Source organism: Ramlibacter sp. (assembly GCF_041916345.1).
Taxonomy (GTDB): domain Bacteria; phylum Pseudomonadota; class Gammaproteobacteria; order Burkholderiales; family Burkholderiaceae_C; genus Ramlibacter.
In genome coordinates this window covers 53,828-99,730 of record NZ_JAYRZR010000006.1, presented here as the reverse complement: position 1 = coordinate 99,730, position 45,903 = coordinate 53,828, and the positions used below count along the sequence as shown (strand labels likewise).

The following is a 45,903-nucleotide window of genomic DNA, read 5'->3' as shown; positions in this document are numbered from 1 at the left end:
TGCCGCGCCTCGCGCGGCAGCGATCTCATGTCGGCTGTTTCCATCACTGGTGGATCATGGCGGGGCGCAAAAGTTCAAGTTATTTGTTGCCGGATCAATATCTCGTGATCAGCGACAGACTCCCACGCCGTTTGCTTCTGGCAGTACGACATCAACAGCTGAGCCGCTTGATTGTGGCGAGCCAGGTGATGACGGGCCCTCTCAGCGGAGGCCTCGAGCCAGCTGTAGTCCAGAAGACACCACTTCGTCCCAAGCTCTGAAAGCGATTCTTCGGTGTATCCATCGATTTCACGATCGAGGACGATGAACACAAAGGCAAAGTCTTGAAACGCACGGCGCCCACCGATGTCTTGCTTAGCGCGATGCCAGTAGCCGCTCAGCTGACCAGCAGTCAACGACGCACCCACTTTGTTCTCAATGACAACAAGGATCTTGTTCTGCGGATCTACAACGAAGAGGTCGAGTCGACCCCTTCTCATGTCCGGGAGGCTAATCTGGAACTCGCGGGAAACGAAAGCGCTTCCGAAGCTGGTCCGCCGAATTCGAGCAGGTGTCCACTCGGCGAAGAATTTCTTGTTGTCGTAGGTGCAGGCAGCCCCCTTTGCGAACGCAGCAATGAGAAGATCCTTAAGGACCGCATCACCTTGCGCATGACCTTCATTGGGATTCAGGCACCAAGCCAGCATGTCGGAGTGCTGGTTCTCAGTGAGCTCGACTACATCGAGCATGTCATCCGACACCTTAACGGCCTCAATCAGCTTTACAAGCCCGGCGTCCGCCATAAACTCGCTCAGATCTTCTTTGCGCATCTCCCCCCCTGGGTCACATGGACTTTGCCCCGAAGATGCCGTTCTCGTCAACTCGATCGGCCTTTCCGGCATCAGGTGTCTTGCGAAGACTAGGCCAGCCCTGATTTGGCCAACGCGTGCCACTCCCGGCGCCATCACTGGCAAGCCGTAGGTGGCCCGCCTCAGTACACCGGTTGGCATAGAACCGACGCCACTGCAGTGAACGCACCCTATTGCCGACTCACCCCGCCATCCCGCCACCCCGCCACCCCGCCACCCCTTCCCCCATCCCCCACCCGCCCCCGGCGATTTCTGGGGCGGCTGTGATGTTCGGTCTGGGGCCGGAGCGCGCCTTCAGGCGCGCATCGTGATCTGACTTCCGGGACCTTGTTCGAACGGAGCGGTTGGCTTCAGCCAAGCGCGAAGTGAGTTGTCCCGGACCGGCCCCAGGCCGAACAGCGCAGCGAAGCCGGAGCAAGCCGGGCGCAGCGCGGCGGAGCGGAGGTCGCCACAGCATGAGCCGGGGGCGGGTGGGGGATGGGGGAAGCAGCTACAAGAGTCTGCGCGCAAAGAACGGAAGAGCGCCACCCGCGCCAATCCATGGACGACCCCAGGGCAAACCGCCCATGCGATCATCCCCGTCCTTCCGCACCCAAGGAGCAGCCCATGACCACCGCCAACACCGACCGCACCGCACTGGAACTCCGCTCCCTCATCAAGAGCACCGGCGAGCTGGAGCTGTCCCTGGCCGAGGTCCCCGTCCCGCAGCCTGGCCCCGACGAAGTGCTCGTCCGCATCGAGGCCACGCCGCTGAATCCATCCGACCTGGGCCTGCTGTTCGGCGCGGCCGACATGGGCAGCGCCAAGGCATCGGGCAGCACGGGCCGGCCGGTGATCACGGCGCCGGTTTCCGCGGCTGGCCTGAAGGCCATGGCGAGCCGGGTCGACGTGTCCATGCCGGTGGGCAACGAGGGCGCGGGCGTGGTCGTGGCGGCTGGGTCGTCTGCCGCCGCGCAGGCGCTGCTGGGCAATACCGGCGCATCGCGGCGGCGCAGTGCCTGGTGCTGCCCGAGGGCGCGACGCCGGCTGACGGTGCCTCCTGCTTCGTCAACCCGCTCACGGCGCTGGGCATGGTCGACACGATGCGGCGCGAAGGGCACAGCGCGCTGGTGCACACGGCCGCGGCCTCCAACCTGGGGCAGATGCTCAATCGCATCTGCCAGAAGGACGGCATTGCGCTGGTCAACATCGTGCGCAAGCAGGAGCAGGCCGATCTGCTCAAGGGCATGGGCGCCACCTGGGTGTGCGTGTCGAGTTCGCCGACCTTCCTTTCGGACCTGACGGAGGCGCTGGCTTCCACCGGCGCCACGATCGCGTTCGACGCCACCGGCGGCGGCAAGCTCGCGGGCCAGATCCTCGGCTGCATGGAGGCAGCCCTTGCCCGGAAGATGACGGAGTACAGCCGCTACGGCACCAACACGCTCAAGCAGGTCTACATCTACGGCGGCCTGGACACCGGGCCCACCGAGTTCCACCGCAACTTCGGCTTCGCGTGGCGCATGGGCGGCTGGCTGCTGTTCCCGTACCTGCAAACGATCGGGCCGGCGGCTGTCGGGGCGCTCAAGCAGCGCGTGGCGGCGGAGCTGAAGACCACCTTTGCCAGCCACTACGCGCAGGAGATCTCGCTGTCGCAGGTGCTCGATCTGGCCATGATCGCCCGCTACAACCAGCGCGCCACGGGCGAGAAGTACCTGATCAATCCGGCCAGGGGATGAGCGGCGCGCGCCGCTGCTGCGCGTAGACGGCGCCTCCAGCCCTCGCGACAGCCGGTCTTGTGTGCGCCGCTGCCTTGCGGGATAGTGCGGACAGTTTTCTGTGCCAATCCGCTCTGCTGCGACGGCTTTCAAGACAACTTGCGAGAGGGCCCTATGCGAAGCCTGCCTCGTTTTCATGCGCATGCCGCGGCTATCCTGCTCGCGGCCGCTGCGGTGCTGTCCGCGGGCAGTGCCCTGGCGCAGTGCAATGCCGCCGGCCAATGGCGACAATCCAGCCCCACTGTCGGCGCCTCTGACTGGCATCTCACGCCGAAAGGCGGCAATCGCTATGACGCCCGCGAGCAAGGGCTCGGCAATGCCGTCGGTACCGCGACAGTCAACGGCAACGTGTTGCGCATCGAATGGCGCACCGGCAACTGGAGCGGCGCCTACCAGTGGCAACTCGACCGAAGCTGCAACCAGGGGCAGGGCCAGTTGAAGTTCTTCACCGGCCGCAGCGACACCTTGGCCTCCAGCGTGCAGCGCGTCGGCCAGGCGCCGGCGGCGAAGGCCAGCGGGGGCGGCTATTGGGCGCGTTGGGTGAGCGGGTCCTGGTCCAGCGGGTGGGCCTACTACGACGAAAGCTACATCAAGGCTTACCGTCGGCCGGTCTGCGGGCACGGCAATGCATGCAGCTGTTCCGGCCGCAACTATTGCGGTGCCTACCCGAGCGGCAGCATGGCGCCGACGTGGCCGCAAGGGTGCAATCAGCCGTCCATTCAGATCCGTTGCGAAACCCGCATGGGATCGCCTTCCTCACCGCCACGGCCTTGAAGGCGGCGGGTGGTTGGCGGCCCGGGAAAACACCTACCCCCGGGACAGCCGAATGACAGCCGCCGGTTCGAGCATGGGACTCCCGCCAATCAGGAGACAAGCCATGCGTCGGGACACCTCTGGCATGAGCTTCGCGATGCAGCCGGTGATGAGCTGGTTGAATCCCTTCCGGGCCGGTCCCGTAGACCGTGAACCCGCGACGCACCCGAAGCCGCCCGTGCGGGTAGACGCGGTCCGCAGCGTCATGCTGGGCCACGCGAGCCTCGTGCCCGAGGCATGCGGCTTGCGCGCGCGCATCCTGCGCGCCCACGATGCGCAGGGGCTGTGGTACCTGCGCCCCGAGCTGATGACCACGCTCGCCGGGCGCCTGGGCGAGGGGCGGGCCCGCCAGCTTGTCGACTCGCTCGATCCGCTGTTCTGCGATGCCGGGAGCGTTCGCTCCTGATGCTGCAGGCGCCCGTGGCAGCCTAAAGCGAAATCAACCGCGTCCCCGCATACGCCAGCAGCACCGACAGCATCATCCGGATCAGCCGGTCCGGCGCAATGCGCACCAGCCGAGAGCCGAGCCAGATGCCGGGCAGCGACCCGAGCAGCAGCGTGCCCAGCAGCGGCCAGTCCACGGAGCCGATGGACGCGTGGCCCAGGCCGGCCACCAGCGTGAGCGGCACGGCGTAGGCGATGTCGGCGGCGATGATGCGCGGCAGGGGCAGGGCGGGGTACAGCAGCATCAGCACCGTCACGCCGATGGCGCCGGCGCCCACGGAGGTGAGCGAGACCAGCACCCCGATGGCGGCGCCGAAGGCCACGGGCTGCGCCCAGTGCAGCGGCTTCGTCGCCTGGGCAAGCGCGGCCTCGTCGATGTGGCGCGGCGCCTGCTTGCCCTTGATGGCCTTGTACATCGTGGCGGCGGCGGTCAGCACCAGGGCGATGCCCAGCGTCGTGGTCATCACGGCCTGCACGCCTGCGCTGGCCGGGCCCACGCGATGCAGGACGAGGATGGTGATCAGCGCCGCGGGCACGCTGCCCGCGGACAGCAGGCCGACGATGGGCCAGTCGATGTGGCGTGATCGGGCCAGGCCGACCGCGCCGCCGAACTTGGTGACGGCCGCGAACAGCAGGTCGGTGCCGATGGCCATGTACGGCTTCACGCCGAAGCCGAAGATCAGCAGCGGCGTCATGAGCGACCCGCCGCCCACCCCCGTCAGGCCGACGACGAGGCCGACGACGAAGCCGGCAAGGACGAATGCAAGATCTGGCATGGCCGCGACTCTGAGGCCGAGCCCGCCGGATACCAACGATCTTTTGGTTGCGAACTTATTCGCATAAGCATATGCGCCAGGGTGGCCGCAGGTCTCGCATGGTGCCGGGGAGTCGGCGATTGAGAGGCTGCAACTGGGCCTTCAAGGCGGCGCAAGGCTACCGCATCCAGTTCGACCTGCAGCGCATTTGCAATACACTTGATCGATGAAAAACGCCACCATCCCGTCGGTCCGGGTCGAGCCGGCCTTCCGCGCCGAGGTCGAGGCCGTGCTGGCGGAGGGCGAGACGCTGTCGCAGTTCGTTGAAGCCGCGGTCCGAGCGGGTGTCGAGCGCAGGCGCATTCAATCCGAATTCATCGCGCGCGGTCTTCGCTCCCGTGATGCAGCCCGCCGCAGTGGTGACTATGTCGCGGCAGAAGTCGTGTTGGCCGACCTGCAGCGCAAGCTGGACGCGGCTCGCAGCCGGGCGACCAAGAAGAGTCGGTGAGCTATCGGGTCCGGCTCACGCGTGAGGCCACTGACGACCTGGCGCGCCTGTTCGACTTTGTCATCGAGCGGGAACTGGCGCGCGCGGGTGGCGGCGATCTGGAGCTGGCGCAGCGAGCGCTCGACGCCATCGGCGCCGGCATTGCGACCTTGCAGACCTCGCCGTTCACCTGTCGGAAGGCGGGCCACAGCGCTTTCCTGCGCGAGCTGATCATCCCGTTCGGCCGTTCTGGCTATGTGGCCTTGTTCGAGATCGAGGATGCCGAGAGCGTCGTGGTCGTCGCCGTGCGTCACCAGCTGGAGGATGACTACCACTGAGCCACAGAAGGCCGAACCAATCAGTCTCAAGAACACAGGGGCGCCAAGCCGCTCAAGGCCATTTCCCGCTCGATTTGACGTCAAGCCCCGGCCGAACGACCATCGTCGCTCTGCCTCCCCACTCACCGGATACTCGATGCACCCCTCTTCCACCGACTACCTCGTCATCGGCAGCGGCGCGACCGGCCTGGCCTTTGCGGACACGCTGATCGCGGAAACCAGCGACGTGACTGTGACCCTGGTGGACTTGCGCGGTCGCCCCGGTGGCCACTGGAACGACGCTTACCCGTTCGTCACCCTGCACCAGCCTTCGGCTTTCTATGGCGTCAATTCCACGCCGCTGGGCCAGGAGACCATCGACACGCAGGGGCCCAACAAGGGGATGTTCGAGCTGGCTTCCGGCGCCGAGGTGGTGGGTTACTTCGACACGGTCTTGCGGCAGAAGCTGCTGCCCACGGGCCGCGTGCAGTACCTGCCCATGACCGAGCACCTGGGCGGCGGCCAGCTGCGCTCGGTGCTGACCGGTGAATCGTTCAGTGTCGAGGTTCGCCGCCGCATCGTGGATGCCCGCTATCTCGCACCCGGCATCCCGGCCCTGCACCGCCGCAAGTTCGAGACCGCGCCCGAGGCGCGGGTGATCCACCCCAGGGAGCTGGCGCAGATCGGGCTGGCGCCGGGCGCCGCGCCGCGGCACTTCGCCATCCTGGGCGCGGGCAAGACGGCGATGGATGTCGCGAGCTGGCTGCTGGGCTCGGGCGTGCCGGCGGATCGCATCACCTGGGTGATGCCGCGCGACTCGTGGCTGATCAACCGGCGCACCACGCAGCCCGGCATGGATTTCTTCCACGACAGCATCGGCGGCCAGGCGGTCCTGATGAAAGCCTGCGCCGAGGCGCAGTCGGCGAACGACCTGTTCCTGCGCCTGGAGGCGGCGGGCTTCATGCTGCGCATCGACCCCGCCGTGATGCCGCGCATGTTCCACTTCGCGACCATCTCGCAGGGTGAGGTCGACGAGCTGCGGCAGATCCGTGATGTGGTGCGGCTGGGCCATGTGCAGGCGGTCGAATCCGCCGGCGTGCGCCTGGCGGAAGGCTTCCGCGAGATGCCGCCCGGCACCCTGTATATCGACTGCACCGCCTCGGCCGTGGAGCAGAGGCCCCTGGTGCCCATGTTCCAGCCGGGCCTGATCGTCCCGCAGATCGTGCGCGCGCCCCTGCCCACGTTCAGCGCTGCCTTCGTCGCGCATGTGGAGGCGCTGGGCGGCGATGACGACCACAAGAACGAGCTGTGCCGCCCCGTGCCGTTCCCCGATTCACCGAGCGCCTACCCGCTGACGCTGCTGGCCAACTTCCGCAACGACGCCCTGTGGAGCAAGGACAAGGCCCTGCGCGACTGGCTCACCGCCAGTCGGCTTGACGGGTTCCGCAAGATGGTCGCCAGTGTCCGGCCGGACGACGTCGAGAAGATGCGGGTGCTGGGCGCTATTCGTGAATACGCGCCTGCGGCGGTTGGGAATCTTCAGCGGTTGGCGGCGGCGCGTGCAGGGTGAGGGGGCTGCGCTTGTCGAGGTGCCATTGCGGCGCTTCGCGAAGCCACCAAGTACACCAGAGCGAAGCAACCGCGCACAACTGCGCGGAACAACAATACCTACCGCAACACCCCCGCAAAGAACGCACTCAGCTCCGCATACCCATCCAGCGGCAGCACATGCGCCACATACTGGTCCGGCCGCACCACCACCATGCAGCCGGTCTCCCGGTTGATGCCGCGCATGTCGAAGATGTCGCCCAGGCCCTTGTGGTCGACGCAGAATACCTTCTCGTGGTCCTGCAGGCCGAGGCGCCCTGTCTTCGGCTTCAGCAGCGACGGCATGTGCTCGTAGGCCAGTTGGTCGAAGGTCTGCTGGAACACGGCGCGGAAGTCGATCACCGCGTCGATGTCTTCGCCGGGCCGCGTGTGCTTCACCACCGGTGACTGCGGGTCCGTCTCCAGCCAGTCGGCCAGGCGGTGAATGGCCGAGCCGGGGTTGGAGCTGTCGCCTTTGCCGGCGAAGGCGTAGATGCGCCAGCGCGCGTCGGCCTGCGCCACGTGGCCCAGCTGCATCTGCTTGGCGTCGGACAGGCGCACCACGGGCGCGGAATGGAAGCGGCGGCCTACCGGCTCGCCCTTGGCCAGGGCCTGATGCGTGCCGCGGTCCACGAGAATCGACACGTCGTACTTCACCGCGGTGCCGCCGGTGAACTCCAGGTTCTGCTTGAACTGGCGGATGATGCGCGGCTCTTCCTTGCCTTCCCGCTCGGCCTGCGTGGTGGGGGCCGACATGATGCGCGACCACTCGTGGTCCGTCTCCACCAGGCGGCGCGCTTCGGTCAGGCGTTCCTTCGAGTAGGTGCGCAGCAGGCTCGCATCGGCCCGGCCCTGCAGCACGTGCACCAGCTTCCAGCCCAGGTTGAAGGTGTCCTGCATCGAGACGTTCATGCCCTGGCCGGCCTTGGGTGAATGCGTGTGGCAGGCGTCACCGGCGGTGAAGACGCGCGGGTTGCGGGTGGCGTCGTCCCCCACGTCGTCGAACTTGTCGGTGATGCTGTGGCCGATGTCGTAGATGGACCACCACACGATCTCCTTCACGTCGATCGAGTAGGGCCGGATGATGCGGTTGGCCGCCGCGATCATGTCGTCCTGCGTGAACTTCTTGCTGGCCGCCTTCTCGCCGTCCTTCAGCTTGTCCAGCTCCACGTACATGCGGAACACGTAGCCGCCCTCGCGCGGCAGGATCAGCACGTTGCCTTCGTTGGCCGAAGAGATCAGGCACTTCTGACGCACATCCGGAAAGTCGGTGTTGGCCAGGATGTCCATCACGCCCCAGGCCTGGTTGGCGGCGTCGCCATGCAGCACGCCGCCGATGGCCTTGCGCACCGCGGAGTGGGCGCCGTCACAGCCCACCACGTAGTTCGCGCGCACCGTGCGCGTGGCGCCCCAGTTCACGCCGGTGGCGTCCTTGATGGTCACCGTCACCGGGTGGTCGTCCGTCGTGGGGTCCACCGTCAGGCCCACCACCTCCCAGCCATAGTCCGGCTCCAGGCGCGAGGGGGAGTTGCGCATCACCTCCAGGAACAGTTCATGCAGCCGCGCCTGGTTGATCAGGATGTGCGGCATTTCGGAGCTGTCGTCGGCCACGTCCTGCACGCGGCCCACGCGCTTGATGTGCTGGGGGTTGGCCGGGTCCGGCATCCAGAAGGCCGTCTGGTTCACCCAGTAGGTCTCGCGCTTCACCTTGTCGGCGAAGCCGAACGCCTGGAACATCTCCATGGTGCGCGTGTTGATGCCGTCGGCCTTGCCCTTGATGATGTTCGTGGCCATGCGCTCCAGGATCATCGTCTCGATCGCCGGGAACTGCGCCAGCTGCGCCGCCAGGCACAGACCCGCTGGCCCGGTGCCCGCGATCAGCACATCCACCTTCTCGGGCAGCGGCTCGTTCACGCCGCGGTTGCGCCGGTTGGGCGCGGCCTGCTTCACGTCAGGGTTGCCGCCACGGAAGCCATCCTTGTAGAACTGCATCGCCTGTCTCCTGGGTACGGGTGGCGCCCTGGACCATCCGGCGGCGCATGGCGGAAATAATATCCATGCATATCAATTCTGTCCAGACTGTATGTATACTCATCAAATCGGCGTGCCTCCACCGCCCGCCGATCGGACCCCTCAGCCCGGGAGCATGCGGATGAATTCACTCGACATGGCCGGCCACCTGATCCGGCGCCTGCACCAGCAGGCCACCCAGGTCTTCGTGCAGCGCACGCAGGCCGCGGGCTTCGACCTCACCCCCATCCAGTTCGCGGCCCTCGATGCGATCCACGCCCTCCCCTCGGCGGACCAGGCACGCATCGCGGAGATGATTGCCTACGACCGCGCCACCATCGGCGGCGTGCTGGACCGCCTGGAGCAGAAGGGCTGGGTTCGCCGGGTGGTGAGCGAGCGTGACCGAAGGGCGCGCGAGCTGTCGCTCACGCCCGCCGGCAAGCGGGTGCTGACAGCGGTACTGCCCGTGGTGCGGGAGGTGCAGGACGAGATCCTGGCATCGCTGGGCCAGGCCGAGCGCAAGACCTTTCTGGAACTGGCGCGCAAGGCCGTGCGGCCCTGAAGCCGCAGCGCCAACTCAAGGCCGGGCAGCCGCCTCGAAGATGCGGGCCAGGGCGTCGACGAGCTCCTCGTCCGAGTAGCGCAGCGGATCGTCGAAGGTCTCCACCAGGCCCTTCATCAGCACCACGCCCATGGCCGCCAGGTTGGCCAGGAACACCATCATCCGCGGGTCCACCCCGGCTCGGCCGCGCGGCCCCGCCGCCAGGCGCTCAGTCGCGCCAACGAAGCTGAGCTCATTGATAGGCCGCACGCGGGCCAGTTGCGCCGGGCTGGCGTCGATGGCCCCGGGCGCCAGTTGCGGATGCAGGTAGCTCAGGCGGAAGTCGTCCATGTGCTGCGCGTGCATGCGAATGGTCTCGGCGATGAGCGAGCGCAAGGCCTGGGGGCCGGTGGTCGTGCTCGCCACCGCATCGTGCAGCCGTTGGGCCTGCGCTTGCAGGGTCCGCAGGCTCAGGTCCTCCAGTAGTGCATCCTTGGACGGGAAGTAGTAGTACAGCGCCGCCTTGGTCAGCCCTACTGCACCAGCCACCTCGTCCAGCGTCAGGCCCTTCAGCCCGCGCGCCAGGATCAGCGCCCGCGTGGCGGCCAGGATGTCCTCGCGCGACTGCTCGCGCCGCCGCGCGGCGCGGGTCGCCGGTTCGGCGCGTGCAGGGGTCGCCGCACGGCGGGAGGAGGTGGTCTTGCGCGCGGGTGTCGAAGCAGCTTTCCTCGGCATGGGATCGGAATCTAACCGAGGTTGACAAATTTGACCATCAGTTGATTTTTTCGAAGAAAGGTCAAATACTGGGCACACCGACGCATCCGCCCTGCAGCCCCCACCATGAACCCTCCGACCCTGGACAACCCCCTGTTCGCCACCTACGCCATAGCGGCGGCGCTCATGATCCTGAAGGTCGTGGCCATGTCGTGGCTCACCGTGTACCGGATGATGAAGGTCAACGCCGGCCTGCGGTCACCCGAAGACCTGCGCCCATCGCCGCTCAATCCCAGCCCCTCGGCCGCCCAGCTGGAGGTGAACGACTATGTGGAGCGGATCCGCCGCATCCAGCACAACGACCTGGAGAACGTGCCGTTCTTCCTGTTCGCGGGCGCCCTGTTCATCCTGTGCGGCCCGCCGCTGTGGCTGGCGCAGGTGCTGCTGTATGGCTACGTGGTCACACGGCTGCTGCATTTCGCCGCGTACCTCACGGCGCAGCTGCACGACATTCGAGCCGCCCTGTGGACGCCCGGCTCGTTGATCATCATCGGCATGAGCGGCTGGGTGCTGCTCGCGGCGCTGGGATGGCGCTGAGTCGCGCGGCGCCTACCGCAGCATCAGCTTCGCGATCTTCTCGTTCGCGCCCTGCAGCTTCTTGAACAGCGCCAGCAGCAGCGCCTTGTCCATGCTCACCATGGCCTGCGGGTCGGCGTGCAGCTCATCGACCGCGGCCTTGCTGAACTCGGCCACGATGATCTTGTCCTCGGCGATCACCGTGGCCGAGGTGGTGATGGCGCCGTCGCCGAAGAAGATGCCCTCGCCGAAGCAGTCGCCGGTGGCGATCGCGCCCACCAGCTTGCCGTTGCGGAAGGCCTCGGCCGTGCCGTACAGGATCACGTAGAAGGCCTTCATCTCCTCGTGCTGCGTGGTGATGCAGACGTCCGAGTGGTAGGTGCGGATCTGCGCCATCTGCGAGATGAGCTGCAGCCGGTCATCCGGCACCGGTTCGAAGAAGGCGCACTTTCGCAGGGCGCCGTAGCGCGCCGCGGGGTCTTCCAGCAGCAGGCGGGCCTGGGTGGCAAAGTGGTCGGTGATCGCTGCGAAGTCGTCCATGCGTCCTCCTCGTTGTTGCCGGCGCTCAGTTCTTGGGCGTGAGTCTCGGCTCGTCTTCCAGCGAGAGTGTCAGCGGCCCGGCCTTCGCGCCGGGGGCCGGTGACGGCCCCGCGGCGGGTCGCGCGGGCTCCGGCTTGGTCTCGCCCTGCATCGACAGGCCGTCGGCTTCGGCATCGATGCCGCCGGCCATCTCCTCGCGCTTGAAGCGCGGGCTGTTCAGCTTCAGGCGCAGCATCAGGTCGCTCTTGGCGTCGGCGTTGATCTGCAGTTCCTGCACCGAGATCTCGCCGGCCTCGTAGAGGTCGAACAGGCACTGGTCGAAGGTCATCATGCCCACCTCGATGGACTTCTTCATGATCTCCTTCAGCTGGCCGATCTCGCCCTTGGCGATGGCATCGCGTGAGGTCGCGGTGCTCAGCAGCAGCTCCACCGCGGCGGAGCGTCCGCCGGAGACATTGCGCACCAGCCGTTGCGAGACGATGGCCCGCATGTTCAGCGACAGGTCATTGCGCACCTGCTCATGCTTCTCGACCGGGAAGAAGTTCACGATGCGGTCGATCGCCTGGTTGGCGCTGTTGGCATGCAGCGTGGCCATGCACAGGTGGCCCGTCTCGGCGAAGTTGAGCGCGTACTCCATCGTCTCCTGATCGCGGATCTCGCCGATCAGGATGACGTCGGGCGCCTGGCGCAGCGTGTCCTTCAGCGCGTCGAACCAGCCCACGGTGTCGATGCCCACCTCGCGGTGGGTGATGATGCAGTTCTTGTGCGGGTGCACGTACTCCACCGGGTCCTCGATGGTGATGATGTGGCCGTGCGTCTCTTGATTGCGCACGCCCAGCATGGCCGCCAGCGTGGTGGACTTGCCCGAGCCGGTGGCGCCCACCAGCAGGATCAGGCCGCGCTTCTCCTTCACGATCTCCTTCAGGATGGGCGGCAGCTTCATCTGGTCGAAATCGGGGATCTCGGTCGTGATGACGCGGATCACCATCCCGCAGCGCTGCTGCTGCGTGAAGATGTTGATGCGGAAGCGCCCCACACCCTCCAGCGAGATGGCGAAGTTCTGGCCCTTGGTGTCGATGTAGCCCTGCCACTGCTTCTCCGAGGCAATGGCCCGCGCCATCTTCAGCGTCTGCTCCGCCGTCAGCGGGTTCTCGTTCAGCCGCGTCAGCTTGCCGTTGAGCTTGATGGCCGGCGGGAAGCCCGCCGTCAGGAACAGATCCGATCCCTTCAACTGCACCATCGCGGCCAGCATCTTGTGCACGATGGCCTGGTACTGCTGCTTTTCCTGTTGTTCCATGCTGCTCCTGGTCCCGGGGTGAAGGTTGACGGGTCGACTGACCTGCAACTGTACGAGAGATTGTCCCCAGCAGCGAGAATCGCCCCGATGTCGACTGGCGTGCTCCAGGCGGCCCTCGCGTACGCGCTGTGGGGCCTGTTCCCGATCTACTTCCACCTGGTGGCGGCCGTCGCTCCGCTGGAGATCGTCCTCCACCGCTCACTGTGGTCCCTCGCCTTCGTGCTGGGGCTGCTGGCGCTGCTGGGGCGCTGGGCCTGGCTGGGCGAGACAGCGCGCCGCCCCCGCACGCTGGCGATCTTCTCGCTCAGCGCGCTGCTGCTGTCGGGCAACTGGCTGGTCTATGTGTGGGCGGTCAACAGCGGCCGGGTGGTCGATGCCAGCCTGGGCTACTTCATCACCCCGCTGGTGAACGTGCTGCTCGGCTACTTCGTGCTGGGCGAGCGGCCGCGTCGCGGGCAGTGGGGCGCGCTCGCGGTGGCGGCGGCCGGGGTGCTGTGGCTCACCTTCTTCGCCGGCGCGCTGCCCTGGGTCGGCCTGGTACTGGCGGCTTCCTTCGGCCTCTACGGCCTGATGCGCAAGACCGCGCCGCTGGGCGCGCTGGAAGGCCTGGCGCTGGAGACACTGCTGCTCGCGCCCCTGGCCGCCGGCCTGCTCGTTTGGCAGACGGCGCAGGTCGGCAGCGCGTTCACCGCGGGTGACCCGGCTCTGCTCGGCCTGCTGATGCTGGCCGGCCCGTTGACGGCCTTGCCACTGCTGCTGTTCGCGGCCGGCGCGCGGCGCATCCCCCTCACCACGCTCGGCCTGCTGCAGTACATCGGGCCCACCATCCAGTTCGCCCTGGGCATCTGGGTGTTCCACGAGCCCTTCGCGGGCCCGCGGCTGGCGGGCTTCGTGCTGATCTGGGCGGCGCTGGTGATCTACTCGGCCGAGGGGTGGCTGGCGATGCGCCGGCGGCAGGACCGGCCGGTCACTCGGCCTTGATGCCGGCCGTGCGGGCCACGGCAGACCAGCGCGCGATGTCGCTGGTGATGCGGCGGGCCAGCGCGGCGTGGTCGGCATCGCCCGGGTCCAGGCCCAGCGCCTGCATGCGGTCGACCGTGTCCTTCTCCTTCAGGATCTCGGCGACCGCCGTGCGCAGCGTCGCCAGCACCGGCTCCGGCGTGCCCTTGGGCGCCACCAGCGCCGTCCAGATCGGGGTGTCGTAGCCGGAGTAGCCGGCCTCGGCCACGGTCGGCACGTCCGGCAGCGCGGCGGAGCGCTTGCCCGTGGTCACGGCCAGCGCCTTGAGCTTGCCGCCCCTCACCTGCGCCACCACGGCGGGGCTGTCGAGCACGCCCACCTGGATCTCGCCGCCGATCAGGCCGGTGACCACCGGGCCCGAGCCCTTGTAGAGGATGTGGTTGAACTTCATCCCCGTCTTCTCGGTCAGCGTCTCGGCCACCAGCACGAACGAGGTGGTGGGCGTGCCGTGGTTCAGCTTGCCCTCCGGCTGCGTCTTGGCGAACTGCACCAGCTCGGCGAAGTTCTTCACCGGCAGCGTGGCCGGCACCGTCACCACCAGCGGGAAGGTGCCGAGCAGCGCGATCGGCTCGAAGTCCTTCGCCGGGTCGTACGGCAGGTTCTTCATCAGGATCGGGTTCGTCGTGAGGCCGCCGCTGGAGGAGACCAGCAGCGTGTAGCCATCCGGCCGGGCCTTGGCGACGAAGTCGTTGCCGATGGAGGAGTTGGCGCCCGGCTTGTTCTCCACCACGAAGCCCTGCTTCAGCTTCTCCTGCAGCTTCACCGCGATCAGGCGCGCCAGGATGTCGTTCGTGCCGCCGGGGGCGAAGCCCACGACGATCTTCACCGGCTTGTCCGGGTAGGCCTGGGCGCTGGCCTGGGGCGCATGCAGCGCGAGGGCGGCGGCCAGGGCGGTGCCGGCCGAGAGGGCGCGCAGCACGCTGCGACGGGCGAGGGTGGGCATTGAGGGCATCCGGATGTCTCCAGCAATTGACGTTGGGGGGCGCGCATCCGGCTCGGATCGATCTATGTCCATCCAGCGGATAACGTGTCCATTTTACGGACTGACTTTGATCTGCGTCAAATTCCGGGGCATCCCGTCCGCCTGGTGGATGGATGAGTGCCGGCCCAGGTGAGGGCCGGCGCGCGGCCTAGCGCGCCTGGATCGCCACCCCGAAGCCCAGCGCCTCGGAGAGCTTCACCGCCTCTTCCAGCAGAAGGTTCACCGCCGCCTTCTGGCGCGCGGCATCCAGCCGCACCTCGGGGCCGAAGACACCCAGCGAGCCGGCCACCTGCCCCTGCTGGTTGAAGAAGGGCACGGCCACGGCGGCGGCACCGGGGATCAGCTCGCTGTGGCTGGTGGAATAGCCGCGCTGGCGGGTGAGGGCCAGCTCCGCCTCCAGCTCCTTCAGGTTGAGGCCGGTGCCCTGCACGTAGCTGCGCAGGTCCTCCACGGTGGGGTCCATGTAGGCCAGGATGGCGCGCCCGCTGGCGCCGCGGACGATGCGCTCGGTGTAGCCCACGCCGCGCTTGAAGTTCAGCGGCTGCGGGCTGGGCAGCTCCGCCACGCACAGGCGCATGTTCCCCTGCGGGACGAACAGCGCCACCGTCTCGTGCGTCGCTTCCCACACGCGGCGCAGCACCGGCTGGGCGATGGCGCCCAGGTCCAGCGTCGACTTCCACACGTGCGCCAGCCGCGCCACCGCCGGCCCCAGGCGAAAGCGCTGCGGCTCCCCCACCGAAAGCAGGAAGCCGCTCTCCTGCAGCGTGTAGATGAGCCGGTACAGGGTGGGCCGCGACAGGTCCACCCGCTTGAGCAATTCCCCCGCGGAGAGCTCGGGGTCCTCCTCGGTGAAGGCCAGCAGGATCTCCAGCGCCCGGCCCACGGCGCGGACGTTGTCACTCTTCTCGGCGGTCGTCATCACGGATTCCCTTCATGCACGCTGGCGATTATGTCCGCTACGTGGACAGGTTGACCCAAATCAACATGAGTCCGTACAATGGATTCCTTGTCCAGCCTGCGGACTTTCTCCGCGGGGCCCCATTCTCCCCCGTCCCGGAGATCCTGATGAACCCGTCCGTCATTCCCGTCACCCTGCTGTTCGCCGACGGCGTGTCCCATCGCCTGCAGGTGCCCTGCGGCGGCAAGCTGGTGGAGGCGGCCACGGCGGCGGGCCTGAACCTGCTGACCGACTGCTCCAACGGCCAGTGCGGCACCTGCACCGCCCAGCTCGTCTCGGGCGCGGTGGAGATGGAAGACTACGACCCCGCGGTGCTGCCGGACGAAGACCGCGCCAGCGGCACGGTGCTGCCCTGCGTCTGCCGCGTCCACAGCCCCTGCGCCATCGAGCTGCCCTACGACGCGTCGGAGGCGATGAGCGAGGAGCCGGCGCCGATCGAGGCCGCGGTGACCGCGGTGGAACAGGTGGCCACGGAGGTCGTCCGCCTGGAGGTGCAGGTTCCCGAGGCCGTGGCCTTCGAGCCCGGGCAGTACGTGCGCATCCAGCCGGCCGGGGCCGACTTCCACCGCTCCTACTCCATGGCCAACGTGCCCGGCACGGACCGCCTGCAGTTCTTCGTGCGCGTTGTCGAGGGCGGCGCCTTCTCCACCTGGCTGGCCGGCGCGCGGCCCGGCGACAAGGTGGCGCTCAGCACGCCGCACGGCACCTTCTTCCTGCGCGACGAGGACCGCCCGCGCCTCTTCGTGGCCGGCGGCACCGGCGTGGCGCCGTTCCTGTCCATGATGCGCAGCATGGCGGACCGCCCGCCCGCGCAGCGCACCACGGTCGTCATCGGCGCCCGCACGCCCGGCCACCTGTTCGCCATGGACGAACTGCGTTCGCTCGGCGAGCGGCTCGCCGGCGTGGACCTGCAGGTCGTGGTGGAGCAGGACGCCCGCGACGGCTGCCATCAGGGCTACCCCACCGACCTGATCCCCCGGCTGGGGCTCGACCCCGCCACACGGGTCTACCTGTGCGGCCCGCCGCCCATGGTGGAGGCGGGGCGCAAGGCGGCCGAGGCCGCCGGCCTGCGGCGCGCCGACGTGCTGTGCGAGCGCTTTGCCTGACGAACACCCATCGAACGACAAGAGAGAAGCCATGATTCCCATCACCACCGAAGCCCGCTACAACGCGATGGTCAACCTGCGCAAGGGTGAGATCAGCCGCGAGATCTTCTCCAGCCGCGAGATCTACGAGGAGGAGCTGGAGCGGGTCTTCACCCGCGCCTGGCTGTTCGTCGGGCATGAGAGCCAGGTGCCCAACCCGGGCGACTTCTTCACCTCGCGCATGGGCGCCGAGTCGGTGATCCTGGCGCGCGACAAGAAGAAGAAGGTGCACGTGTTCCTGAACTCCTGCCGCCACCGCGGCATGAAGGTCTGCCAGTACGACCACGGCAACACCCAGCTCTTCACCTGCCCATACCACAGCTGGAGCTACACCACCGACGGCAAGCTGTTCGGCGTGCCGCAGTTCAAGCAGCTCTACGAAGGCTGCATGGAGAAGGAGGAGTGGTCTTTGATCGAGGTGCCCAAGATGGAGGTCTACAAGGGCACCGTGTGGGCCTCGTGGGACAAGGATGCGCCGGACCTGCTCACCTACCTCGGTGACGCGCGCACCCACCTCGACATGGCGCTCGATTGCCGCGACGGCCGCGAGGGCGGCTCCGAGGTGCTGTTCGGCGTGCACAAGTGGATCATCCCGTGCAACTGGAAGTTCGCCGCCGAGAACTTCCTCGGGGACACCTATCACAACGTCAGCCACCGCTCGGTGGACCTGATCGGCATCGGCCCCAGCGCCGAGGCCGGCGTGAAGGGCCGCCGCGACAACGAGATGGAGAAGGCCCAGCACGTGTGGGTGAACTTCCCCGCCGGTCACGGCGTGCACAGCGCCATCATGCCGCCGGACTGGGAGTTCCTGAACACCTACCAGAACGACCCCATCGTGGCCGAGTACTTCCGCGAGGCGCATGCGAAGCGCAAGGAGCGCCTGGGCACCGAGCGGCACCGGCTGATCCCCTTCGTGGGCACCATCTACCCCAACGTCTCCTTCCACGGCAACCAGCCGCGCAACCTGTGCGTGTGGCACCCGCACGGCCCGGAGTCCACCGAGGCCTGGCGCTTCTTCCTGGTGGATGCCGACGCGCCGCAGGAGGTGAAGGACTTCCTGCGCACCTACTACATGCGCTACTCGGGCCCCGCGGGCATGACCGAGCAGGACGACATGGAGAACTGGAACTACGCCACTGCCGGCAGCCGCGGCGTGGTGGCGCGGCGCTACCCGTTCAACTACGCGCAGTCCATCGGCAAGGTCACCGACCAGGGGCCGGTGGCCGGCCACGTGAGTCTGCAGGTGAGCGAGGAGAACCCGCGCCAGTTCTACCGCCGCTGGCGCGACTACATGAACGCCGCCGACTGGGACACCCTGCTGGGCCGCAAGGACGCCGGCGCCGCCAGCTTCGCGGACTGAAGCCATGGCTGTCGTCATCGTCACCGGCGGCACCTACGGCCTGGGCCAGTCCATCACGGTGGACCTGGCCCGGCGCGGCCACCAGGTCGTTGCCTTCGGCCTGGCGCAGCCCCAGGTCTCCAGCACCGCGCAGGGGTTCGACGCCGTGCGCCAGGCGCTCGACCAGGCGGGCTGCCAGGCCGACATCCTGGAGGCCGACGTCTCCAGCGCGGCCGACGTGCAGCGCGTGGTGGACCACGCCGTGGCACGCCATGGCGCCATCCACGGCCTGGTGAACAACGCCGCCATCGGCCCGCTGGGCACCGTGCTCACCACCGAAGAATCCGTGTTCGAGCGCATCTTCGACGTGAACGTGAAGGGCACCTACCTGATGAGCCGCGCCGTGCTGCCTCACATGGTGGGTGCAGGCGGCGGATCCATCGTGAATATCGGCTCGGGTGCCGGCTACGGCAAGCCCAACATGGCCGCCTACGCGTCGAGCAAGGGCGCCATCGTCGCACTCTCCATGGCCATGGCCTACGACCACTTCCACGACCGCGTGCGCGTGAACGTCGCCATCCCGGGGGGTGGCGGCATCGTGTCGGGCATGAGCGTGGGCCGTTTCGGCGGCGACGTCGATGCCTTCACGCGCAAGCCCGCGCCCGGCACCGCGGCCGGCCGCCCCGCCACCGGCCAGGACCTGGCCAACGCCGTCGCCTTCCTCTTGTCGGACGAAGCCGCCACCATCTCGGGCACTGTCATCGACGTCGGCTGCTTCGCGCACCAGGGCGGCCCGATCCCGCCCAAGAACTGAACCGAAGAACCCAGGAGTCCCCATGTCCGCCCTTGCCGAAGCCACCGCACCCGCCGCCACCGCCAAGCCGCGCATCGCGCGCGATAACCGCTACTACGAGTTGCGGCGCGAGATCGAGGAGTTCCTCTACGACGAAGCCAACCTGCTGGACGAGCGCCGCTTCCAGGAGTGGCTGGCCACCCTGGCCGACGACCTGCGCTACTTCATGCCGATGGAATACAACGTGAAGTTCGGCGAGCACGCCACGCGCGAGCTGACCACGCGCGAGAAGCAGATGAGCTGGTTCAACGAGGGCAAGTGGTCGCTGGGCAAGCGCGCCGAGCAGATCCTCACCGGCGTGCACTGGGCCGAGGAGCCGCTGTCGCGCGTGTGCCGCATGGTCTCGAACGTGCAGCTCACCGCCATCGAGACCAATGCCGCCGGCGAGACCGAGGTGGACGTGACCAGCCGCTTCCTGATCTACCAGAACCGCTGCGAGTACGAGCAGTACTTCTTCGTCGGCGACCGCTTCGACCGCGTGCGCCAGACGGCCGAAGGCTGGCGGCTCGCGCGGCGCGAGATCCGCATCCACCAGAATGTGCTGCTCGCCAAGAACCTCACCGTCTTCTTCTAGGAGCCCCTCATGCTCAACCTCATGGAAGTGCAACCCGGCCAGATCCTCCGCCTGAAGAACGGCAGCACCGCCGAAGTGATCGAGAACATCGGTGACGGCATGTGGCTGAACGCCCGCTTCGCGGACGGCAGCGAGGAGCTGGTGTTCTGCGAGGATATCGTCGGTGTGCAGGAAGCCGAGTCCCCATGAGCGAAACATTGAAAGCACAGGTGCTGGTCGTCGGCGCAGGGCCCGTGGGCCTCACGCTGGCCATCGATCTCGCGCAGCGCGGCATCGACGTGCTGATGCTGGAAACCCGGCCGCGCGGCGCGCGCCCCGAGCCCAAGTGCAACCATGTCTCCGCGCGCACGATGGAGACGTTCCGCCGTCTCGGCATCGCGCAGGCCGTGCGCAACACCGGCCTGCCGGCGGACTACCCGAACGACGTGGCCTACCGCACCACCTTCACCGGCGCGGAGCTGTCCCGCATCCCCATCCCGGCGCGCCAGGACCGCTACACCGCCACCGGCGGGCCTGACACCTGGTGGCCCACGCCGGAGCCGCCGCACCGCATCAACCAGATCTACCTGGAGCCGGTGCTGTTCGCGGCGGCCGAGGCCACGCCTGGCGTGCGCATCCGCACCCGCGTGCGCTTTGACCGCTTCGAGCAGACCGAGGCCGGCGTGGTGGCCTGGGCGGAAGACCTGGAGACTGGCGAGCCCCTGCAGGTGGCCTGCGACTACCTGATCGGCTGCGACGGCGGGCGCTCCGGCGTGCGCAAGATGATCGGCGCCCGGCTCTCCGGCACCGACGTCGTGGCGCGCGTGCAGTCCACCTTCTTCCGCGCACCCGATCTGCTGCGGCGAGCCGCGCATCCGCCCGCCTGGGCCACCTTCTCGTTCAACCCGCGGCGCACGGGCAATGTCTACGCCATCGACGGGCGCGAGACCTTCCTGCTGCACAACTACCTGAAGCCCGACGAGACCGACTTCGACAGCGTCGACCGCGACTGGGCGATCCGCACCATCCTGGGCGTGGGCGCGGACTTCCGGTACGAGATCATCAGCAAGGAAGACTGGATCGGCCGCCGCCTGGTGGCGGACCGCTTCCGGGATCGCCGCGTGTTCATCTGCGGCGACGCATCCCACCTCTGGGTGCCGATGGCCGGCTACGGCATGAACGCCGGCATCGCCGACGCGATGAACCTCTCCTGGCTGCTCGCCGCGCGGCTGCAGGGCTGGGCCGGCCCGCGCGTGCTGGACGCCTACGAGGCCGAGCGCCAGCCGATCACCGAGCAGGTCTCGGTGTTCGCCATGAACCATGCCATCGCGCTGCAGCGCGAGAGTGCCGGCGTGCCGGCGCACATCGAGGACCCCGGCCCCGCCGGCGAGGCCGCCCGCCAGGCCGCGGGCCAGACGCTGTACGACCTGAACGTGAAGCAGTACTGCTGCGCGGGCCTGAACTTCGGCTACTACTACGACCGCTCGCCGCTCATCGCCTATGACGGCGAAGCGGCGCCGGCCTACGGCATGGACACGTTCACGCCGTCCACGGTGCCGGGCTGCCGCGTGCCGCATGTCTGGCTGGACGACGGCCGCTCGCTCTACGACGCGCTGGGCGCCGGCTACACGCTGCTGCGCCTCGATCCCTCGGTTGACGCCGGCCCGCTGCTGGCCGCCGCCGAGCGGGCCCGGGTGCCGATGCAGCTGCTGGACGTGCGCAGTGCCGAGGCCGCCAGCGTGTATCGCCATGCCCTGGTGCTGGCGAGGCCTGACCAGCATGTGGCGTGGCGCGGGCAGGCCGTGCCGGCTGACGCGGCGGCATTGATCGAGACCATCCGGGGCGCGGGCTAGCGGCTTCAGCGCGCCCCGCTGCAGCCCCGCATCAGCATCTTCTCGTCCAGCTCCGCGCGCACCTGCCGGTACAGCTGGCGCTGCGATTCATTGGCAGCGGAGGCCGAGCGCGCCTCCAGCTTCTGCCGGTCCTGGCGCAGCATCTGGCACTCATCCTCGTTGTAGGGGCGGGCCTGGGTCTGGGTCTCGCGGGCCGCCTTCTGCAGGCAGTCGGCCTGCACCGCCGCGCGGATCTCGGCGGCCGAGCCGCGGGTCGCATAGACGCGCCGTGCCACGGCGGCCTTGGCGCTGCCTTCGATGGTGTTCACGCCACCCGGAATCTCGGCGAGCTGCCGGTCCAGCAGGGCACCACCTTCACGGTTCCAGGCGACGCGCTCCGCATATTCGCCGCGCTGCACGCACTGGCGTTCCGCGGAGGGCGAAACCGCGGGCATGTGGGCGCCCGCGGTTGGCGGCGAGGCCGGCCTGGCGCCCGCGCCGCCGACGGGCGCGGCCGATGGCGCGGGGGCGTTGCCGTCGCAGGGCCTGTCCTGCATCACGTTGCCGCAGCGGTAGACGCCGCGCGATTGCGCAGCGGCACCCAGGCAGCAGGCCGCCAGCAGGACGCCCATGGCGAGGGACCCCGCGCGAGGCGCGGCAACGGGCGTGCGGTTCCACAGCTTCATCATCGAACGATGTCCTCCAGGCGGGGTGGTCTACTTCGCGGGCTTCCACACGCCCTGGACTGGATCCCAGCGCACGTGGATGCGCTCGCCATGCGACTTGGGGTCGCGGTCCCGTTCCATGAACGTGACCATGGCCACCACGCTGCACTCAAAATGGTCCGGCTGCCTCGGCAGGGGCCTGCAACCTTCCTTGGTGAGGCTGTACACGCGGGGCTGCAGCACCGTGGACTTGCCGGAGGCCGTGACCGTGACGGGCATGCCGCCGGCGTCACGGATGCGCTGGTACTCCGCCGATAGGAAGGTGAACAGCTCGTCCTCGCTCGGGCCGTCGGGCGGGGCCGGGCGGCTGGCCACCGCGGGCGCTGGCGCGGGGGCTTCTGCGGCGGCCTTGGCGGGAGCGGCCGACTCGGCCGCGGCCTCCGGCTTGCCCTTCGAGCACGCGGGCAGCACCAGCACCAGCACCAGAGTCCAGAGCCGGGGTAGCCAGGTGGGGTGGGGACGGCGGGCTCGCATGGCGCCATGCTACCCGCCCCGCCTCGTGCCCCTACTGCTGTGGCACGTTCGCCACTTTCACCAGGTCTGCCACCAGCTTCTGGTCCGCCACCAGCTTGGCGCGGAACGTCTCGCCGGCCATGAAGGCGGGCGTGATGCCCGACTGCGTCAGCTTGCCGGCCACGTCGGGCTGGGCCATGGCCGCCTGCAAGGTGCTGGCGATGCGGTCCACCACGTCCTTCGGCGTGGCCGCTGGCGCGAACACGCCAAGCCACGCCGGGAAGTCCAGGCCGGGGAAGCCGGCTTCGATGGCGGTGGGCACGCCGGGCAGCAGGGGCGTGCGTTCGGGCGTGACCACGGCCAGGGCCTTGAGCTTGCCGGCCCGCACCTGCGGCGAGGCGTTCGAGATCGAGTCGAACATGGCCTGTACCTGGCCGCCCAGCAGGTCGGTGGAGGCGGGCACCGCGCCCTTGTACGGCACGTGCAGCAGCTGGGTGCCGGTCTTGTGGGCGAACAGCTCGCCCGACAGGTGCAGGATGGTGCCCGGGCCGGAGGACGCGTAGCTCACCTTGCCCGGGTTTGCCTTGGCGTACTGCACGAACTCGGCCAGCGTGTTCGCCGGCACCGACGGATGCACCACGATCACCGTCGGGCCATAGCCGATTAGCGCCACTGGGATGAAGTCGTTGTTGGCGTCGTAGGGCATCTGCCGGCGCAGCGCTGGCGCGATCACGTGGGTGGAGGAGGAGGTGACGAGCAGCGTGTAGCCATCGGCCGGCGCGCGTGCCACCTCGCCCGCGCCGATGGTGCCGCCGGCCCCTGCCTTGTAGTCGACCACCACGCTCTGCTTCAGCCCGCCTTCGAGCGACTGGGCGACGCTGCGCGCGACCACGTCCACCGGCGAGCCGGGCGGGAACGGGTTGATGATCTTGATCGGACGGGCCGGCCAGGCCTGGGCCCGTGCGGCGAACGGCGAGAGGCCCAGTGCGAGCAGGGCGGCAGTGGCGGAACGACGTTGCATGGCTTGTCTCCTTGGAGTGGGATGGGGTCAGGCGTCCAGCAGGATGCGGCCGCCGCGGGTAAGCGTCTGGCCGTCGACCGAGATCTCCGGGTGGCGGATCACGCCTTCAAGGCGCAGCTTGGCATGGCAGGTGCCGCCCAGCACGATGGTGTCACCCACGCCGATGTGCGAGGTGGCGTACATCTTCTTGTCCGTTCGCATGGAGCCGGTGGGCGTCACGTTGCGGTTCAGGCCGATGGAGATCTCGGCCGGGCAGTTGTAGCTGGGCGGGTCGTTGGCCTGCTCCAGGATCCGGCGCCAGGTCTGCGCCTGCGCGCCGCCCTCGATGTCCGTCACCAGCCCGTTCTTCACGGTCAGGATGATCGGCTCCTTGAGCAGCCCCACGGAGTGGGCCGTGAGGTCGAACACCACCCGCCCCTCACCCGTGCCCTCGACCGGGCACACGTGCGATTCGCCATCGGGAAAGGCGCAGCCGCCGCCCTTGCCCGGGTGCAGCGCCAGCGGCATGCCGGCGATCGAGCGGCCCGGTCGGCCCACGATGCTGGCCGTGAGGTCCGTGCCGTTGGGGCAGGTCACGCGGACCTGGCTGCCCTGCGTGTAGACCTGGGCGATCTTCAGGCCCAAGCGGTTCATGACCTCGTAGTCGGCCCAGGCCGGCCCGCCCGGCGCCAGCATGGCAACGGTGAGCTCCTCCATCAGGATGAACTTCTTGTTGGCATCGACCAGGTCGTCGGTCAGGCGCGAGTGCGCCATCGCCGTGCTGGTGAGGTAGACGACGAGGTCCACCTCCGGGTCGCGTGCGGCGTGCACGACGGGGCTGGCCGGGTTGGCCGCGTGGTGGGCGCGCGGCGTCATCACCGTGACCACCGGCTCCATGTCCAGGCAGCTGGCGGCGGTGGCCAGGCCCTGCCACAGCAGCGGGTCCATGCCGGTGTCGGTGATGATGAGCACCTTGTCGCCGGCCTTGGCGTTGAGCTTCAGCGGTGTCTGGAACACCTTGGCGATCTCGATCAGTTTCTGGGACATGGGTGTCTGGGGTGGGGGCTGGAATCAGGTGGCATCGCGCGTGCGGTCGTACTCGTCGCGCGAGCTGGTGGCGCCCACGTGCAGGCCGCTGTCGATGATCACGTGGGTGCCGGTGCAGGCGCTGCTCATCGGCGAGCAGAAGAACAGGATGGGCGCCGCCACTTCCTCGGGCTGCACCCAGCGGCCTAGCGGCAGCTCGCGCGGCACGCGCGCCAGCGTCTCGGCGCTGATCTTGGCCTTCATCTGCGGTGTGAGCACGGGCCCGGGCAGCACGGCGTTCACGCGGATGCCATCGCGGCCCAGTTCGTAGGCGGCGTGCCGGGTGAGACCGATCACGCCGGCCTTGGCCGCCGTGTAGCTCACGCCGTTGTTCATCGACATGCGCAGCCCCGCGAGCGAGCCCACGGTGACGATGGCGCCGCCGCCGCGCCGGCGCAGGGCCGGCGCCCCGGCCTTGATGGCGTTGAAGGGGCCGGTGAGGTTGAGGTCGATCACGGCGTGCCAGTCGTCGATCGAGAGCGTCGACAAGGTCTGGCGCGTCCCGCCGCCCGCCACGCTCACGACGAAGTCCAGGCCGCCCAGCTCCTGCTCGGCTCGCGTCACGGCCGCGGTGAAGGCGTCGAGGTCGCGCACGTCCATGGTGCCTGCGATGGCGGTGGCGCCGTCGCGGCGCAGGTCCGCGGCCACCCGTTCGGCGCCCTCGCCGTCGCGGTCGAACAGGGCGACTGCGATGCCTTGTTGCGCGAAGAGCCGCGCTGTGGCGGATCCGATGCCGCCGGCGGCGCCGGTGATGAGTGCGGCCTTGCCGCCGAGTCCGAGGTTCATGATGGTTGGCGCACCTGCACGCCGGCGGCGTCTTCAAAGGGGCGGATGAGGGCCGTGTAGTCGGCGTCGGGCCCCACGCGTGCCGTGGCCTGTGACCAAGCCGTGAAGGCCGCCTGGGCCATGCCGGCGGGCAGGCCGCGCGCGGCGGCCTCTTCCAGATACAGCGAGAGATCCTTCAGCATCAGGCCGACCGGCCCGCCGTAGTCGAAGGTGCCGGGCAGGATCGCCCGGGGGAACTTGTCGAGCGTGGCAGCGTTTCGGCCCGAGCCGGCGTTGATGGCGGCCAGCAGGGTGCCGGCGTCGAGCCCGGCCTGCACCCCCAGCACCATGCCCTCGCACGAGGCCACCATGGCCGCCGCAGAGATGGCGTTGTTCACCAGCTTGCAGACCTGGGCCAGGCCGGGCTGCGCCCCGACGTCGAACCGCTTGCCGGCCAGGGCCTGCAACTGGGGCAGCGCGGCCGTGACGTGCCCGGCCTGGCCCGAATGCATGACGGACAGCGTGCCGGCATCGGCCCCCTTGGGACCGCCACTGACGGGTGCATCGACGACGCCGATGCCGTGCGCCGCGAGTACCGCGGCCATCTCGCGCACGCCGGCCGGGCCGACGGTGGATGTCTCGACCACCACGCGCACGGCACGGCCCGGGGCCAACGCACGGGCAACGGCCTGCGATGCTTCCACGGACGGCAGGCAGAGGAAGACGACGGTCGCGCGGTCGGCCACTTCGCGCGCGGAGGCGCAGACGATGGTGCGGGCCAGCTGAAACGCGGCGCAGGCCGCCGCAGAGTGATCGTGCACGGCCAGCGGGAAGCCGGCGCCCGCCAGCCGGCGCGCCAGCGCGCCGCCCATGTGGCCCAGGCCGATGAATCCCGTTGTCTCCATGCCCGCAGACTAGCGGGCGGCCCACCCGCGCGGAAGGTGGATGTGTCCACATAGCGGAACACCTGGGCGCTGCTGAGGCGGGTCAGGCGGCAGGGGCCGGTTGCAGGCGAGCCTCGATCTCCGACTTGCCGGCACGCAGCAGGCGGGCCAGCGCATCGAGCCGCTTCTCGATGCGAAAACGCAGGGCGCAGATGGAGAGGCCCATGATCGGCGTGCCGTACGCGTTCTGCACCGCCACACCGATCGACATGATCTCCGGTGCCTCGCCCGGCGCGTTCACGGCGTAGCCAGTCTGTCGCGCCTGCCGCACCATGCGCTTGAGCGCCTGCGTGTCCGGCTCGCCCGCGGCCCGCAGGCGCGCGGCATTGGTGTCCAGGATGCGCTCGGCGGCCTCGGGCGGCAGGGTCGCGAGCATGGCGATGCTGCCGGCGCCGCTGCCCATGGGGCGCCGGCGGCCCACCTCCAGCATCAGTGCCTTCACGGGGTAGCTGCCTTCGCGGCGGTCGAGGCACACGCCGTCGAGGCCGCTGGTGATGATGGCGAAGGCCGTGTCGCCGCTGCCCTGGGCCACGGCCGTCAGGGCATCGCTGCTCACGCTGTACAGGGTGAGCGGGGGCTGGGCCGCGAGCCCGAGCTCATAGACCAGCGGCCCCAGCTGATAGCCGCGGGTGGCGGGGTTCTGGCGCACCAGCCCCTCTTCCACCAGGCGCTGCAGGATACGGTGCGCGGTGGGCCGTTCCAGCTCCAGCGCCCGCGCGAGATCGGCCAGGCCGATCTCGCGTCGTGGGCTGGCCGCAATGGCGCGCAGCAGGGCAGCCGCGCGCGCCACGGCCTGGGTGCCCGAGGGGCGGCTGGCGGCATGGGCGGGGCGGGAAAAAAGCGCGTCCATGGTCCACATTCTGGACTGTTCGCGCCGCGCCCGCAGCGCCCGCCCGCTATCAGACGCGCGGCAGGATCACCTTGTCGATCAGGTGCACCACGCCATTGCTGGTGAAGATGTCGGTGGCCGTGATCGCCGCCTTGCGGCCGCGCCCGTCGGTGATCGCGAGATCGCTGCCGATGGTGAACGTGCCGCCCTGCACCGTGGTGATGGGCGCGTTCAGCGGCACCTGCGCCTTCAGCACGCGGGCCGGCAGCACGTGGTAGGTGAGCACCGAGGTCAGCAGGGCCTTGTCGGCGAAGACCTGCTGCTTGGTCATGCCCAGCTCCGCCAGCAGCGCGGCAAAGGCCGTGTCGGTGGGCGCGAACACGGTGAAGGGGCCGGGGGCGCTGAGCGTCTCCACCAGGCCGGCGGCCACCACCGCCTCCACCAGCAGGCTCAGGCTGGGCGTGGCCTGCGCGGTCTGCACGATGGTGCGGTTGGCGGGCAGCAGCACGCGGTCCACCACGTGGATGACGCCGTTGGAGGCGTCCACGTCGGTGGCGGTGATGGTGGCCACGCGGTTGCGGCCGTCGGTGACCTTCAGGCCGCCGCTGGATTCGATCTTGAACACGCCGCCCTGCACGGTGGCCAGGGGCTGGCCCAGCTGGCCGGCCACGGCGCTGGCCGGCGCGCGGCCGGGCAACACGTGATAGGTGAGCACGGCGGTCAGCAGGGCAGTGTCGGCCAGCAGCTGCGCCTTGGTCACGCCCAGCTCAGCCAGCAGCGCGGCGAACGCGTCATTGGTGGGAGCGAACACGGTGAAGGGCCCGGTGCCGGACAAGGTGCCGGCCAGGTTGGCGGCCACCACCGCCTCGACCAGCGTGCTGAACTCCGGCCGCGACTGCGCCACTTCCACCAGGTTGCCCGGGCCGTCGTCGCCGCCGCATCCCGCCAGCACCACCGTCCCCGCGCCCGCCAGGGCGGCGGTCAGCCACTTGCGCCTGCTCTTGTCCATGCCTGTTCCTTTCGTGAGAGGGGTTGAACGAACTGGCCGCGATCCTAACTTTGTGGTTCATGATGAGACTGACTAGTCTCAAAATGACCCATAAAGCCTAGTCGGGAACATGGCGTTACCATCCCGCCCCAACCCGACCGTATTCGCCCGTCACGTCATGGCCACCACGAGGACCTTGCCCCGATCACCACGCAGCGCCGCCGCGGCCGCGCGCCCGGTGCGGCGGCCGGGTCGCGCCGCGGTGCCGCCCGCCGCCAGCGCGCCTGAGGCGGCGCCCCGGCCGAGCTTTCGCGCGCGCATGCAGGTGGCACGCGAGCAGGCGATCCTGGATGCGGTGAATCACCTGCTGGTCACGCGGGGCTTCGACGCCATGACGGTGGACGCTGTGGCGGCCGAGGCCGGCGTGGCCAAGGCCAGCCTCTACCGCCACTACCCCAGCAAGGAGGCCCTGGCCGCCGCGGCGATGGTGCGCGTGCTGGACGAGGCGCTCGCGCACCTGGCAGGCCTGGATCCGCGGGCGAAGCCGCTGGCGCAGCTGGAGGCGGTGGTGCGCTGGACGCTGCAGGCGCAGCTGGCCGGCCGCATGCCCACCCTGCCCAGCGAGAACTCCACCCTGCGCGCCACGCTGCTGGCGGACGCGGGCTACGTGGACCGGCTGCTCATGCTCAGTGACCGTCTGGAGGCCTGGATCCATGCCGCGCAGAAGGACGGCAGCATCGACCCGAAGCTGCCGCCAGTCGTGGTGCTGTACACGCTGTATGCACGCGGCTGCGATCCCGTGGTCGGCTTTCTCAAGGCCACCGGCAGCTTCAGCGACGAGGACATCGTCACCCTGGTCACGCGCACCTGCTTCAGCGGGCTGCGACGCTGAGGGCGCGGCCATCAGGCCGCCTGTCTACACTGCCAACCGATGGTGCACCCCGAGCCCGGCAGCTTCCGTGACCTGATGGCCCAGGGCGGCTTCATGCGCCTGTGGGTGGCGCGCCTGGCCGGTACCACCGCCAACCAGATGCTGATGGTGGCCGTGGGCTGGCAGATGTACGAGCTGACCGGCAGCGCGTGGGACCTGGGGCTGATCGGCCTGTACCAGTTCACGCCGGCGCTGCTGCTCACGCTCTGGGCGGGCCACGTGGCGGACCGGCACCACCGCGGGCGCATCGTGGCGGTCTGCCTCACCGTGCAGTGCGTGGCGGCCCTGGTGCTGGCGGATGCCGCGCGGGGCCACTGGGCCACGCGGGAGCTGATGCTCGGCGCGTCGCTGCTGCTGGGGGCGGTGCGTGCCTTCCAGATGACGGCGCAACAGGCACTGACGCCTGCGCTGGTGCCACTGCGCCTGCTGCAGCGGGCGATGGCCTTCAGCGCCAGCGGCGTGCAGGCCTCCATCATTGGCGGGCCGGCGCTGGCGGGGCTCATCTTCGCGGCCGGCGTGCAGTGGGTCTATGGCGTCTCGGCGGTCCTGCTGGCCGCGGGCACGGTGCTCATGCTGCTGCTGCGCTATGCGCACCAGCCGCCGCCGATGGAGCCCACCACCTGGCGCACGGTGCTGGCCGGCGTGCACTTCATCTGGCAGCGCAAGGTGGTGCTGGGCGCGATCTCGCTCGACCTGTTCGCGGTGCTGCTGGGCGGTGCCACCGCGCTGCTGCCCATGTTCGCCAAGGACATCCTGCACGTGGGCGCGCAGGGCCTGGGCTTCCTCCGGGCGGCGCCGGCGGTGGGCGCGCTGCTGGTGGCGGTGTGGCTGAGCCGACATCCGCTGCAGCATCGCGTGGGCCGCACCCTGCTGATTGCGGTGGCGGTGTTCGGTGCCTGCATGGTGGTGTTCGGCCTGTCCACCTCGTTCTGGCTGTCGCTGCTGGCGCTGGCGCTATCGGGCGGCGCCGACATGGTGAGCGTGGTGGTGCGCCAGACGCTGGTGCAGCTGGAGACGCCGGATGCGATGCGTGGCCGGGTGGGCGCCGTCAACGCCGTGTTCATCGGCGCCAGCAATCAGCTCGGCGAGTTCGAGTCGGGCGCCACAGCGGCGCTGCTGGGGCCGGTGGGCTCCGTCGTGCTGGGCGGCATCGGGACGATGCTGGTGGCGCTGGGGTGGCGGCGGCTGTTCCCGACGCTGGCGAAGAGGGATCGGTTGTAGGGCCCCTCAGCCCGGCGCCTCTTGCCGCCCATCGGGATGCCGCGCAAACCGCCGCGGCTCGCCGCCATGCACCGGCGCTGCATCGCCATGCGGCCAGCCGCCGAACTGCGTGCGGCGGTAGTCCTGCATGGCCTGCATGATCTCCTGCTGGGTGTTCATCACGAACGGTCCGTACTGCGCGACCGGCTCGCCGATGGGGCGGCCCTGCAGCAGCAGCCACTCGCACTCGGCACCGGGGCCAGCCACGATCTCCAGCGGCATTTCGGCCCGCACGCTCACCAGCACCGGGCCCTGCACCGCACGACCGCCGACGGTGGCGCTCGCGCCCTTGAAGAAGTACAGCGTGCGCCGCGTGCCGGCACTGGCCGCCGCCGGCAGCGTGAGGCGCGCGCCGGCATCCTGGCGCAGCGTCCAGATGGCCACATCGGCATCGGCCTGCGCCGCCCACGAATCCGGCGGCGGCGCCAGCGGCGCGAGCTCTCCGAAGCGCCCCGCGATCACCGCCACATCGCTCGCGCGGCCTTCCGCGTCGCGCAGTGTCACGCGCGGAATCTGGTCGGCCCACAGCATGGTGAAGTGCGGCTGCGCCATCTTGCGGCGCGCCGGCAGGTTCAGCCAGATCTGGAACAGCTCCAACGGGTTGGCCTCGTCGGTCTTCAGCAGCGGGAACATCTCGCTGTGCACGATGCCCGCACCCGCCGTCACCCACTGCACGTCGCCCCGGCCGAAGCGCGCCACCGCGCCCAGCGAGTCGCTGTGATCGCAAAGGCCCTTGCGAACGATGGTCACGGTCTCGAAGCCCCGATGCGGATGCGCCGGGAAACCTGGCACGGACTCGCCGTGGTACATGCTCCAGCCATCCTTGCGACTGAAGTCCTGCCCGATGTCACGGCCCGCCAGCGAGGCCGCCGGCCCCCAGGTGCCATTGCCCTTGGGGTAGGCGTCGTCGTGGTAGGCGCAGAACAGGAAAGGGTCTGTCGTGGCCCAGGGAAAGCCCAGGGGCCGGACGTCGAGCACGGCGTCGGTCATGGCAGTGCCTCAGTGATGCACGCCGTGCTCGCCATGCACGTGGCCATGCGCGATCTCCTCGGCGGAGGCCGCGCGCACGCCAGTGACGGCAAGCATGAACTTCAGGTCGCGCCCGGCCAGCGGGTGATTGCCGTCCAGGTGCACCTCCTGGCCCTTGATCTTCATGACGTGGAAGACGTGCGGCTCGCCGGCATCGGTGCGGCCTTCGAGCTGGCCGCCGACCTTCACGCCGGGCGGGAACTCGCTCTTGGGGATCACGCGCACCAGTGACTCATCGCGCACGCCGAAGGCATCCGCGGCCGAGAGGTTGAGCGTGACCTGGGCGCCGGGCGCCAGGCCCTCCAGCGCCTCCTCGATCTTCGGCAGCGTGTTGTGATAGCCCCCATGCAGGTAGACCATGGGGGTGCGGCTCTGCTCGATCAGGCGGCCGGTGGGCTCAGCCACCTTGAACTGCAGCGTGACGACGGTGTCCTTGGCGATCTTCATGATGCGGATTGTGCCCCGGGCGGGCGGCGGGCGTGTGCTGGCGCCGGCAGCCACCGGAACAGCGCCACGCCCAGCGCCAGCATGAGCGCGATGCTGCCCAGCACCGCTGCGTAGACATCCACACGCAGGGCCGCGGCGGCGGAGGCGATCAGCCCGGTCGTCCACTGCATCAGCGCGACGCCGAGGAACATGGACATGGTGAAAACCGCCATCGCGCGGCCGGTCATCTGCGGCGGGTAGGCGGCGCGCACGTCGGCGTACTGCAGCACGATGAAGCCCGCCACCACGCTCATCACGAGCGACAGGGCCACGTCGAGCCATGCGCCGGGGTTGAAGGCCATCGCGGCATACATCGCCACCACCGACAAGGCGCTCCACACGATCCAGCCGCGCCGCCGCGTGTCGCCCGGGTCCAGCCGGCCGAAAAGGGGCGGCCCCACCATGCCCACCACCGAAACGGCCAGCGCCACGTGCCCGCTGGCCACCAGGCTGAAGCCGTGCCGGTCCACCAGCAGCGGGCCCAGCCACAGGCCGCGCAGCGCCAGGAACGAGGCATAGGTGAACAGGCCCAGGCCGACGATGCCCCAGGTGAAGGGCAGGCGGAACAGCTCGCCATAGCCGCGCAGGGCCTGCCCCACGGAAGGGCGCGGCGCATCGGCCGGCGGCGGCGCCTCGCGCACCAGCAGCCAGATGGCCAGCCAGGCCAGCGCCGCGCAGGCGGCCAGCGCCAGGAAGCCAGCCCGCCACGAGGCGGCCTCGATGATCCAGGCCAGCGGCGTGCCGGTGAGCAGCAGCCCGACGGAGCCGATGCCCAGCGTGGCTCCTGACACCTGCGCGAAATGCGCCGCAGGAAACTGGCGGGCGATGAACACCGTGCACACCAGGAACGCGGGCGCGCAGCCGATGCCGGTGAGCGCCTGCCCGATCACCAGCACCGTGAAACTGTCGGCCATGGCCGTGACCACCGCTCCCGCGATGGCGAGCGGGAAAGCGATCAGCACCGTTCGGCGCGGGCCAACCCAGTCGATCAGCAGGCCCATCACGAGCTGCAGCGCGCCGAAGGCGAAATGGAACACGCCAGCGAAGATGCCTAGCTCGCGCGGTGTCAGGCCGAAGGCCTGCTGCAGCGGCGGCGCCATGAGCGCGGCCACCGTGCGAAAGGCCTGGCTGAGCGCGAAGCCGGTGGTCAGCGCCATCAGCATCAGCCAGGCGGTGCGCGGGGCGAGGGAAGGCGCGTTCACGGAGCCGACTGTAGCCGCCCACCCCGCCGTCGTTCCCGCGCAGGCGGGAACCCAGGAGGCCTTTGCGCGCCACCATCTCCTGGATTCCCGCCTGCGCGGGAATGACGGAAGCAACCATCCTCTCCACCCAACGCATCCATCCACCGGAGCTCTTGCCATGACCCCATCCATCCAGGCCCGCCGCGAGACCTTTCACGCGCTGCACCGCACCGGCTGCTTCGTGCTGCCCAACCCGTGGGATGTCGGCTCCGCCCGCGCCTTGCAACTGCTGGGCTTCAAGGCCATCGCCAGCACCAGTTCGGGCCTGGCGTGGTCGCAGGGCCGCCCGGACAACCAGGTCTCGCGCGCGGTCGTGCTCGCGCACCTGCGCGATCTGGTCGCGGCGACCGACCTGCCGGTGAACGCCGATTTCGAAGGCGGTTTCGCCGACACGCCTGACGGCGTGGCCGAGAGCGTGCGCATGGCGGTGGAGACGGGCGTGGCCGGCCTCTCCATCGAAGACTCGACGGGCGACGCCGACCAACCGCTGCGCGCCATCGATGACGCCGTGGCCCGCCTGCGCGCGGCCCGCGCCGCCATCGACGCCACCGGCACCCGCACGCTGCTGGTCGGCCGCGCCGAGAACTTCATCGTCGGCCGGCCGGACCTGGCCGATGCCATCACCCGTCTGCGCGCCTACTCCGAAGCGGGCGCCGACTGCCTGTACGCGCCCGGCATCCGCACCCGCGAGCAGATCGAGGCCGTGGTCGCCGCCGTCGCGCCCAAGCCGGTGAACCTGCTGGTGGGCTGGCCTTCGGATCTGACCGTGGCCGACTACGCCGCCATGGGCGTGCGCCGCATCAGTGTGGGCGGCGCGCTCGCCCGCGCGGCCTGGGGCGGGTTCCTGCGCACGGCCAAGGGGCTGGCGGAGGGCGGGCGGTTCGACGGGTTCGCGGATGCGGCTTCGGGGGCGGAGTTGAACGGGATGATGGGTGGGTGAGGGGGCGTGTGGTGCTACCGGGCCAGGGCCTTCCGTCGCACCGTCCAGTCCCTGAAGCGCCCAGCGCTTACATTGCAGGGTTTGCTCCAGCCTGCCGTCCCTTGACCACTGCCACCCCCACCCCCGCCGCTGAAACCCCTACGGCGCCCGCCGCCGCCGCTGACGCCCAGCGGCCCTCGTCCCGTGGGCGCCGGCCGCCCCGGCCGGGCCAAGGCCAGCCCCAGGCGCAGGCCAAGGGCCAGCGCCCGAACCCGGCCGCCCGCCCGCACCACCCGCTGCTCGATCAGCTCGCCACGCACTTCCCCGCGCTCTTCGGCGCGCGCTTCCGCCCGCTCAAGGTGGGCACGTATGACGACATCCTGGCGCGCCATCCGCAGGCCTACGAGGCCGAGGCGCTGAAGGCCGCGCTGGGGGAGCACGCGCGCTCCACGCGCTACCTGGAGGCGGTGGCCAACGGGGATGCGCGGCACGACCTGGATGGTCAGCCCGTGGAGCCGGTGGCGCCCGAGCATCGCCTGCACGCCATCATGGCGGTGTACCGCCGCCGGCAGGCGCGCGCGCCCGAGGCGCAGCGGCAGTGGGCGGTGGACCGCGTGGCCGCGGCCATCACGGCCAGCGGCCTCGAACGCGCGGACTACCTGGAGCGCATCCGCACCCAGGACCCGCAGACGCTGGCCCTGGTGGACGAAGCCTTCGAGGCCCTGCGCGAACGCACCGCCAAGCGCGAGGCACTGCGTCGTGCCTATGCCGCCAGCGGCAAGAGCCCGGCCGAGTTCGCGGCCATGTACGGGCTGGATGAGAAGACGGTGAAGCAGGCGCTGGCGGACTGAGGGCATGCGGGATCCTTGCAATTTGATCGGGACGTGATCCATTTGCAAGGATCAACCGGCGCCGCGGCTGAGCGCCCCGGGAGGTCACTTCTCCTGCGCCAGCGCCACCACCCCCCGCAGCCCCATCAGGTACGAGTGCCGCCCCAGCCCCTGGACCGTGCCCTTCACCGCCGGCGAGATGATGGAATGCGCGCGCCAGCTCTCGCGCGCGGCGATGTTGGACATGTGCACCTCGATCACCGGAAAGGGCATCGCCTTGATGGCGTCGTGCAGCGGCACGCCGTGCTGCGTGAGGCCCGCGGGGTTCACCAGCGCGCCCTGTGCGTCGTCGATGTGCGCATGCAGGAAGTCGATGAGCGCGCCCTCGTGGTTCGACTGGATCGTGGCGAGCTCCACGCCCAGCTCGCGCGCCAGCGCGGCCAGCGCCTCATCGATCTGCGCCAGCGTGGTGGTGCCGTAGATGTGCGGCTCACGCCGGCCAAACAGGTTGAGGTTGGGCCCGTGCAGAACGAGGATCTTCATGGGAGCGCAGTGTCCCATCAAAGCTTGGAGACGCGTTCCAGCTCGGCCTTGAACAGCGTCACGATGGCCGGGTCATAGGCGGCGGCGAACTTGTCGTACACCGGGCGCACGGCGGCGCGCATGGCGGCCAGTTCGGCCGCGGGCAGGTCGTTGTAGACCATGCCCTTGGCGGTGAGTTCGCCCAGCGCCTTGCTGGAGACCTCGCGGCTCACCCCGCGCTGCCAGTTCTGCGCCTCGGTCGCGGCCTCCTGCAGGATCCGCTGCTCGGTGGGCGAGAGGCGGTCCCAGAAGCGCTTGCTGATTTGCACCGGGTTGGTCGCGTACACGTGGTTGGTGCCGCTCACGAACTTCTGCACCTCGTAGAACTTGCTCGACGCGATCACCGCGAAGGGGTTCTCCTGGCCGTCCACCGCCTTGCTCTCCAGCGCGCCATACAGCTCCGCAAAGGGCATGGGCAGCGGGTTGGCGCGGAAGGTCTTGAAGGTCTCCAGGAATACCGGGTTCGGGATCACGCGCAGCTTCAGCCCCTCCAGATCGGCGCCCTTGGTGATGGGGCGCTTGCTGTTGGTCACGTTGCGGAAGCCCAGGTCGAAGAAGCCCAGGATCACCACGCCCTTCTCGGGCAGCTTGGCGGCCAGTGCCTTGCCCAGCGGGCCATCCACCATGGCATCGGCCTGGCGCGCGTTGGCGAAGAGGAAGGGGAAGTCGAGCAGGCCGAATTCCTTGACGATGCCGTTGAGCGAGGTGGTGGAGGCGACCAGCATCTCCTGCACGCCGCCTTGCAGGGCGGATTGCTGCTGCAGCTCGTTGCCCAGCTGGGAAGAGGGGAACTCCTGCACCTTGATCTTGCCGCCGCTCTTGGCGGCCACCAGCTCGGCGAACTTCTGCACGCCCAGGCTGGTGGGGTGGCCCACGTTGTTGAGGTGGCCGAACTTGATGGTGCGCTCCTGCACATCCTGCGCGGCGGCGCCGGTGGCGGCAACGAGCAGGGCCAGGGCAGCCAGGCTGCGGCGGGTGATGGGTTTCACGCGGTCTCCTGTGAAGGGGTGGGAATGTGCGGCATGATAGGAACGCAGTCAGAACGCCGTTCCAGAACAGAATTTCATTCCGCATGACGAATTCAACCGCCGCGCCCGTGGGCACCGTGGACCGCACGCTGCGCATCCTGGAGACGCTGGCCGCGCACCCCGGCGGCGTGCCGCTGGCCGAGATCGCGGCGGATCTGCACCTGCCCCGCAGTGCCTGCCACCGCCTGCTGGCGGACCTGGTGCGCTGCGGCTACGTGCGCCAGCTGCGTGAGATGGGCGACTACACGCTCACCACGCGCCTGCCCGCGCTGGGCCTCAGCTTCCTGGGCGGCACCGGCATCGTGGACATCGCGCAGCCCATCATCGACCGGCTGGCGGAGGTGTCGGGCGAGCTGGTGCGCCTGGCGCTGGTGGATGGCGATCGCCTCACCTTCGTCGCCAAGGCGCAAGGCGCGCGTGCCGGCCTGCGCTATGACCCGGACATGGGCATCGACGTGCGCCTGTCGTGCAGCGCCGGCGGCCATGCGTGGCTGATGACGCTGACCGAGGAGCGCGCCACGGAACTCGTGGCGCGCCAGGGTTTCGGCCCGCCACGCGAGTACGGCCCCAAGGCACCCACCACCTTCAAGGCGTTGATGAAGGTGCTGGAGGAAGACCGCAAGCGGGGCTTCAGCCTGATCGTGGAGCAGTACGCGCCAGGCATGTGCGCCATGGCCGCGCCAGTGATGCGCCGCGGGGACGATGCCGCCGGCGTCATCACCATCGCCGGGCCGATGCAGCGCTTGACTGCCGCGCGCATGCAGGCGCTGGGCCGCCCGCTGGTGCAGGCCGCGGCGGAGCTGGCGATGGCGGCGAGCAGCTCACCGCTGATGCGGGCGCGCGGCCCGCGTACGAACTGAGCGGCACCCGCCGCGCAGGGGGGTCGCTCAGGGCGTCTGCAGATCGGCGCTCAACACCCCTTGCGCCACCAGCTCCCGGTAGGCGGAGGGCGCGTTGCCCACGGCGCGGGCAAAGGACTTGGTGAAGTACGCCGGATCTGCATAGCCCAGCTGCTCGGCCACCTGGGTCACCGGCAGGGCGGTGTAGGCCAGCAGGCGCCGCGCCTCCAGCATCAGGCGGTCTTGCAGCACCTTCAGCGCCGAGCGGCCCTGCACGCGCCGGCAGGTGCGGCTCAGGTGATCGGGCGTCACGCCCAGGGCGTCCGCATAGAACGCCAGCGGCTCATGGCGGGCATGGTGCTGCTCCACCAGCTTCAGGAAGCGCTGTACCAGCGCGTCGCGTGCGCCGCGCGCGGCATCGCGCTGGAAGTGCACGCCGTGCTCGCGCACGAAGCGCATGGCGATCAGCGTGGCCAGGGCCAGCAGCACATGCACGCGGCCCGGCTCGCCGCCGTTGAACTCGCCGGCCAGCTGGTTGAAGAGGTCGGTGGCCGCGCGGGCATCGGCGGGGTCGGCGATGACGAACGAGTCGCCCAGCAGCGCAGGGGCCAGATCGGAGCCGCCGAGCAGCTGCCGCAGTGTCGCGCTCGGGATGGTGAGCTGGTGGCCCACCGCGTCGCGCGTGTAGCTGAAGCCGTGCACGGAGCCGGGCACCAGCATCAGCATCGCGGGCGCGGCGGCCTCGAACTCGCGGCCGTCGATCGTGCCCCGCACGCGGCCCGCGCACAGCAACTGGAACTGGTGCAGGCCCTCGTGGCGATGGGCCGGAATCGTCCAATCCATCTCGTGGCCCCGCACGGCCACGGATTCGTAGTGCAGGCAGTCATCGGGCTGTTCGTGACGGACTTCGCGGAAGGGGACGAGCAGCAGCGGCGCGGGCTTCATGCCGCGCATTGTCAAAGCGATGCCGGAAATGTCCAAGCCCGGTGCCGATTCGTCCATCGCCGTGCGGGGCCTTCCGGCGCACCATCGCGGCCTTGATGACACGCAACCTGCCCGCCACCCAGGCACCCCGGCCGCCCGCGGCCCGGCGCGAGCCGCTGCGCCTGACCGGCGCGCAGGCGCTCGTGCGCATCCTGCTCGCGGAGGGCGTGGACACCGTCTTCGGCATCGTCGGCGGCAAGCTCTCGCCGCTCTTCCACGCGCTCAGCCGCGAGCCGCGCATCCGCTTCATCGGCGTGCGGCATGAGGCCGCCGGGCCGATGATGGCGGCGGCCGTGCACGCCGGCACCGGCCGGCTGGCGGTGGCCGTGGGCGAGCTCGGCCCGGGCGGGCTGAACATGGCCTCGGGCCTGGGCATCGCCTTCAACAACAACCTGCCGCTGCTGGCGATCACCACCAACCAGCACCGCGCCTCGTCGTACCCGCACGTGGGCGTGTTCATGGATCTGGACACGCGCGCGGTGACGGCGCCGCTGACCAAGTGGAATGCGGTGGTCGGCGACGCGCGCCGCATGCCCGAGCTGGCCCGGCGCGCCTTCCGTGAGGCCTTGAGCGGGCGCCCCGGGCCCGTGCACCTCGACATTCCGCAGGACGTGCTGGGCGAGGTGCACGCCTTCGCGGCGGATGAATTCGATCTGCCGCCGCAGCGGTATCGCGCCACCGAAGGGCCGCGGCCCTCGGCCCGGCTGGTGCGTGAAGCCGTGGCGCTGCTGCGCCAGGCCAGGCGGCCCCTCATCGTGGGCGGCGGCGGCGTCGTCGCCGCCGAGGCCGCGCCGCTGCTGCGCGAGATGGCCGCGCGCCTGCACGCGCCCGTGGTGCCGACGCAGATGGCGCTGGGCGTCGTGCCCAGCGACAGCCCGCACTTCGTCGGCCACGGCGGCCTGATCGCCGGTGAGGCGGTGAAGCATGCCTTCGAGCACGCCGACGTGATCCTGAGCGTCGGCTGCCGGTGGTCCTCATGGATGTGGGACGAGCGCGGCGCGCTGGCGCGGCGGCACCACCAGCTGATCAACGTGAACATCGACCCGGCGGCGCTGGGCAGCGCGGCGGTGCACACCGTGGGCATGCAGGCCGACGCGGCCGAGGCGCTGCGCGACCTGCTCGACGCGCTGGGCGAGACCACGCCCGATCCGCAGTGGCTGGCGCAGGTGCGCGCCGTGCGCGCGCGCTACGAGCGCAAGCTTGCCATCATGGCCGCGGATACCGAGCAGACGATGCACCCCGCCGCGCTGGCCCAGGCCATCGCCCACGCGCTGCCGCCCGACGCGCTCGCGGTCTACGACGGCGGCCACACCACCTTCTGGAGCAACGACTTCACGCCGGTGCGTGAGGTGCGCACGCGCTTCCACGAGCCGGGCATGAGCCACCTGGGCTACGGCCTGCCGGCCGCCATCGCGCTGCAGTCGCAGTCGCCCGGCCGGGTGGTGGTGAACATCACCGGCGATGGTGCGTTCGGCTTCACGCTCAACGAGCTGGACACCGCGCGCCGCCACCGCCTGCCCGTGGTCACCGTCGTGCACAACAACGCGGCCTGGGGCGTGATCCGCATGGGCCAGAAGGCCGGCCTGGATTTCGAGTACGGGACCGCGCTGGAGGACACCGACTATGCCGCCATCGCGCGCGGCTTCGGCTGCCATGGCGAGGTGGTCACGCGCGCCGGCGACTTCGCGGCCGCGTTCGCGCGCGCCGTCGCGTCGGGCCTGCCCGCGGTCATCGACTGCCGCACGCGCTTCCTGCCCCACCCCGCAGTGGGCCAGTTCGTCAGCATGAACAAGTACGGCTTCCACTCGCTCACCCGCGTGGAGCCGGTCAAGGAGCACCGATTGAACGACATCCACATGCTCATCGGGGGCGAGAAGACCGCCTCCGCCTCGGGCCGCACCTTCGAACGCCGCAATCCGCTGGATGGCACCGTGGCCACTCGTGCCCCGGCCGCTACGCCGCAGGATGCGCTCACCGCTGTCGAGGCCGCTGCCCGGGCGCTGCCCGCCTGGTCCGCGCTCGGCCCCGGCGCCCGCCGCGCGCTGCTGCTGAAGGCCGCGGCGGCGCTGGAGGCGAAGACCCCGACGTTCGTCGAGACGATGGCCGCCGAGACCGGCGCCGCTGCGCCATGGGCCGGCTTCAACGTGCATCTCGCCGCCGGCATGCTGCAGGAGGCGGCCGCGATCACCACGCAGATCTCGGGCGAGGTGATCCCTTCCGACGTGCCGGGCTCGCTGGCGATGGGGCTGCGCGTGCCGGCGGGCGTGGTGCTCGGCATCGCGCCGTGGAATGCGCCGGTCATCCTCGGCGTGCGGGCGATCGCCACGCCGCTGGCCTGCGGCAACACCGTCATCCTCAAGGGCTCGGAGCTGTGCCCGGCCACGCACGGCCTGATCATCGAGGCCCTGCAGGAGGCCGGCCTGCCGCCCGGCGTGGTCAACTTCGTCACCAACGCCCCGGCGGACGCGGCAGCAGTGGTCGAGGCGATGGTGGCCCACCCGGCCGTGCGGCGCGTCAATTTCACCGGCTCCACGCCGGTGGGCCGGCTCGTGGCGCAGACCTGCGCGCGCCACCTGAAGCCGGTGGTGCTGGAGCTCGGTGGCAAGGCGCCCTTCGTGGTGCTGGACGACGCGGATCTCGACGCCGCCGTCGACGGCGCGATCTTCGGCGCGTTCGCCAACTCCGGGCAGATCTGCATGTCCACCGAGCGCATCGTGGTGGACGAGGCGATCGCCGACGCCTTCGTGGCCAAGCTGGCCGCGCGCGCGGTCGGGCTGCCGCTGGGGGACCCGCGTAAGGGCCCCGTGGTGCTGGGCTCGGTGGTGGACCTGAGCACGGTGGAGCGCTGCAACGCCCTTATCGACGACGCGCTCGCCAAGGGCGCCACGCTGGTGTGCGGCAGCCGCAGCGACAGCACGCTGATGCCGGCAACGGTGCTGGACCGCGTCACGCGCGAGATGCGGATCTATCACGAGGAAAGCTTCGGCCCGGTGAAGCCGGTGGTGCGGGTGCGCGGCACCGAAGCCGCCGTCGAGTGCGCCAACGACAACCCCTATGGCCTGTCGGCGGCCGTGTTCGGGCGGGACATCGCGCGCGCGCTGCAGGTGGCGCAACGCATCGAATCCGGCATCTGCCATGTGAACGGCCCCACGGTGCATGACGAGGCCCAGATGCCCTTCGGCGGTGTCAAGGCCTCGGGCTACGGCCGCTTCGGCGGCAAGGCCGGCATCGACGCCTTCACCGAGCTGCGCTGGGTGACGGTGCAGACCACGCCGCGGCACTACCCCTTCTGACTCATACCGATCCGCCCCAAGAGGAGACAAGACCATGCAACGGAGAGACTTTCTGCGCGCGGGCGCGGCGCTGGGCGGCATGCCCTTCGCCCTGGCCGCGCAGGCGCAGGCCGCCAACATGATGGTGTGGTCCGGCTTCCCGGCCGGCGGCCTGGGCGACCAGGTGACGCGGCCGCTGGTCGAGCAGCTGCGTGGCAAGTTCCCGCAGAACGTGGTCCATGACAACAAGCCGGGCGCCGGCGGGCGCATCGCGGCTGACTTCGTACGCCGCTCGGCGCCGGATGGCAACAACATCCTGCAGAGCCCGGCCTCGACCATCGTGCTGCATCCGCACGTGTTCCGGAAGCTGCCCTACGACACCCTGGCAGATTTCACGCCCCTCACCGGCCTGTGCACCTTCACCACCGTGCTGACCGCGGGGCCGGGGCTGCCCGCGGAGGTGCGCGGCTTCGCGGACTTCGTGGCCTGGGCCAAGGCGAACCCGGCCGCGGCGAACATCGGCAACCCGTCCACGGGCTCGGCGATGCATCTCGCCTCGCTGCTGCTGGCCAGCAAGACGGGTGCGCCGCTGAACGCCATTCCCTACAAGGGCGGTGCGCCACTGCTGACGGATCTGCTGGGCGGCCAGGTGCCGGTGAGCATCAACGTGGTGAGCGAGGTGCTGCCGCACATCCGCTCGGGCAAGCTGCGCGCGCTGGCGGTGACGGCGCCCACGCGGTGGAAGGCGCTGCCGGAGGTACCCACGATGACGGAGCTGGGCCACAAGGAGCTGGCCTCGCTGGAGTGGCTGGGCTGGTTCGGCCCCGCCGGCATGCCGGCGGCGCGCGTGGCCGCCATCAATGCCGCCGTGGGGGAGGCGCTGGGCTCCGCCGCGATGACCGAGGTCTTCACCCGCAACGGCCTGGAGCCGTTGCGCCTGAGCGCTGCTGACTTTGGTACGCTGGTGAAGCGTGACCACGCGTACTGGGCGCAGGTGGTCAAGGCAACGGGCTTCAAACCGGAGGACTGAGCATGACCCCCCTCACGCTGGAACAGGCGCAGGCCCTCATCGCCGCCGCGCTCGCGAAATCGAAAGCCATGGGCTACAAGCCCATGGGCATCGCGGTGCTCGACGCCGCCGGCCACCTGAAGGCTTTCGCCAGCGAGGACGGCGCGAGCAAGTTCCGCTTCGACATCGCGCGGGCCAAGGCCTGGGGCGCCGTGGGCATGGGCGTGTCGAGCCGCAAGCTCGCCGAGCGCGCCAAGGACAACCCCAACTTCTTCGTCTCGCTCGCCGCCACCGCGGAGGGCAAGTTCCTGCCGCAGACCGGCGCAGTGGTGATCCGCGACGCGCAGGGCCACCTGCTGGGCGCCGTGGGCGCCAGCGGCGGAACGGGCGACGAGGACGAGCTGATCTGCATGGCCGGCGTGGCCGCGATCGGCCTGGTGAGCGGCTGAGCGGGGGGCCGGTGGGCGGGCAGCCGGCGGCGGCATACTGCTGGCAGCCGTCGCGGGGCCTCGGTCGCGCCGCGCGGACGAAACCCGACACGAGGAGTACCCCATGGCCCTGCTGGGCGAATCCGCGCTGGCGATGTGGTGGGACATGGCGCCCGACATGCGCGCCGAGTTCGAGCACTGGCACACGCACGAGCACTTTCCGGAACGGCTGGCGCTGCCCGGCTTCCAGCGTGCCACGCGCTGGGCGGCCGTCGATGGCGGCGAGGGCTTCTTCATCCTCTACGAGCTGCAGACGCACGCGGCCCTGAGCTCCCCCGAGTACCTGGCCCGCCTGAACGCGCCCACCCCGTGGTCCACGCGCCTGATGCCGCACCACCGCCACATGGTGCGCAGCCAGACGCGCGTGCTGCACTCGCACGGCGCCGGCGTGGCGCGGCATGCAATGACGCTGCGGCTGTCCCCGCGTGAGGGCGAGGCGCCGCGCCTGCAGGCCGCGTTGTACGCGTTGATCCAGGCATGGCCTCAGCGCCCCGGACTGGCCGGCGCGCATCTGCTTCGCACCGATACACCCGCCATCGGGCCGACCACCGAGCAGAAGATCCGCGGGAATGCAGACCGCAGCGCGGACTGGGTGCTGGTGGTGTGCGGGTATGAGTTGGAGGCGTTGCGCGGGCTGAGGGAAGCGGAGCTGACGGGGTCGGCCCTGCAGGGGATGGGGGCCGACGGCGAGCCGGTGGTGGGGCTCTACGGCTTGTCCATGTCCATGGCTCGCGGGGACGTGCTGTAGGGCGGCGCTTCCGCAGTCACGGGGCGACGCCCCTTCCACCTTCGCCGCCCTTGTGCCAAGCTCGCCCCATGTCCCCCGCCCGTCGCCGCCACTTCACCGCCCTCGCGGCCAGCCTCTCGCTGCTGCTGGCCGTCGTGGCGGCCTTCGCGTGGCTGGAGTTGCGCCAGGCGCGCGCGGCGCCGACGGACGCGCCCCAGTCTTACACCGGCGCGCTGCAGATCGGCGGCCGGCGCATCGTGCTGCAGGGACCCTCCGGCCCCGTGCTCGATTGCCCGGGGGCGGATTGCGCCTGGCGCGACATGCGGGCGCATCTGGGCCGCACGGTCACGCTGGTGCTGTCGCACGGGCGGGTGATCGCGGTGGAGGCAGACGGCGCGCGCCGTGATGTTTGGCAGGAGCGCATCGAGGAGAAGGCGGACACGCTGGCGGGTGGGCTGGTCGGGGCCGTGCTGTGCGGCATCGTGGCGCTGGTGCTGGCGCGGCCGTGGCAGCGGAGGCGGTGAGGGGCGGCGAGGATCGCTGGGGTTGCGCTGCGCGCCACCCCAGCCTACGAAGATCGTCCCACTGGATCGGCATGCGCAGGCTGGGCTGCAACCCCAGCGGTCCCCGTCACCGCAGCGCCACCCACAGCAGGGACAACCCCGAGCAAGCCATCAACCCGTCGATCAGCGCGCGGTAGGTCTGCTCCGACAGCTTCAGCACCACATACCGCCCCACGAACGACCCCGCCATGAGCGTGAGCCCCACGCCCACGCCTTGCGCCAGCACCAGCGGCGAGAGGGCACCGAAGGCCTGGAAGGTGCCGACCTTCGCCAGGTACATGCCGATGGAGGCGGCGGCCTCCGTGCCCAGGAAGGCGCCGCGGTCCAGGCCGTAGGCGGTGAACAGCGGCACGGTCAGCGGTCCGGTGGAGGCCACCACGCCGGTCAGCACGCCCAGTGGCGCGCCCAGCAGCATCAGGTGCCGCAGCGCGATGCGGCGCTGGTGCCGCGCCAGCCAGCGGCGCACCGGAATCAGCGACAGGAAGAAGAGGCCCAGCGCGCCCTCGGCCACGCCGGGCGGAATGGTCAGCAGCAGCCGCGCGCCCAGCATCGCGCCCGGCACGGCGGTGGCGCAGAAGGCGCCGCAGGCGCGCCAGTCGATGGCGCGTCGCCACGCGAGTACGCGGCCCAGGTTGCCCAGGATGGCGGCGATGGCCATGATGGGGATCGCCTGCCGCGGCCCGAACAACACCACCAGCACCGGCATCATCACCAGCGACGAGCCCGTGCCGACGATGCCGCCCAGCGTGCCGGCGAACAGGCCGCACGCGAGGAGGAGGAGCAGGTCCATGGGGGGAGTCTACGGGCGAGTGCGGGGAACGCTGGGGTTGCGCTGCCGCTCCACCCCAGCCTACGAATCGCGAACACCCGCCTGCTGGATCGGTCTTCCGTAGGCTGGGGTGGAGCGGTAGCGCAACCCCAGCGTTCCCGCCTCACCCCTCGTCGCGGATCTTGTACTGCGCCGCCAGCTGGCTCTGCACCGTCGGCGGCACGGCCTCATAGTGGCTCAGCATGATCGTGTAGCGGCCCTGCCCGCCGGTCAGTGAGTTCAGCCGTGTCTGGTAGCTCGCCAGTTCCGACAGCGGCGCCAGCGCCAGCACCGTCAGGTGCCCGGCCGCTGCGGCCTGTGTGCCGCTCACCTGCCCACGGCGTGACGCCAGGTCGCCGGTGATGTCGCCCATGTGCTGCTCGGGCGCGGTGATCTCCACGTGCACGATCGGCTCCAGCACGACCGCGCGCGCGGCCTGCACGGCGGTGATCAGCGCCTTCTTGCCGGCCTGCACGAAGGCGATCTCCTTGCTGTCCACGGTGTGGTGCTTGCCGTCGTACACGGTCACCTTCAGGTCCACCACCGGGTAGCCGGCCACCACGCCCTGCTCCATGGCCATGCGCACGCCCTTCTCCACCGCGGGCATGAAGTTGCCGGGGATCGCGCCGCCCTTCACCTCGTCGGCGAACACGAAGCCGGCGCCGCGTTCCAGCGGCTCGATGCGCAGGAACACCTCGCCGAACTGGCCGGCGCCACCGGTCTGCTTCTTGTGGCGGTGGTGGCCCTCGGCC

At 69.9% G+C, this 45,903-nt stretch carries 47 protein-coding genes and 3 pseudogenes (1 of these 50 running past the window's edge); 26 read left to right on the top strand and 24 right to left on the bottom strand.

Annotated elements, in window-relative coordinates:
• Positions 1-74: 74 nt before the first annotated feature.
• Entirely contained in the window at positions 75-809 is a 735-nt protein-coding gene (locus ACE3T5_RS03475) for a PD-(D/E)XK nuclease family protein (protein ID WP_374664469.1), read from the bottom strand.
• Between the two features lie 645 nt (positions 810-1,454).
• Between ACE3T5_RS03475 and ACE3T5_RS03470 the strand changes: the two are divergent.
• The 3 genes and pseudogenes from ACE3T5_RS03470 to ACE3T5_RS03460 all read left to right on the top strand — a co-directional run bounded on the left by ACE3T5_RS03470 (position 1,455) and on the right by ACE3T5_RS03460 (position 3,821).
• Positions 1,455-2,563 (top strand): annotated as a pseudogene (locus tag ACE3T5_RS03470) (zinc-binding dehydrogenase).
• 153 nt (positions 2,564-2,716) lie between these two features.
• Positions 2,717-3,376 carry a hypothetical protein gene (locus ACE3T5_RS03465; protein WP_374664467.1) on the top strand — a complete coding sequence of 220 codons (660 nt, stop codon included), beginning with the start codon at positions 2,717-2,719 and terminating at the stop codon, positions 3,374-3,376.
• Positions 3,377-3,479: 103 nt separating this feature from the next.
• Positions 3,480-3,821 (top strand): hypothetical protein, encoded by a 342-nt coding sequence (locus ACE3T5_RS03460; RefSeq protein WP_374664465.1) that lies wholly within the window; start codon positions 3,480-3,482, stop codon positions 3,819-3,821.
• A gap of 22 nt (positions 3,822-3,843) precedes the next feature.
• Here the strand turns inward: ACE3T5_RS03460 and ACE3T5_RS03455 are convergent, their stop codons facing one another.
• The gene (locus ACE3T5_RS03455) at positions 3,844-4,635 is read right to left on the bottom strand and encodes a sulfite exporter TauE/SafE family protein (protein ID WP_374664463.1); all 792 of its coding nucleotides are present in this window, start codon (positions 4,633-4,635) and stop codon (positions 3,844-3,846) included.
• A 205-nt stretch (positions 4,636-4,840) separates the two neighbouring features.
• Between ACE3T5_RS03455 and ACE3T5_RS03450 the strand changes: the two genes are divergently transcribed.
• The 3 genes from ACE3T5_RS03450 to ACE3T5_RS03440 all read left to right on the top strand — a co-directional run bounded on the left by ACE3T5_RS03450 (position 4,841) and on the right by ACE3T5_RS03440 (position 6,988).
• Positions 4,841-5,122, top strand: coding sequence for a YlcI/YnfO family protein (locus ACE3T5_RS03450; protein ID WP_374664461.1), 282 nt, complete (start codon positions 4,841-4,843; stop codon positions 5,120-5,122).
• Positions 5,119-5,439 (top strand): type II toxin-antitoxin system RelE/ParE family toxin, encoded by a 321-nt coding sequence (locus ACE3T5_RS03445; protein WP_374664459.1) that lies wholly within the window; start codon positions 5,119-5,121, stop codon positions 5,437-5,439. Before ACE3T5_RS03450 ends, ACE3T5_RS03445 begins: the two co-directional genes overlap by 4 nt.
• 136 nt (positions 5,440-5,575) lie before the next feature.
• On the top strand, positions 5,576-6,988 hold the full coding sequence (locus ACE3T5_RS03440) for an NAD(P)-binding protein (protein WP_374664457.1): 1,413 nt from the start codon (positions 5,576-5,578) through the stop codon (positions 6,986-6,988).
• A gap of 98 nt (positions 6,989-7,086) precedes the next feature.
• On the opposite strand, the gene ACE3T5_RS03435 is transcribed toward ACE3T5_RS03440, so the two are convergent.
• On the bottom strand, positions 7,087-8,997 hold the full coding sequence (locus ACE3T5_RS03435; protein WP_374664455.1) for an FAD-dependent monooxygenase: 1,911 nt from the start codon (positions 8,995-8,997) through the stop codon (positions 7,087-7,089).
• Positions 8,998-9,157: 160 nt separating this feature from the next.
• On the opposite strand from ACE3T5_RS03435, the gene ACE3T5_RS03430 reads away from it, so the two are divergent.
• Complete coding sequence (locus ACE3T5_RS03430; protein ID WP_374664453.1) at positions 9,158-9,577, top strand: MarR family winged helix-turn-helix transcriptional regulator; 420 nt, start codon at positions 9,158-9,160, stop codon at positions 9,575-9,577.
• Between the two features lie 15 nt (positions 9,578-9,592).
• On the opposite strand, the gene ACE3T5_RS03425 is transcribed toward ACE3T5_RS03430, so the two are convergent.
• Entirely contained in the window at positions 9,593-10,291 is a 699-nt protein-coding gene (locus tag ACE3T5_RS03425) for a TetR/AcrR family transcriptional regulator (RefSeq protein ID WP_374664451.1), read from the bottom strand.
• Positions 10,292-10,396: 105 nt separating this feature from the next.
• Here ACE3T5_RS03425 and ACE3T5_RS03420 point away from each other — a divergent pair, with 105 nt between their 5' ends.
• Complete coding sequence (locus ACE3T5_RS03420; protein ID WP_374664449.1) at positions 10,397-10,867, top strand: MAPEG family protein; 471 nt, start codon at positions 10,397-10,399, stop codon at positions 10,865-10,867.
• A 12-nt stretch (positions 10,868-10,879) separates the two neighbouring features.
• Here ACE3T5_RS03420 and ACE3T5_RS03415 read toward each other — a convergent pair whose 3' ends face one another.
• Positions 10,880-11,386, bottom strand: a complete 507-nt coding sequence (locus ACE3T5_RS03415) for a cyclic nucleotide-binding domain-containing protein (protein WP_374664447.1) — start codon at positions 11,384-11,386, stop codon at positions 10,880-10,882.
• A 172-nt stretch (positions 11,387-11,558) separates the two neighbouring features.
• A pseudogene (locus ACE3T5_RS03410) lies at positions 11,559-12,683 on the bottom strand (PilT/PilU family type 4a pilus ATPase); the annotation flags it as partial.
• Positions 12,684-12,770: 87 nt separating this feature from the next.
• Between ACE3T5_RS03410 and rarD the strand changes: the two are divergent.
• Positions 12,771-13,664 (top strand): EamA family transporter RarD, encoded by an 894-nt coding sequence (gene rarD, locus ACE3T5_RS03405; RefSeq protein ID WP_374664445.1) that lies wholly within the window; start codon positions 12,771-12,773, stop codon positions 13,662-13,664.
• On the opposite strand, the gene ACE3T5_RS03400 is transcribed toward rarD, so the two are convergent.
• Together ACE3T5_RS03400 and ACE3T5_RS03395 are read right to left on the bottom strand one after the other, a co-directional pair.
• Positions 13,651-14,646 (bottom strand): Bug family tripartite tricarboxylate transporter substrate binding protein, encoded by a 996-nt coding sequence (locus tag ACE3T5_RS03400; RefSeq protein WP_374664443.1) that lies wholly within the window; start codon positions 14,644-14,646, stop codon positions 13,651-13,653. The genes rarD and ACE3T5_RS03400 overlap by 14 nt on opposite strands.
• A gap of 187 nt (positions 14,647-14,833) precedes the next feature.
• Entirely contained in the window at positions 14,834-15,604 is a 771-nt protein-coding gene (locus tag ACE3T5_RS03395) for an IclR family transcriptional regulator (protein WP_374664441.1), read from the bottom strand.
• Between the two features lie 146 nt (positions 15,605-15,750).
• Here ACE3T5_RS03395 and ACE3T5_RS03390 point away from each other — a divergent pair, with 146 nt between their 5' ends.
• The 6 genes from ACE3T5_RS03390 to ACE3T5_RS03365 are packed head-to-tail and all read left to right on the top strand — an operon-like array spanning position 15,751 to position 21,386.
• Positions 15,751-16,749 (top strand): 2Fe-2S iron-sulfur cluster-binding protein, encoded by a 999-nt coding sequence (locus ACE3T5_RS03390; protein WP_374664439.1) that lies wholly within the window; start codon positions 15,751-15,753, stop codon positions 16,747-16,749.
• 31 nt (positions 16,750-16,780) lie between these two features.
• On the top strand, positions 16,781-18,148 hold the full coding sequence (locus ACE3T5_RS03385; RefSeq protein WP_374664437.1) for an aromatic ring-hydroxylating dioxygenase subunit alpha: 1,368 nt from the start codon (positions 16,781-16,783) through the stop codon (positions 18,146-18,148).
• A gap of 4 nt (positions 18,149-18,152) precedes the next feature.
• Positions 18,153-18,941 carry an SDR family NAD(P)-dependent oxidoreductase gene (locus ACE3T5_RS03380; RefSeq protein WP_374664435.1) on the top strand — a complete coding sequence of 263 codons (789 nt, stop codon included), beginning with the start codon at positions 18,153-18,155 and terminating at the stop codon, positions 18,939-18,941.
• Between the two features lie 22 nt (positions 18,942-18,963).
• Complete coding sequence (locus tag ACE3T5_RS03375) at positions 18,964-19,554, top strand: 3-phenylpropionate/cinnamic acid dioxygenase subunit beta (protein ID WP_374664433.1); 591 nt, start codon at positions 18,964-18,966, stop codon at positions 19,552-19,554.
• A gap of 9 nt (positions 19,555-19,563) precedes the next feature.
• The gene (locus tag ACE3T5_RS03370) at positions 19,564-19,743 is read left to right on the top strand and encodes a hypothetical protein (protein WP_374664431.1); all 180 of its coding nucleotides are present in this window, start codon (positions 19,564-19,566) and stop codon (positions 19,741-19,743) included.
• Positions 19,740-21,386, top strand: a complete 1,647-nt coding sequence (locus ACE3T5_RS03365; RefSeq protein ID WP_374664429.1) for an FAD-dependent oxidoreductase — start codon at positions 19,740-19,742, stop codon at positions 21,384-21,386. Before ACE3T5_RS03370 ends, ACE3T5_RS03365 begins: the two co-directional genes overlap by 4 nt.
• 5 nt (positions 21,387-21,391) lie before the next feature.
• On the opposite strand, the gene ACE3T5_RS03360 is transcribed toward ACE3T5_RS03365, so the two are convergent.
• The 8 genes from ACE3T5_RS03360 to ACE3T5_RS03325 all read right to left on the bottom strand — a co-directional run bounded on the left by ACE3T5_RS03360 (position 21,392) and on the right by ACE3T5_RS03325 (position 28,176).
• A complete protein-coding gene (locus ACE3T5_RS03360) occupies positions 21,392-22,054 on the bottom strand; it encodes a hypothetical protein (protein WP_374664427.1) in 663 nt (220 codons plus the stop codon).
• 27 nt (positions 22,055-22,081) lie between these two features.
• Entirely contained in the window at positions 22,082-22,564 is a 483-nt protein-coding gene (locus ACE3T5_RS03355; RefSeq protein ID WP_374664425.1) for a hypothetical protein, read from the bottom strand.
• Between the two features lie 31 nt (positions 22,565-22,595).
• Positions 22,596-23,564: a Bug family tripartite tricarboxylate transporter substrate binding protein gene (locus ACE3T5_RS03350; protein WP_374664423.1), complete on the bottom strand. Its 969-nt coding sequence runs from the start codon at positions 23,562-23,564 to the stop codon at positions 22,596-22,598.
• 27 nt (positions 23,565-23,591) lie between these two features.
• Positions 23,592-24,590: an aminopeptidase gene (locus ACE3T5_RS03345; RefSeq protein ID WP_374664421.1), complete on the bottom strand. Its 999-nt coding sequence runs from the start codon at positions 24,588-24,590 to the stop codon at positions 23,592-23,594.
• Between the two features lie 24 nt (positions 24,591-24,614).
• Entirely contained in the window at positions 24,615-25,415 is an 801-nt protein-coding gene (locus tag ACE3T5_RS03340) for an SDR family NAD(P)-dependent oxidoreductase (RefSeq protein WP_374664419.1), read from the bottom strand.
• The gene (locus ACE3T5_RS03335; RefSeq protein ID WP_374664417.1) at positions 25,412-26,299 is read right to left on the bottom strand and encodes an NAD(P)-dependent oxidoreductase; all 888 of its coding nucleotides are present in this window, start codon (positions 26,297-26,299) and stop codon (positions 25,412-25,414) included. The genes ACE3T5_RS03340 and ACE3T5_RS03335 overlap by 4 nt, the downstream gene beginning before the upstream one ends.
• An 82-nt stretch (positions 26,300-26,381) precedes the next feature.
• The gene (locus tag ACE3T5_RS03330) at positions 26,382-27,188 is read right to left on the bottom strand and encodes an IclR family transcriptional regulator (protein WP_374664415.1); all 807 of its coding nucleotides are present in this window, start codon (positions 27,186-27,188) and stop codon (positions 26,382-26,384) included.
• A 49-nt stretch (positions 27,189-27,237) separates the two neighbouring features.
• Positions 27,238-28,176 (bottom strand): fasciclin domain-containing protein, encoded by a 939-nt coding sequence (locus tag ACE3T5_RS03325; RefSeq protein ID WP_374664413.1) that lies wholly within the window; start codon positions 28,174-28,176, stop codon positions 27,238-27,240.
• Positions 28,177-28,474: 298 nt separating this feature from the next.
• Between ACE3T5_RS03325 and ACE3T5_RS03320 the strand changes: the two genes are divergently transcribed.
• The gene (locus ACE3T5_RS03320) at positions 28,475-29,047 is read left to right on the top strand and encodes a TetR/AcrR family transcriptional regulator (protein ID WP_374664481.1); all 573 of its coding nucleotides are present in this window, start codon (positions 28,475-28,477) and stop codon (positions 29,045-29,047) included.
• Positions 29,048-29,086: 39 nt separating this feature from the next.
• Positions 29,087-30,307 carry an MFS transporter gene (locus tag ACE3T5_RS03315; RefSeq protein ID WP_374664411.1) on the top strand — a complete coding sequence of 407 codons (1,221 nt, stop codon included), beginning with the start codon at positions 29,087-29,089 and terminating at the stop codon, positions 30,305-30,307.
• A gap of 6 nt (positions 30,308-30,313) precedes the next feature.
• Here the strand turns inward: ACE3T5_RS03315 and ACE3T5_RS03310 are convergent, their stop codons facing one another.
• From ACE3T5_RS03310 to ACE3T5_RS03300, 3 genes are read right to left on the bottom strand one after another with little or no spacing between them, the layout of a single operon-like run.
• Positions 30,314-31,336 (bottom strand): pirin family protein, encoded by a 1,023-nt coding sequence (locus ACE3T5_RS03310; RefSeq protein ID WP_374664409.1) that lies wholly within the window; start codon positions 31,334-31,336, stop codon positions 30,314-30,316.
• A 9-nt stretch (positions 31,337-31,345) separates the two neighbouring features.
• A complete protein-coding gene (locus tag ACE3T5_RS03305; protein ID WP_374664407.1) occupies positions 31,346-31,822 on the bottom strand; it encodes a peptidylprolyl isomerase in 477 nt (158 codons plus the stop codon).
• Complete coding sequence (locus ACE3T5_RS03300; protein ID WP_374664479.1) at positions 31,819-33,024, bottom strand: MFS transporter; 1,206 nt, start codon at positions 33,022-33,024, stop codon at positions 31,819-31,821. The genes ACE3T5_RS03305 and ACE3T5_RS03300 overlap by 4 nt, the downstream gene beginning before the upstream one ends.
• 196 nt (positions 33,025-33,220) lie before the next feature.
• Between ACE3T5_RS03300 and ACE3T5_RS03295 the strand changes: the two genes are divergently transcribed.
• Positions 33,221-34,042 (top strand): oxaloacetate decarboxylase, encoded by an 822-nt coding sequence (locus ACE3T5_RS03295; RefSeq protein WP_374664405.1) that lies wholly within the window; start codon positions 33,221-33,223, stop codon positions 34,040-34,042.
• Positions 34,043-34,143: 101 nt separating this feature from the next.
• Positions 34,144-34,872 carry a ProQ/FINO family protein gene (locus tag ACE3T5_RS03290; RefSeq protein WP_374664403.1) on the top strand — a complete coding sequence of 243 codons (729 nt, stop codon included), beginning with the start codon at positions 34,144-34,146 and terminating at the stop codon, positions 34,870-34,872.
• 84 nt (positions 34,873-34,956) lie between these two features.
• Here ACE3T5_RS03290 and ACE3T5_RS03285 read toward each other — a convergent pair whose 3' ends face one another.
• Both ACE3T5_RS03285 and ACE3T5_RS03280 read right to left on the bottom strand, forming a co-directional pair.
• Positions 34,957-35,394: a type II 3-dehydroquinate dehydratase gene (locus tag ACE3T5_RS03285; RefSeq protein WP_374664401.1), complete on the bottom strand. Its 438-nt coding sequence runs from the start codon at positions 35,392-35,394 to the stop codon at positions 34,957-34,959.
• Positions 35,395-35,411: 17 nt separating this feature from the next.
• A complete protein-coding gene (locus ACE3T5_RS03280) occupies positions 35,412-36,422 on the bottom strand; it encodes a TRAP transporter substrate-binding protein (protein ID WP_374664399.1) in 1,011 nt (336 codons plus the stop codon).
• An 83-nt stretch (positions 36,423-36,505) separates the two neighbouring features.
• On the opposite strand from ACE3T5_RS03280, the gene ACE3T5_RS03275 reads away from it, so the two are divergent.
• The gene (locus ACE3T5_RS03275; RefSeq protein WP_374664396.1) at positions 36,506-37,321 is read left to right on the top strand and encodes an IclR family transcriptional regulator; all 816 of its coding nucleotides are present in this window, start codon (positions 36,506-36,508) and stop codon (positions 37,319-37,321) included.
• A gap of 27 nt (positions 37,322-37,348) precedes the next feature.
• Here the strand turns inward: ACE3T5_RS03275 and ACE3T5_RS03270 are convergent, their stop codons facing one another.
• Positions 37,349-38,245, bottom strand: a complete 897-nt coding sequence (locus ACE3T5_RS03270; protein ID WP_374664394.1) for an AraC family transcriptional regulator — start codon at positions 38,243-38,245, stop codon at positions 37,349-37,351.
• Positions 38,246-38,340: 95 nt separating this feature from the next.
• Here ACE3T5_RS03270 and ACE3T5_RS03265 point away from each other — a divergent pair.
• The 6 genes and pseudogenes from ACE3T5_RS03265 to ACE3T5_RS03240 all read left to right on the top strand — a co-directional run.
• Positions 38,341-40,011 (top strand): annotated as a pseudogene (locus ACE3T5_RS03265) (thiamine pyrophosphate-binding protein); the annotation flags it as partial.
• Positions 40,012-40,125: 114 nt separating this feature from the next.
• Positions 40,126-41,577 carry an aldehyde dehydrogenase gene (locus tag ACE3T5_RS03260; RefSeq protein WP_374664477.1) on the top strand — a complete coding sequence of 484 codons (1,452 nt, stop codon included), beginning with the start codon at positions 40,126-40,128 and terminating at the stop codon, positions 41,575-41,577.
• A gap of 34 nt (positions 41,578-41,611) precedes the next feature.
• Entirely contained in the window at positions 41,612-42,586 is a 975-nt protein-coding gene (locus ACE3T5_RS03255) for a Bug family tripartite tricarboxylate transporter substrate binding protein (protein WP_374664392.1), read from the top strand.
• A gap of 2 nt (positions 42,587-42,588) precedes the next feature.
• On the top strand, positions 42,589-43,014 hold the full coding sequence (locus ACE3T5_RS03250; protein ID WP_374664390.1) for a heme-binding protein: 426 nt from the start codon (positions 42,589-42,591) through the stop codon (positions 43,012-43,014).
• Between the two features lie 103 nt (positions 43,015-43,117).
• Positions 43,118-43,801, top strand: a complete 684-nt coding sequence (locus ACE3T5_RS03245; RefSeq protein WP_374664388.1) for a hypothetical protein — start codon at positions 43,118-43,120, stop codon at positions 43,799-43,801.
• 68 nt (positions 43,802-43,869) lie between these two features.
• On the top strand, positions 43,870-44,304 hold the full coding sequence (locus tag ACE3T5_RS03240) for a hypothetical protein (RefSeq protein WP_374664386.1): 435 nt from the start codon (positions 43,870-43,872) through the stop codon (positions 44,302-44,304).
• Positions 44,305-44,410: 106 nt separating this feature from the next.
• Here ACE3T5_RS03240 and ACE3T5_RS03235 read toward each other — a convergent pair whose 3' ends face one another.
• Both ACE3T5_RS03235 and fusA read right to left on the bottom strand, forming a co-directional pair.
• Positions 44,411-45,133 carry a sulfite exporter TauE/SafE family protein gene (locus ACE3T5_RS03235; RefSeq protein WP_374664384.1) on the bottom strand — a complete coding sequence of 241 codons (723 nt, stop codon included), beginning with the start codon at positions 45,131-45,133 and terminating at the stop codon, positions 44,411-44,413.
• 142 nt (positions 45,134-45,275) lie between these two features.
• On the bottom strand, positions 45,276-45,903 hold the 3' portion of the coding sequence (gene fusA / locus ACE3T5_RS03230; RefSeq protein WP_374664382.1) for an elongation factor G. Its footprint extends 1,427 nt past the window's final position; only the last 628 of its 2,055 coding nucleotides appear in the window; the start codon falls outside the window, past its right edge; it ends in the stop codon at positions 45,276-45,278.

Coding starts and splice junctions, on each gene's coding strand:
- ACE3T5_RS03370 (WP_374664431.1), top strand. CDS start 19,564: ATGCTCAACCTCATGGAAGTGCAACCCGGCCAGATCCTCCGCCTGAAG.
- ACE3T5_RS03420 (WP_374664449.1), top strand. CDS start 10,397: ATGAACCCTCCGACCCTGGACAACCCCCTGTTCGCCACCTACGCCATA.
- ACE3T5_RS03365 (WP_374664429.1), top strand. CDS start 19,740: ATGAGCGAAACATTGAAAGCACAGGTGCTGGTCGTCGGCGCAGGGCCC.
- ACE3T5_RS03425 (WP_374664451.1), bottom strand. CDS start 10,291: ATGCCGAGGAAAGCTGCTTCGACACCCGCGCGCAAGACCACCTCCTCC.
- ACE3T5_RS03430 (WP_374664453.1), top strand. CDS start 9,158: ATGAATTCACTCGACATGGCCGGCCACCTGATCCGGCGCCTGCACCAG.
- ACE3T5_RS03390 (WP_374664439.1), top strand. CDS start 15,751: ATGAACCCGTCCGTCATTCCCGTCACCCTGCTGTTCGCCGACGGCGTG.
- ACE3T5_RS03440 (WP_374664457.1), top strand. CDS start 5,576: ATGCACCCCTCTTCCACCGACTACCTCGTCATCGGCAGCGGCGCGACC.
- ACE3T5_RS03315 (WP_374664411.1), top strand. CDS start 29,087: ATGGTGCACCCCGAGCCCGGCAGCTTCCGTGACCTGATGGCCCAGGGC.
- ACE3T5_RS03375 (WP_374664433.1), top strand. CDS start 18,964: ATGTCCGCCCTTGCCGAAGCCACCGCACCCGCCGCCACCGCCAAGCCG.
- ACE3T5_RS03275 (WP_374664396.1), top strand. CDS start 36,506: ATGACGAATTCAACCGCCGCGCCCGTGGGCACCGTGGACCGCACGCTG.
- rarD (WP_374664445.1), top strand. CDS start 12,771: ATGTCGACTGGCGTGCTCCAGGCGGCCCTCGCGTACGCGCTGTGGGGC.
- ACE3T5_RS03385 (WP_374664437.1), top strand. CDS start 16,781: ATGATTCCCATCACCACCGAAGCCCGCTACAACGCGATGGTCAACCTG.
- ACE3T5_RS03415 (WP_374664447.1), bottom strand. CDS start 11,386: ATGGACGACTTCGCAGCGATCACCGACCACTTTGCCACCCAGGCCCGC.
- ACE3T5_RS03250 (WP_374664390.1), top strand. CDS start 42,589: ATGACCCCCCTCACGCTGGAACAGGCGCAGGCCCTCATCGCCGCCGCG.
- ACE3T5_RS03320 (WP_374664481.1), top strand. CDS start 28,475: ATGCAGGTGGCACGCGAGCAGGCGATCCTGGATGCGGTGAATCACCTG.
- ACE3T5_RS03340 (WP_374664419.1), bottom strand. CDS start 25,415: ATGAACCTCGGACTCGGCGGCAAGGCCGCACTCATCACCGGCGCCGCC.
- ACE3T5_RS03345 (WP_374664421.1), bottom strand. CDS start 24,590: ATGTCCCAGAAACTGATCGAGATCGCCAAGGTGTTCCAGACACCGCTG.
- ACE3T5_RS03235 (WP_374664384.1), bottom strand. CDS start 45,133: ATGGACCTGCTCCTCCTCCTCGCGTGCGGCCTGTTCGCCGGCACGCTG.
- ACE3T5_RS03325 (WP_374664413.1), bottom strand. CDS start 28,176: ATGGACAAGAGCAGGCGCAAGTGGCTGACCGCCGCCCTGGCGGGCGCG.
- ACE3T5_RS03450 (WP_374664461.1), top strand. CDS start 4,841: ATGAAAAACGCCACCATCCCGTCGGTCCGGGTCGAGCCGGCCTTCCGC.
- ACE3T5_RS03465 (WP_374664467.1), top strand. CDS start 2,717: ATGCGAAGCCTGCCTCGTTTTCATGCGCATGCCGCGGCTATCCTGCTC.
- ACE3T5_RS03255 (WP_374664392.1), top strand. CDS start 41,612: ATGCAACGGAGAGACTTTCTGCGCGCGGGCGCGGCGCTGGGCGGCATG.
- ACE3T5_RS03460 (WP_374664465.1), top strand. CDS start 3,480: ATGCGTCGGGACACCTCTGGCATGAGCTTCGCGATGCAGCCGGTGATG.
- ACE3T5_RS03285 (WP_374664401.1), bottom strand. CDS start 35,394: ATGAAGATCCTCGTTCTGCACGGGCCCAACCTCAACCTGTTTGGCCGG.
- ACE3T5_RS03300 (WP_374664479.1), bottom strand. CDS start 33,024: ATGCTGATGGCGCTGACCACCGGCTTCGCGCTCAGCCAGGCCTTTCGC.
- ACE3T5_RS03350 (WP_374664423.1), bottom strand. CDS start 23,564: ATGCAACGTCGTTCCGCCACTGCCGCCCTGCTCGCACTGGGCCTCTCG.
- ACE3T5_RS03395 (WP_374664441.1), bottom strand. CDS start 15,604: ATGACGACCGCCGAGAAGAGTGACAACGTCCGCGCCGTGGGCCGGGCG.
- ACE3T5_RS03360 (WP_374664427.1), bottom strand. CDS start 22,054: ATGATGAAGCTGTGGAACCGCACGCCCGTTGCCGCGCCTCGCGCGGGG.
- ACE3T5_RS03295 (WP_374664405.1), top strand. CDS start 33,221: ATGACCCCATCCATCCAGGCCCGCCGCGAGACCTTTCACGCGCTGCAC.
- ACE3T5_RS03305 (WP_374664407.1), bottom strand. CDS start 31,822: ATGAAGATCGCCAAGGACACCGTCGTCACGCTGCAGTTCAAGGTGGCT.
- ACE3T5_RS03435 (WP_374664455.1), bottom strand. CDS start 8,997: ATGCAGTTCTACAAGGATGGCTTCCGTGGCGGCAACCCTGACGTGAAG.
- ACE3T5_RS03455 (WP_374664463.1), bottom strand. CDS start 4,635: ATGCCAGATCTTGCATTCGTCCTTGCCGGCTTCGTCGTCGGCCTCGTC.
- ACE3T5_RS03310 (WP_374664409.1), bottom strand. CDS start 31,336: ATGACCGACGCCGTGCTCGACGTCCGGCCCCTGGGCTTTCCCTGGGCC.
- ACE3T5_RS03380 (WP_374664435.1), top strand. CDS start 18,153: ATGGCTGTCGTCATCGTCACCGGCGGCACCTACGGCCTGGGCCAGTCC.
- ACE3T5_RS03270 (WP_374664394.1), bottom strand. CDS start 38,245: ATGAAGCCCGCGCCGCTGCTGCTCGTCCCCTTCCGCGAAGTCCGTCAC.
- ACE3T5_RS03355 (WP_374664425.1), bottom strand. CDS start 22,564: ATGCGAGCCCGCCGTCCCCACCCCACCTGGCTACCCCGGCTCTGGACT.
- ACE3T5_RS03335 (WP_374664417.1), bottom strand. CDS start 26,299: ATGGAGACAACGGGATTCATCGGCCTGGGCCACATGGGCGGCGCGCTG.
- ACE3T5_RS03240 (WP_374664386.1), top strand. CDS start 43,870: ATGTCCCCCGCCCGTCGCCGCCACTTCACCGCCCTCGCGGCCAGCCTC.
- ACE3T5_RS03245 (WP_374664388.1), top strand. CDS start 43,118: ATGGCCCTGCTGGGCGAATCCGCGCTGGCGATGTGGTGGGACATGGCG.
- ACE3T5_RS03475 (WP_374664469.1), bottom strand. CDS start 809: ATGCGCAAAGAAGATCTGAGCGAGTTTATGGCGGACGCCGGGCTTGTA.
- ACE3T5_RS03330 (WP_374664415.1), bottom strand. CDS start 27,188: ATGGACGCGCTTTTTTCCCGCCCCGCCCATGCCGCCAGCCGCCCCTCG.
- ACE3T5_RS03400 (WP_374664443.1), bottom strand. CDS start 14,646: ATGCCCACCCTCGCCCGTCGCAGCGTGCTGCGCGCCCTCTCGGCCGGC.